53 protein-coding genes and 3 pseudogenes (2 of these 56 only partly in view) are annotated in these 56,742 nt (G+C 70.5%); 38 read left to right on the top strand and 18 right to left on the bottom strand.

Annotated elements, in window-relative coordinates; translation table 11 throughout:
* The 6 genes from ACILSK_RS01830 to ACILSK_RS01805 form a co-directional block, all read right to left on the bottom strand.
* A protein-coding gene (locus ACILSK_RS01830; RefSeq protein WP_395725389.1) for a GAP family protein crosses the window boundary here: on the bottom strand, positions 1-109 show its 5' portion. 545 nt of this gene lie to the left of the window's left edge; 109 of the gene's 654 nt are visible here — the first part of the coding sequence; it begins with the start codon at positions 107-109; the stop codon falls past the left edge of the window.
* 217 nt (positions 110-326) lie between these two features.
* Positions 327-707, bottom strand: a complete 381-nt coding sequence (locus tag ACILSK_RS01825) for a tautomerase family protein (RefSeq protein ID WP_395725388.1) — start codon at positions 705-707, stop codon at positions 327-329.
* A 175-nt stretch (positions 708-882) separates the two neighbouring features.
* Positions 883-2,424, bottom strand: a complete 1,542-nt coding sequence (locus tag ACILSK_RS01820) for an MFS transporter (RefSeq protein WP_395725387.1) — start codon at positions 2,422-2,424, stop codon at positions 883-885.
* Between the two features lie 266 nt (positions 2,425-2,690).
* Complete coding sequence (locus ACILSK_RS01815) at positions 2,691-4,022, bottom strand: DUF2254 domain-containing protein (protein WP_395725386.1); 1,332 nt, start codon at positions 4,020-4,022, stop codon at positions 2,691-2,693.
* 86 nt (positions 4,023-4,108) lie between these two features.
* Positions 4,109-5,611, bottom strand: coding sequence for a potassium/proton antiporter (locus tag ACILSK_RS01810; RefSeq protein ID WP_395725385.1), 1,503 nt, complete (start codon positions 5,609-5,611; stop codon positions 4,109-4,111).
* Positions 5,612-5,750: 139 nt separating this feature from the next.
* The gene (locus tag ACILSK_RS01805) at positions 5,751-6,023 is read right to left on the bottom strand and encodes an alkyl sulfatase C-terminal domain-containing protein (RefSeq protein ID WP_395725384.1); all 273 of its coding nucleotides are present in this window, start codon (positions 6,021-6,023) and stop codon (positions 5,751-5,753) included.
* 21 nt (positions 6,024-6,044) lie between these two features.
* Here ACILSK_RS01805 and ACILSK_RS01800 point away from each other — a divergent pair, with 21 nt between their 5' ends.
* On the top strand, positions 6,045-6,254 hold the full coding sequence (locus ACILSK_RS01800; RefSeq protein WP_395725383.1) for a hypothetical protein: 210 nt from the start codon (positions 6,045-6,047) through the stop codon (positions 6,252-6,254).
* Between the two features lie 125 nt (positions 6,255-6,379).
* On the opposite strand, the gene ACILSK_RS01795 is transcribed toward ACILSK_RS01800, so the two are convergent.
* The 3 genes from ACILSK_RS01795 to ACILSK_RS01785 form a co-directional block, all read right to left on the bottom strand.
* Entirely contained in the window at positions 6,380-7,735 is a 1,356-nt protein-coding gene (locus ACILSK_RS01795) for a DUF1254 domain-containing protein (protein WP_395725382.1), read from the bottom strand.
* A gap of 173 nt (positions 7,736-7,908) precedes the next feature.
* The gene (locus ACILSK_RS01790) at positions 7,909-9,615 is read right to left on the bottom strand and encodes a SulP family inorganic anion transporter (RefSeq protein WP_395725381.1); all 1,707 of its coding nucleotides are present in this window, start codon (positions 9,613-9,615) and stop codon (positions 7,909-7,911) included.
* A gap of 84 nt (positions 9,616-9,699) precedes the next feature.
* The gene (locus tag ACILSK_RS01785) at positions 9,700-11,589 is read right to left on the bottom strand and encodes an alkyl/aryl-sulfatase (protein WP_395725380.1); all 1,890 of its coding nucleotides are present in this window, start codon (positions 11,587-11,589) and stop codon (positions 9,700-9,702) included.
* A gap of 205 nt (positions 11,590-11,794) precedes the next feature.
* Between ACILSK_RS01785 and ACILSK_RS01780 the strand changes: the two are divergent.
* A pseudogene (locus ACILSK_RS01780) lies at positions 11,795-16,009 on the top strand (isopeptide-forming domain-containing fimbrial protein); the annotation flags it as partial.
* 191 nt (positions 16,010-16,200) lie between these two features.
* Here the strand turns inward: ACILSK_RS01780 and ACILSK_RS01775 are convergent.
* The gene (locus tag ACILSK_RS01775; protein ID WP_395725379.1) at positions 16,201-16,401 is read right to left on the bottom strand and encodes a hypothetical protein; all 201 of its coding nucleotides are present in this window, start codon (positions 16,399-16,401) and stop codon (positions 16,201-16,203) included.
* A 485-nt stretch (positions 16,402-16,886) separates the two neighbouring features.
* Here ACILSK_RS01775 and ACILSK_RS01770 point away from each other — a divergent pair.
* The 4 genes and pseudogenes from ACILSK_RS01770 to ACILSK_RS01755 form a co-directional block, all read left to right on the top strand.
* A pseudogene (locus ACILSK_RS01770) lies at positions 16,887-18,293 on the top strand (DUF5979 domain-containing protein); the annotation flags it as partial.
* Between the two features lie 45 nt (positions 18,294-18,338).
* Positions 18,339-19,202 carry a DUF5979 domain-containing protein gene (locus ACILSK_RS01765; protein ID WP_395725487.1) on the top strand — a complete coding sequence of 288 codons (864 nt, stop codon included), beginning with the start codon at positions 18,339-18,341 and terminating at the stop codon, positions 19,200-19,202.
* A gap of 98 nt (positions 19,203-19,300) precedes the next feature.
* Positions 19,301-20,299 carry a TIGR00341 family protein gene (locus ACILSK_RS01760; RefSeq protein ID WP_395725378.1) on the top strand — a complete coding sequence of 333 codons (999 nt, stop codon included), beginning with the start codon at positions 19,301-19,303 and terminating at the stop codon, positions 20,297-20,299.
* Between the two features lie 73 nt (positions 20,300-20,372).
* Complete coding sequence (locus ACILSK_RS01755) at positions 20,373-21,578, top strand: AI-2E family transporter (protein ID WP_395725377.1); 1,206 nt, start codon at positions 20,373-20,375, stop codon at positions 21,576-21,578.
* Here the strand turns inward: ACILSK_RS01755 and ACILSK_RS01750 are convergent.
* Positions 21,575-22,054, bottom strand: coding sequence for a nucleoside deaminase (locus ACILSK_RS01750; RefSeq protein WP_395725376.1), 480 nt, complete (start codon positions 22,052-22,054; stop codon positions 21,575-21,577). The two genes, ACILSK_RS01755 and ACILSK_RS01750, sit on opposite strands and share 4 nt — an antisense overlap.
* Positions 22,055-22,098: 44 nt before the next feature.
* Here ACILSK_RS01750 and ACILSK_RS01745 point away from each other — a divergent pair, with 44 nt between their 5' ends.
* Positions 22,099-22,335, top strand: coding sequence for an AbrB/MazE/SpoVT family DNA-binding domain-containing protein (locus tag ACILSK_RS01745; RefSeq protein WP_395725375.1), 237 nt, complete (start codon positions 22,099-22,101; stop codon positions 22,333-22,335).
* Complete coding sequence (locus tag ACILSK_RS01740; RefSeq protein ID WP_395725374.1) at positions 22,319-22,753, top strand: type II toxin-antitoxin system VapC family toxin; 435 nt, start codon at positions 22,319-22,321, stop codon at positions 22,751-22,753. Before ACILSK_RS01745 ends, ACILSK_RS01740 begins: the two co-directional genes overlap by 17 nt.
* Before the next feature lie 3 nt (positions 22,754-22,756).
* On the opposite strand, the gene ACILSK_RS01735 is transcribed toward ACILSK_RS01740, so the two are convergent.
* On the bottom strand, positions 22,757-23,638 hold the full coding sequence (locus ACILSK_RS01735; protein ID WP_395725373.1) for a siderophore-interacting protein: 882 nt from the start codon (positions 23,636-23,638) through the stop codon (positions 22,757-22,759).
* A gap of 245 nt (positions 23,639-23,883) precedes the next feature.
* On the opposite strand from ACILSK_RS01735, the gene ACILSK_RS01730 reads away from it, so the two are divergent.
* From ACILSK_RS01730 to ACILSK_RS01710, 5 genes are all read left to right on the top strand, one after another.
* Complete coding sequence (locus tag ACILSK_RS01730) at positions 23,884-24,228, top strand: DUF485 domain-containing protein (protein ID WP_395725372.1); 345 nt, start codon at positions 23,884-23,886, stop codon at positions 24,226-24,228.
* Positions 24,228-25,943, top strand: a complete 1,716-nt coding sequence (locus tag ACILSK_RS01725; RefSeq protein WP_395725371.1) for a cation acetate symporter — start codon at positions 24,228-24,230, stop codon at positions 25,941-25,943. Before ACILSK_RS01730 ends, ACILSK_RS01725 begins: the two co-directional genes overlap by 1 nt.
* A gap of 297 nt (positions 25,944-26,240) precedes the next feature.
* Complete coding sequence (locus ACILSK_RS01720) at positions 26,241-27,101, top strand: MIP/aquaporin family protein (RefSeq protein ID WP_395725370.1); 861 nt, start codon at positions 26,241-26,243, stop codon at positions 27,099-27,101.
* A 181-nt stretch (positions 27,102-27,282) separates the two neighbouring features.
* Complete coding sequence (locus ACILSK_RS01715) at positions 27,283-29,028, top strand: ATP-binding protein (RefSeq protein WP_395725369.1); 1,746 nt, start codon at positions 27,283-27,285, stop codon at positions 29,026-29,028.
* On the top strand, positions 29,025-29,699 hold the full coding sequence (locus ACILSK_RS01710) for a response regulator (RefSeq protein WP_395725368.1): 675 nt from the start codon (positions 29,025-29,027) through the stop codon (positions 29,697-29,699). Before ACILSK_RS01715 ends, ACILSK_RS01710 begins: the two co-directional genes overlap by 4 nt.
* Positions 29,700-29,803: 104 nt before the next feature.
* Here ACILSK_RS01710 and ACILSK_RS01705 read toward each other — a convergent pair whose 3' ends face one another.
* The 3 genes from ACILSK_RS01705 to ACILSK_RS01695 all read right to left on the bottom strand — a co-directional run bounded on the left by ACILSK_RS01705 (position 29,804) and on the right by ACILSK_RS01695 (position 31,437).
* Positions 29,804-30,664 (bottom strand): phosphatase PAP2 family protein, encoded by an 861-nt coding sequence (locus ACILSK_RS01705; protein WP_395725367.1) that lies wholly within the window; start codon positions 30,662-30,664, stop codon positions 29,804-29,806.
* Between the two features lies 1 nt (position 30,665).
* On the bottom strand, positions 30,666-30,917 hold the full coding sequence (locus ACILSK_RS01700; RefSeq protein ID WP_395725366.1) for a zf-TFIIB domain-containing protein: 252 nt from the start codon (positions 30,915-30,917) through the stop codon (positions 30,666-30,668).
* A 112-nt stretch (positions 30,918-31,029) separates the two neighbouring features.
* On the bottom strand, positions 31,030-31,437 hold the full coding sequence (locus ACILSK_RS01695) for a zf-TFIIB domain-containing protein (RefSeq protein ID WP_395725365.1): 408 nt from the start codon (positions 31,435-31,437) through the stop codon (positions 31,030-31,032).
* Between the two features lie 403 nt (positions 31,438-31,840).
* Here ACILSK_RS01695 and infA point away from each other — a divergent pair, with 403 nt between their 5' ends.
* The 12 genes and pseudogenes from infA (at position 31,841) to glmM (ending at position 42,203) form a co-directional block, all read left to right on the top strand.
* Positions 31,841-32,062: a translation initiation factor IF-1 gene (gene infA / locus ACILSK_RS01690; protein WP_029136093.1), complete on the top strand. Its 222-nt coding sequence runs from the start codon at positions 31,841-31,843 to the stop codon at positions 32,060-32,062.
* Between the two features lie 356 nt (positions 32,063-32,418).
* Complete coding sequence (rpmJ, locus tag ACILSK_RS01685) at positions 32,419-32,532, top strand: 50S ribosomal protein L36 (protein ID WP_029068929.1); 114 nt, start codon at positions 32,419-32,421, stop codon at positions 32,530-32,532.
* A gap of 205 nt (positions 32,533-32,737) precedes the next feature.
* Complete coding sequence (gene rpsM, locus ACILSK_RS01680) at positions 32,738-33,115, top strand: 30S ribosomal protein S13 (RefSeq protein WP_395725364.1); 378 nt, start codon at positions 32,738-32,740, stop codon at positions 33,113-33,115.
* 4 nt (positions 33,116-33,119) lie between these two features.
* Positions 33,120-33,530, top strand: coding sequence for a 30S ribosomal protein S11 (rpsK, locus tag ACILSK_RS01675; RefSeq protein WP_395725363.1), 411 nt, complete (start codon positions 33,120-33,122; stop codon positions 33,528-33,530).
* A gap of 25 nt (positions 33,531-33,555) precedes the next feature.
* Complete coding sequence (rpsD, locus tag ACILSK_RS01670) at positions 33,556-34,161, top strand: 30S ribosomal protein S4 (protein ID WP_395725362.1); 606 nt, start codon at positions 33,556-33,558, stop codon at positions 34,159-34,161.
* A gap of 212 nt (positions 34,162-34,373) precedes the next feature.
* Positions 34,374-35,456, top strand: coding sequence for a DNA-directed RNA polymerase subunit alpha (locus tag ACILSK_RS01665; RefSeq protein ID WP_395725361.1), 1,083 nt, complete (start codon positions 34,374-34,376; stop codon positions 35,454-35,456).
* Positions 35,457-35,716: 260 nt separating this feature from the next.
* On the top strand, positions 35,717-36,403 hold the full coding sequence (rplQ, locus tag ACILSK_RS01660; RefSeq protein WP_395725360.1) for a 50S ribosomal protein L17: 687 nt from the start codon (positions 35,717-35,719) through the stop codon (positions 36,401-36,403).
* A gap of 440 nt (positions 36,404-36,843) precedes the next feature.
* Positions 36,844-37,707: a tRNA pseudouridine(38-40) synthase TruA gene (truA, locus tag ACILSK_RS01655; RefSeq protein ID WP_395725359.1), complete on the top strand. Its 864-nt coding sequence runs from the start codon at positions 36,844-36,846 to the stop codon at positions 37,705-37,707.
* Positions 37,708-37,845: 138 nt separating this feature from the next.
* Positions 37,846-39,690 carry a SulP family inorganic anion transporter gene (locus ACILSK_RS01650; protein WP_395725358.1) on the top strand — a complete coding sequence of 615 codons (1,845 nt, stop codon included), beginning with the start codon at positions 37,846-37,848 and terminating at the stop codon, positions 39,688-39,690.
* A 263-nt stretch (positions 39,691-39,953) separates the two neighbouring features.
* Positions 39,954-40,227 (top strand): annotated as a pseudogene (locus ACILSK_RS01645) (uL13 family ribosomal protein).
* Between the two features lie 40 nt (positions 40,228-40,267).
* Positions 40,268-40,792, top strand: coding sequence for a 30S ribosomal protein S9 (rpsI, locus tag ACILSK_RS01640; RefSeq protein ID WP_395725357.1), 525 nt, complete (start codon positions 40,268-40,270; stop codon positions 40,790-40,792).
* 4 nt (positions 40,793-40,796) lie between these two features.
* Positions 40,797-42,203 carry a phosphoglucosamine mutase gene (gene glmM / locus ACILSK_RS01635; protein ID WP_395725356.1) on the top strand — a complete coding sequence of 469 codons (1,407 nt, stop codon included), beginning with the start codon at positions 40,797-40,799 and terminating at the stop codon, positions 42,201-42,203.
* A 192-nt stretch (positions 42,204-42,395) separates the two neighbouring features.
* Here the strand turns inward: glmM and ACILSK_RS01630 are convergent, their stop codons facing one another.
* The gene (locus ACILSK_RS01630) at positions 42,396-43,256 is read right to left on the bottom strand and encodes a dienelactone hydrolase family protein (protein ID WP_395725355.1); all 861 of its coding nucleotides are present in this window, start codon (positions 43,254-43,256) and stop codon (positions 42,396-42,398) included.
* Between the two features lie 96 nt (positions 43,257-43,352).
* On the opposite strand from ACILSK_RS01630, the gene ACILSK_RS01625 reads away from it, so the two are divergent.
* On the top strand, positions 43,353-45,005 hold the full coding sequence (locus tag ACILSK_RS01625; protein WP_395725354.1) for an AAA family ATPase: 1,653 nt from the start codon (positions 43,353-43,355) through the stop codon (positions 45,003-45,005).
* Positions 45,006-45,144: 139 nt separating this feature from the next.
* Here ACILSK_RS01625 and ACILSK_RS01620 read toward each other — a convergent pair whose 3' ends face one another.
* Positions 45,145-45,822: a hypothetical protein gene (locus ACILSK_RS01620; protein WP_395725353.1), complete on the bottom strand. Its 678-nt coding sequence runs from the start codon at positions 45,820-45,822 to the stop codon at positions 45,145-45,147.
* A 94-nt stretch (positions 45,823-45,916) separates the two neighbouring features.
* Between ACILSK_RS01620 and ACILSK_RS01615 the strand changes: the two genes are divergently transcribed.
* From ACILSK_RS01615 to ACILSK_RS01570, 10 genes are all read left to right on the top strand, one after another.
* A complete protein-coding gene (locus tag ACILSK_RS01615) occupies positions 45,917-46,678 on the top strand; it encodes a DUF5995 family protein (RefSeq protein WP_395725352.1) in 762 nt (253 codons plus the stop codon).
* A 141-nt stretch (positions 46,679-46,819) separates the two neighbouring features.
* Positions 46,820-48,700, top strand: a complete 1,881-nt coding sequence (glmS, locus tag ACILSK_RS01610) for a glutamine--fructose-6-phosphate transaminase (isomerizing) (protein WP_395725351.1) — start codon at positions 46,820-46,822, stop codon at positions 48,698-48,700.
* Positions 48,701-48,715: 15 nt separating this feature from the next.
* Complete coding sequence (locus ACILSK_RS01605) at positions 48,716-49,108, top strand: holo-ACP synthase (RefSeq protein ID WP_395725486.1); 393 nt, start codon at positions 48,716-48,718, stop codon at positions 49,106-49,108.
* A 14-nt stretch (positions 49,109-49,122) separates the two neighbouring features.
* Positions 49,123-50,571 (top strand): NAD(P)H-hydrate dehydratase, encoded by a 1,449-nt coding sequence (locus tag ACILSK_RS01600; RefSeq protein ID WP_395725350.1) that lies wholly within the window; start codon positions 49,123-49,125, stop codon positions 50,569-50,571.
* Positions 50,572-50,658: 87 nt separating this feature from the next.
* On the top strand, positions 50,659-51,822 hold the full coding sequence (gene alr / locus ACILSK_RS01595) for an alanine racemase (protein ID WP_395725349.1): 1,164 nt from the start codon (positions 50,659-50,661) through the stop codon (positions 51,820-51,822).
* A gap of 109 nt (positions 51,823-51,931) precedes the next feature.
* A complete protein-coding gene (locus tag ACILSK_RS01590; RefSeq protein WP_395725348.1) occupies positions 51,932-53,119 on the top strand; it encodes an alpha/beta fold hydrolase in 1,188 nt (395 codons plus the stop codon).
* Positions 53,116-53,574, top strand: a complete 459-nt coding sequence (gene tsaE, locus ACILSK_RS01585) for a tRNA (adenosine(37)-N6)-threonylcarbamoyltransferase complex ATPase subunit type 1 TsaE (RefSeq protein WP_395725347.1) — start codon at positions 53,116-53,118, stop codon at positions 53,572-53,574. The genes ACILSK_RS01590 and tsaE overlap by 4 nt, the downstream gene beginning before the upstream one ends.
* Positions 53,575-53,881: 307 nt before the next feature.
* Positions 53,882-54,253 (top strand): thioredoxin, encoded by a 372-nt coding sequence (trxA, locus tag ACILSK_RS01580; protein WP_395725346.1) that lies wholly within the window; start codon positions 53,882-53,884, stop codon positions 54,251-54,253.
* 20 nt (positions 54,254-54,273) lie between these two features.
* Complete coding sequence (locus tag ACILSK_RS01575; protein ID WP_395725345.1) at positions 54,274-54,684, top strand: DUF302 domain-containing protein; 411 nt, start codon at positions 54,274-54,276, stop codon at positions 54,682-54,684.
* 50 nt (positions 54,685-54,734) lie between these two features.
* Positions 54,735-55,001, top strand: a complete 267-nt coding sequence (locus ACILSK_RS01570) for a metal-sensitive transcriptional regulator (RefSeq protein ID WP_395725344.1) — start codon at positions 54,735-54,737, stop codon at positions 54,999-55,001.
* A 39-nt stretch (positions 55,002-55,040) separates the two neighbouring features.
* Here the strand turns inward: ACILSK_RS01570 and ACILSK_RS01565 are convergent, their stop codons facing one another.
* Positions 55,041-55,700, bottom strand: a complete 660-nt coding sequence (locus ACILSK_RS01565; protein ID WP_395725343.1) for a dihydrofolate reductase family protein — start codon at positions 55,698-55,700, stop codon at positions 55,041-55,043.
* Positions 55,701-55,898: 198 nt separating this feature from the next.
* On the opposite strand from ACILSK_RS01565, the gene ACILSK_RS01560 reads away from it, so the two are divergent.
* Positions 55,899-56,633, top strand: coding sequence for a response regulator transcription factor (locus ACILSK_RS01560; RefSeq protein WP_395725342.1), 735 nt, complete (start codon positions 55,899-55,901; stop codon positions 56,631-56,633).
* 4 nt (positions 56,634-56,637) lie between these two features.
* Positions 56,638-56,742, top strand: the 5' end (the start) of a protein-coding gene (locus tag ACILSK_RS01555; RefSeq protein ID WP_395725341.1) for a sensor histidine kinase. Its footprint extends 921 nt past the window's final position; the window shows 105 of its 1,026 coding nt (coding positions 1-105); its start codon is at positions 56,638-56,640; its stop codon lies beyond the right edge, outside the window.

Raw genomic sequence — 56,742 nt, 5'->3', positions numbered from 1 at the left:
TGCTGCCCGCATGGCCCGAGAACAGCATCAGGATGGCTGCGATGATCGGGATCGGTGAGATGGCAATGCCGACGGCCAGGGGCAGGATTTCGCCGATCACACCGTTCATCTGGTCCTCCGTTCGTTCGTGGTGATGGTCAGGGTGACAAATCTCGAACGCCGGATCCGGCTGATCGGTGGGGGATTCGATCGTGGGAAGGCGCTCGCGTCATCATCGAATACCACGCCCTCAGTGCCTTTGCCGGCCTGCGGGACCGGCAGTTGGCGCTGAGCCGGGTTGCCGGGTCCTTCCGGTGACCGCCGAGTGCGGGCCGGCCGGACAAGTGTCAGTCCGCGTACTGGGCGAGACCTCCGCCGAATGACCAGTTCTCTTTCGGTACCTCGACCAGGCTGATCACCACGTCATCGACGGCGATGCCGACTCGCTCGTGCAGCCCGTCGGCGATGGCCCGGTAGAGCGACTTCTTCACCTCGAGGGATCGGCCCTGGTTGAGGGTGATCTGGATGATCAGCGACGCAGGGGAGCGGTCGAGCAGGTAGTGCGGGTCCAGGATCAGGTCGCCCGCGGCGTGTTCGGACACCACCACGAACCGGTCGTTGGCCGGCACGTTCGCGGTCGCGACCATCGCCTCGTAGACGACATCGGCGATCGCGGTGCGCTCCTGGGCAGGGCGGCCGGCCGGCAGGTCGATGCGAACCAGGGGCATGGGTGTTCTCCTTCTGATCGGGGCCGCGGACCGGGACGTCCCGCCCTCGTCAATCGGTCTCCACGAACGCGCCTCACAGCACCCGCCACCTTGCCGGTGTGATGCCCGGCCCCGACGGCGGTGCTGTCCGCTTTCGCCTGTGGCATCAGCGCTTTCATCGACTCACGCAGTTCCGTCAAGCGGTCAGCTCCTTCTTCGCGGCGCCGCGCCGCGGCCACACCAACGCCACCACGACGGTGACGACCAGGGACAGTGCGGCGGTGGCGAGCATGGTGCGACCGAGCCCGCTGGAGAACGCGTCGATGACCGCCTGGGTCACCTTGGCAGCGAGCTCGGGGTCGAGCGCGGACAACGCGTCCTTGTACGAGGCGGAGTTGACCAGGGCGTGGTGGGCCTCGTCGACCTGGGCCTGGGTGAGGCCGGTCGCGGCGATCGCCGCCGACGAGTCGGCCTCGGTGAATCCGCGGGCGAACGCCGACAGCAGCGCCACGCCGAGCGCGCCGCCGACCATCGACGACATCTTGAACACCCCGGCGGCCGTGCCGGCCAGCGATTGCGGGACGTCACCCACGGCGGTGTTGGAGATCGGGGTGGACAGCAGGCCGAGGCCGACGCCGATCACCACCAGCGCAACGGCGATCAGCACGATGGTGGTGTCGGAGTTCAGGACGCCGAGCACGGCCAGCCCGGCGCTCATCACGACCAGCCCGATCAGCACCGGCAGCCGTCCGCCGTACTTCCCGCCCAGCCGGCCGCCGACCGGGATCAGCGCGAAGATGCCGATGGTGGCCGGCAGCATCAGCATGCCGGCGGCGATCGGGCTGTAGCCGCGGGCGTTCTCCAGCCACAGCACCAGCAGGTAGCTGAGCCCGGCGAACGCCAGGTTCATGGTCAGGTTCGCCGTCAGCGCCCCGTCGTAGGGGCGCAGCCGGAACAGCTTCAGATCGACCAGCGGTTCGGTGACCCGTTGCTCGACCAGCACCCAGATCACCACGAGCACGACCGTGGCGGCGAACAGGCCCAGGATCAGCGGGCTGCCCCAGCCGGCGGCCGGTCCGTCGGTCAGGGCGTAGAGCAGGGCGAAGGCGGCCAGCGCAATCGTCACGAGGCCGACCCAGTCGACCGTGCGCGACGCGGTCGGATCCTTCGATTCCGGGGTGAGTGCCCGGATGACCAGGAAGGCGGCGACCCCCAGCGGCACGTTGATCCAGAACAGCCAGGCCCAACCCAGGGTCTGGGTGATCACCCCACCGATCGCCGGGGCCACCGCCTGCCCGCCCCAGGCGACCGCCTGCCACACCCCGAACGCGGTCAGCTGGTCGCGGCCGGAGAACTGCGGCGGGATCAGCGCCAGGGTGGCCGGCAGGATCAGCGCGGCGCCGATGCCCATCAGCCCGCGACCGACGATCAGCGTGCCGGCGCCCGGGGCCAACGCCGCGACGACCGAGAACGCCGCGAACAGGGCAATGCCGATCAGCAGCATCTTCCGGCGGCCGAACACGTCGCCGAACTTGCCGGCCGCGATCACCAGGGCGCCGGCGACCAGACTGAACGCATTGTTCGCCCACTGCAGGGTGGACAGGTCGGCGTGGAAGTCGTCGGCGATCGCCGGGATGGCGACCCCGATATCCGCGAAGGCCAGCCAGACCAGCCCGGCCGCGGTGCAGGTGGCCGCCAGCGACACCCAACGGCGGGACGGGGCGGGGGGAGCGCTCATCCCACCGACGTGATCGCGAGGTCGACCGGGGGCGGGGCTTGCCGGTGATCTGTCCGCCCGACCACCCGGAGACCCGCCGACGTGCCCGCGCACTGGATCATCGCGCGAGTGTAGAACGCGCCGCTCCCTGCGCGACCGGTTCGTTCCGGCGCGCTTGGCGGCGGCTCCATCCGGCGCTGCCCGGCGGAGCCAACCCGCGCCAGGCGTTGCCGGTGGGGGCGAGGAGCCGGTGCCGGGGAGGCGGACGAACCCGGGCGGGCGAAGCGTCACCGCGATGTGGAATCGGTCAGCCCGGATCGGTGCGCCGCGATGATCCTCTTGAGCTGGTCGGCGGCCGCCTGCACCTGACGCAGGTCGGCGGGTTGTGCGGTGTCCCTGGTCGCATCGGCGACGATGAGGTCGGCCTGCTCGTCCAGCGCGGCCCATCGTTCGGGGTCGTCGGGCAGCACCGCAGCGCAGTTGGTCAGCAACCGGAGCAGGGCCGTCGTCAGTGTGGGTTCGCTGGAGCCGTAGCGCCGGATCAGCCCGCACATGGTGTCGAGGTAGTCCCCGAACCGCCGGGCCGGCACGATGACGACGCCCTGACCGGTGGCATCCCGCACCACGTCGTCGCCGAGCGGGCGGACCGCCATCGCGCAGAAGATCACTGAGAGATGATCGACCGCCTGCACGGCCGTGTACGGATCGTTGACCGCGGGAGACAATGCCTTGCAGGCCATGTCGACCAGTTGCCGGATGCCGAAGGCGGCGTCCTGCTCCTGGGTGCGTTCGAAGCCGACCCGGACAGCGTGCTCGATCGGATGGGTCAGCACCGCGGGATCGGGTGCGGGTTCGTCCGGGCCGGGGGTCCACATCCACCCCAGCACGGTGCCGGCCACGACATGTTCACCGACGCGCACCCGCAACCTGATGTGCAGGTGGTACCGGCCGGCCAGCGGCAGCAGGTGCTCCGGGTGGACGGTCTGCAGGTAGCCCGACACCGGGGCGGGAATCGGCACCGCCCAGTCCGGCGCGATCGGGGCCGGGTCCTCGCTGCTGCCGAGGTGGCCGTGCACGACTCGGAGGGTGCTCGATTCGACGCGTTTGGCGATGGCGTCGACCTGCACCGAATGGGCCAGGTGATCCGCGTAGTAGACGACCATGCCCAGGCTGACGAACATCAGCAACAGCGCACCGCTCACCGCCAGGCGGGGAAAGTCCTCGGTGCGGGCGCCGCCGATGACCCCGACCGTGTACAGGCCCGACGCGGTGTACACGAAGGTTGCCACGAAGGTGCTGAGGACGACCTGGTTGGGCTTGTCGCGCAGGAAGTTGCGCAGCAAGCGGGGCGAGAACTGGGTCGAGGACAGCTGCAGCGCGACCACCGTGAGCCCCAGGACCAGCGCGATCACGGTGACGACGGTGCTGGTGATGTCGATCATCAGACCGCGGGCGTCGTCCGCGGTGCCCTGGAACGCCAACGGCGCCAGCACCGAATCCGGGCCGACGTCGATGTGCGAGACGGCGAACCCGATCAGCAGCGCCGCCAGTGCGCTCGCCCCGGGCAGCACCCACAGCGATCCGGTCGTGTACTCGCGGAGGGCTTCCCGGTTGATCATCGTCTTGCTCCTCACGGGCGCTCCGGAGTCACAGTACGACCGAAACCGACCGTCGGCAGTGCGATTCATGACGCCGGTGCGAACGCCTATTCCGGCGGCCGGTGCGGGCCGTCACGGCGGTGGGGCTCGGCCGGGGGTGCGCGAAAGATCTGGGCGAGATCGACGTCCGCGTCCGCCAACGCGACCACCTCGTCGCCGGCGCGCAGGCGGGTGGTCCCACGAATCTGCACGAGCGAACCTTCGCGCGTGACCAGGCTGATCCACGCGGACCGGTCCAGATGCAGGGCGGCGATGGTCGTTCCTTCCGCCGCCGATCCGACGGCCACGACGTACCGGTGCAGACCCTCGGGTTCGCTGCGCAGCCCGATGCCCAGGGTCCAGGGCTTCGGTACGAGGGTTCGCATCGGCACGCGGCACCGGCGGGCGACGAGCGGCGCCAGCCCGCCCTGGACCAGCACCGAGATCAGCACCACCACGAAGACGATCCCGTACAAGCGGTCGGCCCCGGCGACACCGGCGTCCACGATGAAGATCCCGAGCAGGATGGGAACCGCACCCTTCAGGCCCGCCCAAAGAACGAACCCCCGCTCGCCCCAACGCAGCCGCAGCGGCAACAGCAGGATCCCGACCAGCACCGGGCGCACGACCCCGATGAGCAGGGCGGCCAGACCCACCGCCACCCAGAGTTCGCCCGGATCGAGCACCTCAGGTACCGACACGGTCAGTCCCAGCACGGTGAACGCGACGATCTCGGCCAGTCCGGCCAGGCTCGAGCTGACCCGTTCGATCTCGCTCTTGAGGGGGGCCCGGACGTCGCCGACCATGATCCCGGCCAGCAGGACCGCGAGGAAGCCCGAGCCGGACAACACGGTCGTGACCCCGAAGATCAGGCCGGCCGCCGCCAGCACACGAATCGGGTACAGCGCCTCGTTCGGCAGCGGGCGGCGCATCAGGCGAGCCAGCCCCCAGCCACCGGCCACCCCGACCAGGGCGCCCACGAGCAGCTGGCGGGCAAACTCGACCAGGCCGTCGACCACCGCGGAGCCCGTCGACGACGACCCGGTGGCGCCCAGCAGGGCGATCATCAAGGCGATGCCGACGGGGTCGTTCGCTCCCGATTCGCCCTCCAGGATCACGCCCGAGCGGCCGGTGATCTCCCGGCGTCCCAGGACGGAGAACACGACCGCGGGATCGGTGGGCGCCAGGGCCGCACCGATCAGCAGGGACGACTCCCAGCCGAACCCGAACAGGCCGTGCGCCGCGAGCGCCAGCCCGCCCGCGGTCACAATGGTGCCGACGACCCCGAGCCAGGTGACCGCGACCGCCGCCGATCGGAATCGACGCCACCCGATATGCATCCCGCCGTCGAACAGGATGAAGATCAAGGCAACCGTGACCAGTTCCTCGTCGACGCCCAGCGGGACGGCCCCGAGCGTGGGGACGAAGGTCGTGCAGACCGCCGCCCCGACCAGGAACAGGGCCGGCGCCGGTACCCGCAGCCACTCGCTCAACCGATGCGAGAACACCGCCAGCAGAACCGCTGCGGCCACCACCGCGACGAGCGCCCCGAAGCCGACAGTCCCGGTCATCGTCCGATGACGCGCTGTCGGTCGAGGGTCGACGCCGGCCCCGCCTCAAGGGAGTTCGGGTTCCTTCTGACGAGGCATCGCACCCCGGAAGTAGAACCCGTCCGCGCGGGCGGCGCCACCGGTCCGTCGGGCGGGCGGATCAGGGCGTGACGATGGGGGCGTTCTGGTCGCCCGGATCCGGCACGGCGATCAGCCGGGCCAGGGCAGAAGCGTCCCCGGACAACGCGATGCCCGCATCAGCCAGCTTGTCGGGGGACACCACCCCGAGCGCCAGGGCAGGCAGCGACCGGCTGGTGGTGGTCACGGTGGCGTCGGCGTCGCCCTTCTGCGCGGCGGCGCTGTAGGTGAGCACGCCGTTGGTCACCCGGAGCCGGCACCGCTCGTGCGGTGACTCGCAGTAGCTCCGACCCATTGCGCACGATCGCTTGTGGTCATGAGCCGAATCCAGGCCGCCCAAGCAACTGCGTCGCCGGATGATCAGGCAACATCTCCGGATGTCGTGCGCCGACTCCTGGCAGTCTTGATCGACGCGGTTGTCCACGCCGACGGCGACCCCGTCGATGCTGCGTTTGCAGCATTGGCCACGCTCGAGACGGTCCGGGTCAAGCGGACGACGACGAACCGTCAGCGGTGCGACACCTGACCGTGACCGAGACCCACCGGCACGACTGTCGAGCAGTTCGACCATGACACACCGGGTGGGAGTTTCGACGAGCACCACTGCGACTTCCGCCGAGCGCAATCCGCGCACGTCGCTTGGGTGGTGGTTCAGCCTCGGCGAACCGGCGGCGGCGCCCAGGACCCGTCGAGGATCGTCGGGTCGGGCCAGTAGGCGCGCAGGTACACGGTGAACTCCTCGGCGGGTGCCGGTAGCCAGTTCGCGAGCAGCTCCGGGTCCGTAGGTGCGGTGCCGCCGACCGTCAGGGTCAGGGAACCATCGGAGCCGTAGGTCAGGTCCTTGTTCTTGGTGCCGAGGGAGAACCTGTCCAGCTCGTTCGGGTGGAAGAAGTGGTGCTTGTTGTAGACGGTCAGCGACCAGAATCCGCGGACCGGTGGGATCTGACGTGCCTCGAACGTGACGCTGTACCGGTTGTCCCCGTGCAGCCGCTCCCCGTCGCTGTCCAGATCCTGGTAGTAGTAGGTCGTTTCGTTGGCGGTGTTGACGAAGATGTTCGACTTCCCGACCGCTGTCCGGCTCAGGTAGTCGGTGCCGAACGCGGCCCCGGACCGTTGGGTGGTCCAGTGGTGGGCGACCGGGATGCCGTAGTTGCGGAACTCGAACAGTTCACTCACGACGGCGTTGGCATCCAGGGCCGCTTGCTGGAGTGTCTCGGCGATGACCGGGTGGGTATCGGCGGCGGTGAGAACCGAGCGGTACCAGTCGTACAGGCCCTCCTCACCGGGTCGGGCCGGCACCTCGTCCAGGACTTCGCCGAAGACCTCGAAGAACTTGTTCGGGTCGACCCACTGGGTTTCCTCCTGGTCGCCGGTGGAACCCTCCTTTCCGAAGGACGGCACGCTGCCCCAGTCCACCACCTTGGTCGTGCCGTCGTAGTCGTCCAGCGGATACACGCTGATCTGGTCGACCAGCGGCTGCACCGCCTGCCGGTCGGCGTCGGTGTCGTCCATGAACACCCGTGGGATGACCACCGCGACCCGGGTGTCGTACCGGAACACTCCGGTGATGCTGTCGGGAACCTCGCCGTCCCACCCGTCGGGGGCCAGCAGGTAGTGACCGGGTTTCGTGCCGTACATGGAGCCCAGCTGGACGAACGAATCAGTCCGTTGATTCACCACCTGGTACACCCAGAACCGGTCGCCGAAGTCGGGGACCTGCACCACCGATGGGCCGCGCCTGGCGTCCAGGGTGCCGAACCCGTAGACCACGTCCTGGTTCGGGCAGGCCACGATCCGTTCCTCCGGGCGGATGTAGTCGCGGAGCATGCCGATGGTGCCCGGCGGCCCGGCCGGGACGATCCCGGCCAGCAGCCCCGGTTCCGGCAGCTGTTCCATGAACACCCGCCGGTTGTGCATGTTGACCAGAGGCCAACCCCACACGTAGGCGGCTCGGCCCACCTCCGCGGCGTACGCCCGGGTCATCTTCTGAGTACTGGCATCGAGCATTTGTGTGCCTGACCTTTCGTTGGAGTCTGATTTCGGTCTGCGAGGGGTCCTGCACACCCCGCCCACTGAGGCGGCAGACTCACCCTGTCGTCGTCATGACGTCAGCGGAGTGGACGCTGCACCGGCCACTGTCCGCCATCGGTGTCATCTGATGACCGTAGTCGGCTTTCCTCTCATGGTGGTTGATCCGGCCCGGCGATCGCGGTGTCGATGGTGGGATACGCCCCGTGGTGGAAGGCTTCCGGGACGACCCGGCCGATGACATCGCGGAACTGGCCGATGTCGCGGGCTATCCGTAGCTCGATGCCCTGCCGATGCAGGGTGTCCGCGAGTCCGACGAGCATGGTGGCTGCGGTGATGTCGATGAACGGGCTGGTCTCGGCGTCCAGGATCACGATCCGGGTGGCCGGGGTGCACATGGCCTGGATGCGGTCCCGGACGTGGTCACTGTTGGCGAAGAACAGCCCAGCCTCCACCCGGACGACCAGCACGGTGGGGTCGGGTGCGAGACCGGGGTGCCGGTCGATGTCCAACCACGCCGCATCTTTTCGGGTCAACCGGGCCACGTGTGGCCGGGACACCCGGTACAGCAGCAGCACCATGGACGCGACGATGCCGATGATCAGACCGGGCAGGGTGTCGAAGATCAGCACCCCGAGCAGCGCGATGATCGCGGCGGCGAAATCGGCGCGGGCCGCGAATCCGTAGATGCTGCCCAACCGCGCCGTCGATACCCCGAACAACCTACGCAGCGAAGCGATATCGACCAGTTCGACCACCGCCGCGATGACCACTGCCGCCAGGGTGGCCTCCGGCAGTTGTTGGAACAATCCGGTCAGGAACAGCAGTGTGATCACGGTCAGGGCGGCCACGACCAGCCCGCTGAGCTGGGTGCGGGCCCCAGCGGACCCGTTCACCGCGGTCTTGGACAGGCTCCCGTTCACCACCATGCCGGAGCACATGCCGGAGCCGATGTTCGCCGCACCGAGACCGGTGAGCTCCCGGTTCGCCGACACCCGATAGCCGGCTTTCGTAGCGTAGGTCTTCGCGGCGCCCAAGCCCTCGGCGAACCCGATGATCAGCACCCCGGCCGCAGGGCCGATGAGGTCGAGATAGGCGCCCGGTCCACCGGTGCCGGGCAATCCGATGGCGGGCAGCCCGGCCTGGATGGGTCCGACGATGTCCAACCCGCGTTGATCCAACCCGAACATCGCAGTCGCCGCGATCGCCGCCAGGACCACCAGCGAACCCGGGACCAGCGGCAGCCATCGGCGCAGCGCGAGCACCGCGGTGAGGCTGACCCCGCCGATCAGCACCGTCAAACCGTCGACGTCGCCGAGCTGGGTGAGCACACCCCAGGTCTGTTCGAGAAAGTCCCCGCCGGTCTTCGGTATGCCGAGCAGTTTCGGGACCTGACCGATGATGATCGTCAACGCCAGTCCGACGATGAATCCCTTCAGCACCGGTTCGGAGATGAACGTGGCGATGAAACCCAACCGCACCAGCCCGGCCAACAAGCCCAGCACGCCGGTGACGATCGCCAGCGCCGCGGTCAACGCCACGAACCGGGCCGGGTCCCCACCGGCGACCGGGCCGATGATCGCCGCGGAGAGCGCGGCGGTGGCCGACATGGGGCCTACCACCAGGTGTTTCGAGCTACCCAACGCGGCATACAAAACCAGTGCCGGGGCAGCCGCGTACAGCCCGACGACCGGCGGGACTCCGGCGATCGTGGCGTACGCCAACGCTTCTGGGACCAGCACCGCCCATACCGTCAACCCGGCCAGCACATCCGGGCGGACCCACCGGCTGCGGTAGCCCTGCAGTGATCCGAACAGCGGCCACCGCTTGCTGGACGATGGTGGTGCTGTCCCGGTCATGCCCATTGTCCTCCCAAGGATGCTCCGGCGGCATCAGCGACCGCACCCCCGCCCACCCTGCCGGTGCGCGGTCGCCGACCTGGGTCAGTCCGGGGTGACGATCGCGAAGTTCTTGTCGCCCGGGTCCAGCACTGCGGTGAGCCGGGTCAGGACGGTGGCGTCGCCGCTGACCTCGATACCGGCGGCGGCCAGGCCGTCGGCGGACAGGCCGCCGAGCGCGAGCGCCGGGAGCGCCCGCCGGGTGGTTGTCAGGACCGCGTCCGCGTCACCGGTTTGTGGCCGCCCGCTGTAGGTGAGCACCCCGTTGGCCAGGCGCAGCCGGTATCGCTCGTCGATGTCGGTGAGGACCACGTCCAGGGTGAGCTTCTCGTCCCACGCGGCTGGCCCGTTGACCTGGATGGCGATGGCGTCGAACAGCATTGACGGGGATAGTTGGCCAAGGACGTCCGGTGCGGTGGTCTCCGTCGGGGTGCCGAACTGGCCGTCCCGCAGCTCGGTCGCCCCAGACAGGTAGAAGTCCCGCCAGGTGCCGTTCTCCGAGCCGTAGCCGAGTTGCTCGTAGGTGTCGGCGAGCAGCTCCCGGGCCGCCGCATGGTCGGGTTCGGCGAAAACAACGTGGTTGACGACCTCGGCGACCCACCGGTAATCCCCGGCGTAGAACGACGATCGGGCCTTGTCCACGACGGTGTCGGCGCCGCCCATGAAATCGACGTACCGCTTGGCCTTCTCGACCGGAGGGTGCTCCCACAGATGGGCGGGGTTGCCGTCGAACCAGCCGAGATAGCGCTGGTAGATGGCCTTCACGTTGTGGCTGACCGATCCGTAGTAGCCGTGGGTGCTCCAGGCCTTCTCCAGGACCGGCGGCAGCGTGATCTGTTCGGCGATCTCTGCGCCAACCAGGCCCTTGTTCAGCATCCGCAGAGTTTGGTCGTGCAGGTACCCGTACAGGTCCCGCTGCGTGGACAGGAATTCCACGACCCGCTCGGCGCCCCAGACGGGCCAGTGGTGGGAGGCGAACACGACTTCGGCGTCGCCGCCGAACAGGTCGATCGCCTCGGTCAAGTAGTGCGCCCAGGCGTGCGGGTCGCGAACGACCGCGCCGCGCAGGGTGAGCAGGTTGTGCAGGTTGTGGGTGGCGTCCTCGGCCGCGCATAACGCCTTGAAGGCCGGTAGATAGATCAGCATCTCGGACGGTGCCTCGGTGCCGGGCGCCATCTGGAACACCATCCGCACCCCGTCGACTGTTTCCTCGTGACCGGTGGTGCTGATGATGTCCGTCGGGGCGATCAGCGAGACCGTTCCGGTGGACAGGGTCTGGCCCAGCCCGGCACCGACCTGGCCTTGCGGGCCTCGGGCCAGGGCTGCGCCGTACATGTACCCGGCGCGCCGGTTCATCGCCGTCCCGGCGTACACGTTCTCCGAGACGGCGTGCTCGATGAACCCCTCCGGTGCAAAGATCTTGACCTGCCCGGCGTCGACCTCGTCCTGGGACACGAAGCCCTTGACCCCACCGAAATGATCGGCATGTGAATGGGTGTACACGATCGCCTTGACCGGCCGGTCACCACGATGCTTGCGGTACAACGCCAGCGCCGCCGCGCCGGTCTCAGCGGACAGGAGGGTGTCAATGACGACCACACCCTCGTCGCCCTCGATGAACGAGGTGTTCGATATGTCCATCCCCCGCACCTGGTAGATCCCCTTGGCCACTTCGAAGAGGCCACCGACCGCGACGAGCCGGGATTGGCGCCACAGGCTGGGGTTCACGCTGTCCGGGGCGTCGCCCTGCAGGAACCCGTAGGTCGAGTTGTCCCACAGGACGGTGCCGTCGTCGGCCAGAACGGGGCCCTCGATAGGTGCGACCAGGCCGCGACGCACATCCTCGAAGTCCTGTTTGTCGGAAAACGGTAACCGCGACAACAGGTCTGCCTGCTGCCGGGCAATGGTGGGGGATGCCGGCTTCGGAATGGACATGCGCCCCACCATGCCAGTGATGGACACGATGCCGATGTGACGCGGACACAGATTCCCTCGTTTGCAGGAGTGATGAATCAAGGGGCTTTCGGGTGCCCTCGACGTCACGATGTGTTTGGATGGCTACGTTCCGTGGCACCGTCACCCGAGGAGTTCGACTTTCCGATCGTCGCCCGGATTCCTCGTCGGTCGGGGAGGTTGACGCATGGCACGTCCGAAGATTGGCCTACGGCGGTTCGCCGGCCTGCTGCTCAGCCTGTTGCTCGCGGTCGGCATGGTCGGGGTGTCGGCGCCGGCAGCCTGGGCGGCCGACCCGACCGCGTCGATTTCGATCCAGAAGTCGGCGAACACGGACACCGTCACGCCGGGCCAGACCTTCGAGTACACGATCCAGGTGCAGTGCACCTCGGGCGCCGTGGACGGGTGCGTGAACGCACAGGTCACCGACCTCCTGCCGGAGTACATCAGCCTGAACGGCACGGTGACGGTGGCCGGCAATACCAGCAACCCGACGGTCGACACCGAGCCGACGATCGTCGTCTCATTCAATGATGACCTCGGCGGCGGCGATATCGGCCTGGCCCCCGGCAACGTCATCGTGATCACCATCCCGGTGAAGGTGGACGACGACATCCCGCCGGACGCCAGCGGCACCGACCTGGTCAATACCGCCACCATCTCCGCCGACAACGCCGACCAGAAGTCCGACGACGCGACGGTCACCCCGACCGTCGAGACCACCCTGGACGCCGTCACCACGAAGACGATCACCCCGGAGGGCGCGTCCGCGATTCCTGGCACTGCGCTGTCGGCCGAGCTGACCGGGCAGAACACCTCCAACGTGCCGGTCGACACGCTGGTCATCACCGATCCGGTCGACCCCGATGCCGCGCCCAACCCGTTCCAGTACCTGGCCATCACCGCACCGCCGGCCGACGTGACCATGCCGGCCGGTGCCGACACGGTGCAGGTCTCGCTGTACGTGAACGGGTCGTGGGTGGACGGCCCGGCCGGCCCGCCGCAGCCGACCTACCCGGACGGCGTCGACCCGGCCGATGCCACCGGCATCCGCTGGACGTTCGCCAGCGCCGATGGCGCCGACATTCCGGCCGGGGCCACCGCCGGGGCCGGCATCACCATGCAGCAGCGGGACACTGTCGTCGATCTGACCGACCCGACCACCATCACCAACGACGCCGGCACCACCGTGCGCACCGACGCCGGGTCGGCGACCTCACCGCCGGCGAGCGACACCTACCGGATCCGGCCGGCCGCGATCGACGTGGTCGCCGGCAAGTCCTTCGACCCCGACACGGTGCGGGCCGGCGACCCGAGCACGGTCACCCTGACCGGCACCAACAACTCCGCGGACCCGCTGACCGGCATGACCATCACCGAGCCGGCGTCGGGTACCCCGAACCACTTCGCCGACGGCGGGTGGACCTACACACCCGGTTCGGACCCCGTCACCTTCCCCAGCGGCGCCACGGCCGGGACGGTCACCTTCGTTTGCAACGGCACACCCGGCAGCCCGCAGCCGCTCACCGACAACGCCCCGTTGCCAGATCCGCCGGGCGGGTGTGCGCCGGTCACCGGCTTCACGGTGCAGTTCACCGGCTCGATCGCACCCGGGGCGGCGGCGACCATCCCGTTCGTTGTGACCACCGACGCGACCCAGACGCAGCAGGAGCTGACCCGGGACAACACCGTCCAAGTGGACGGCGCCAACGACGTCAGCACCGCGACCAACCGGGCCACCGACTCGATCCTGTCCATCGTCGACCGGATCGACGTCGTGACCTCCAAGAAGATCGTGCCGTCGACGGTCCCGGCGTGGCCGGGGGAGATCGTCACCGCCGAACTGTCCGGCCGGGTGCTGCCGTTCCCGGATTCGACGGTGCCGGCGACGACGATCACCGTGCAGGACCCGGCGACGATTCCCGACCCGAACCAGTGGTACGACTCTTTCGATCCGGCCGGGGTGGTGGCCACGCCGGTGCCGGCCTGCGCGACCGGTTCGGTGTTCTACACGGTCGACGGCACCACCTGGCTGCCGGTGCCCGGCATGCAGGACGTGCCGCCGGGCATCTACAACGCGCCCTTCCCACAGGCCGTGGCCGACGAGGCGATCGGCATCCGGTTCGTCTACACCGCCGCCCCGGCCGGCAACGGCTGCAGCGGCGGCTTCCCACCGGGAACGTCGGTGGCGCCGAACATCTCGTACTCGCTCGAGGGAGACGTGCCCAACGAGGCGGCGACCTTCACCGACTGCGCGGCGAGCGCGGCGAGCAGCCCCACCGTCGACGCGACCTCGCCCGAGGCGTGCGACACCGTCGACGTGACGCCCTACGGGCCCGGCACCGTCGACCCGATCGACAAGGCCTGGGACCTCGGTCTGCTCAACGCCCGCTCGCAGGAGCAGGCCGGCGCCACGATCTCCTGGTCGACCGGGGGCTTCACCGGCATCGGCCGGGTCCAGATCACCGACCCGAATTCCTTCGATCAGGCGCTGCCGACCAGCGTGTTCGACACGTTCGACCTGGTCCGCATCGACCCGATCACCCCGGCGCTGGATCCGTGGCTCACCTACGACCAGATCGTGGACGTTCGGCTGTTCCGGCTGGCGGCCGGCAGCACCGATCCGGCCACGGCGACCTGGCAGGACGCGACGAACGATCCGTGCCCGGCGGCGTGCGACGGCACGTTCCCCGGCTACACGCTGACCGCCGACGAGCGGGCGTCCACCATCGCCTTCCAACTCGACTACGTCGAGAGCCCGACCCGGGAAGACCGGCTGTCCGCCGGCGCACCGCCGGTCGGCTCCGGCGTGGCCGCCTCCACCGGCAACGACCGGGACGTCCACCCGGTCTTCCAGCTCCGCGACGACCTGCGCAGCGACCCCGATGTCCCGATCACCGCCGACCGGCTGTACAACACCGCCGAGGCGGGCGTCATCGACAACTCGGTGCGGATCGACCCGTTCCGACGGGTCATCGACCGAGACCCGATCGCTACCTTCACCGCTGACGACACCATCGCGCTGGTCGACGTGCCGGTCACCGCGGACGCGACCAAGACTTGGGCCGGTGGCCCGCTCGGGATCCCCGACCCGGGCGTTCCGCAGGATCAGTGGCCGACCGCCCGGGTCACCGTGACCGGGGCCAACACCACCCCGGCCAAGGTCGACGAACTCGTGATCGCCGACCCGACGGCCGGCACCAACCCGTTCGACGCGTTCAACCTGGCCGGTTTCGTATCGATCACCCCGCCCGCCGACATCGGCGCGTCGAACCTGGTCGTCACCCTGCTGCGCAGTGGCACCCCCACCACCTACTCCCGTGACGATGCGCTGGCGCTGACCGAAGCGGACCTCGTCGGGGTGACCGGACTGCGCCTGGATTACACCGGCCGGATCAACGCCAGCACCGCCACCCCGAAGCCGCTGGCGACGGTCGTGTTCGACACCCGGCTTCGCACCGAGTCCCGGTCGACGAGCCAACCACCGCAGCCGGGTACCACGATCACCAACACCACCACCACCACGGTGTCCGACCTGGTCGACTACCCGAACGTCACGCCTCATTCGCAGCCCGCCGACGCCACCGCCGACATCCAGCTCGTGCCCCAGGGCATCGACGTCATCGCCGGCAAGTCCTTCAGCCCGGACACGCTGACCGAGCCGGCCGCCGGCCCGGTGACCGTGACGATCTCCGGTCAGCCGGTCGCCCCCGGCGGCGGCGTGCTCCCGCCGTCGCGGGCGGTGCAGCTGGTGCTGACCGACACCTCGACGACGTTCTGGAATGCCTACGACCTGACCCAGCTGAACCCGATCACCTTCGTCGAGCCGGTCGACCAGGTGCAGGTTGACGCCTACACCGGCGGCACCTGGTCGGTGGCCGGCGGGCAGCCGGTGCTGACCGGCGGCTCCTGGCAACTCGGCAGCCCGAGCACCGACCCGGCCGTCGCGCTGCCCGGCACCGTCACCGCCGACCAGGTGCAGGGCCTGCGATACACCTTCACCCGCACCGACGGGGCGAACTGGGAGAACCCGGCCGACCCCGTCCAGACGGCGACGTTCCAGGTGACGCGGCGCGACACCCTGCACACCGGCGGACCGGTGCTGCCGGACCTGGCGGCGAGCCCGCCGGCGCCGGGGGAGCCGGCCCCCGGTGTCACCACCAACGACGTCACCGCGGACGTCACCAGCTCCGACCGCGACGCCGCCGGTGATCCGCTGACCGCGACCGACGACGCGGCCGCCACCATCATCTACCAGCACGCCACCAACGCCGTCACGGTGAGCAAGGTCGGCAACAACGCGGCCGGCAGCGACGTCTCGCCGGGCGCCGACTTCCCGTACACGCTGACCGTCACCAACAGCGGCGACGTCCCCATCGTCGACCCGGTCATCACCGACCGGCTGCCCGCCGACGCCGACGGGCCGCAGGTCGTCATCGCCGACGACCCGACGTTCACCTACACCATCACCGGCGGCACCGGGATGCCGACCGATCCCGCCCAGATCACGCTGACCGCCACGCCGGACCTGGCCACCGCCGACCAACTGCAGTGGACGTTCCCGGCCGGCAGCGTCCTGCCGGTCGGCGCCACCTACACGATCACGTTCACCGTCAAGACCCGGCCGGGTGTCGCCGCCGACACCGTGCTCACCAACGGGTTCGGGGTCACCGGCGACCGGCCCTGGGACCAATGCACGAACGGGGGCACCAATGAGGTGGTGCCGGGCACCGGGGAGTGCGCGACGGACGCCACCAACCGGGTGCTGGAGGCCGCGGCGATCTCCGTGGTCAAGCAGGTCAAGGCGCAGGGCTCCGACCAGCTCGGTGTCGTGCTGGATCCGTTGATCCTGACCAAGCCGCTCTGCCGGGCCAACGCCGACGGCTTCTACGCGCGTCCGTGCATCCCGATCGCGCAGCCCGGTGGCGACGTCACCTGGCGCTGGCAGTTCGTCAACGTCGGAAACCGGCCGCTGGACCGGGCCGATCCTGGACCGCGGATCGCAGTGGCAGCCGCTGCTGACCGGGCAGCGTCCCGAGTTGGCCACCCCCGGCGCGGGCACCTTTACGGTCTACTACACGACCGGCTCGGACTGGTGCGACCAGCCGCAACCGGCCGACGGGCAATTGCTGTGCGACCAGCTGGGTTGGCAAGAGTGGCCGGCCGGCCAGACCCTCGCCGATCTCGGTGTCGCCCCGGCCGACGTGACCGGCCTGCAGGTGGAGCTGCTGCCGGACACGCCGTTCGCGCCCGCGGGGGTCGTCGACGTCGACGTGGAGATGATCGCGCCGGCCTACTCGCCGGCCGACTCCCCGAACACGACCGCGTCCGCCGGGCCGTCGACGTTCGCCTACAACTCTGTCGGCACGTCGGCGCATTGGGTCGACGGCGGTCCGGAGGACTACACGCTGTCGACCGAGCCCCCACGGGTCGGCGTCGGCCTGGCCCACGGCCCGCTGCAGGTGGAAAAGCTGGTCGCGGGCGACGCTGCCGACCAGTACGCGCCGGACGCCTTCCCGGTCACCCTGTCCTGCACGTCCGTCGGACAGGACGTGCCGCTCGGCGACGCGACGGACCTGACCCTGAACCCCGGCGAGCCGGTCACCGTGTTCGACCTGCCGGTGTACGCGACCTGCACGCTCGCCGAGGGCGACAACGGGCAGACGTCGTCGACCGTGGTGTCCGCGACCGTGCCGCCCGATGGGACCGCCGACATTCCGGTCGCCACGCTGACCAACACCTACGAGTTCGCCTCGCTGACCGTCACCAAACGCGTCGACACGGACGCCGTCGACCAGGGCGGCCAACCCATCCCGTACGGGCCGTTCACCGTCGCCGTCGCCTGCACATTGCTGGATGCACCCGTCTACGCCGACGGGTACGGCCCGCTCCGGCCGATGGAGACCGAGATCTCCGACGGTCAGACGGTGACGTTCACCGGCCTGCCCGCCGGGGCCGACTGCACGATCACCGAGACCGACGACAAGGGTGCGGTGGTCACCACCATCACCACCCAGGCCGGCGACGGCGACCCGGACACCACCGATGGCGCCGCCGCGCCGATCGAACTGGCCACCGGCGACACCAACACCGCGCAGGTCACCAACGAGTTCACCGTCGGCTCGCTGCACCTGGCCAAGGTGGTGACCGGCGCCCTCGCGGCTGCCTACGGCACCGGACCGTTCACTCTGGACGTGAGCTGCGGGCTGGACGACGAGTCCGGTTCGCGGACCGTCTACGACGGCACGGTCACCCTGGGCGGCGCCGGGCCGTTGGAGGCGGACATCCCGAACCTGCCCACCGGGGCCGAGTGCACCGTCACCGAGCCCGACGACGGCAACGCCAGCGTCGTGACGATCAGCCCGACCCAGCCGGTGGTGATCGGGACCGACCCGGACGTGGTCGAGGTGACCGTCACCAACTCGTTCGACCCGGCGCAGGTGCTGGTCAACAAGGTCGTCATCGGGGACGCGGCCGGCTACGCGCCGGATTCGTTCGAGGTCACGGTCACCTGCTCGGTGGACGGCGACGTGCTCTCCGGCTTCCCCACGACCGTCACCGTGGTCCCGGGGACGCCGACCGAGATCGACACCCTGGCCGGCTCCACCTGCACGGCCGTCGAGACCGATACCGGCCAGGCGACCGCCGTCACCTACGACCCGCCCAACCCCGACGACCCGGATTCGTCGGCGCCGGTGAACACCGGCACCGAGAGGCCGGCCGTCATCACGGTGACCAATGAATACCGGGCCGGCGGCCTGCAGATCGCCAAGGCGATCGACGGACCCGGCGTGCCGCTGGCCACGAACCCGTTCGTCTTCGCCGTCAGCTGCGCCTTCAACGGCGACCCGGCCGCGTTCACCACCACGGTCACTCTCACCCCCACCGGTGACGGATCGCCGTTGACGTCGAACGTCATCGAACCGCTGCCGGTCGGCGCCGTCTGTACTGTCACCGAGACCGATTCCGGCGGCGCCGATGCCACGCCGCCGCCGGTGACTGTCACGATCCCGGACGTCGACTCCGGCGGCGTCGCGCAGGTCGTGATCGCCGGTTTCGTCAACCCGTTCTCCGCGGCCCAGATCCAGGTGACCAAGGTGCTCGCCGGTGATGCGGCCGGCGCCCACACCGCGGCCGTGTTCACCCTGGCCGTCACGTGCCAGTACGACCTGAACGGGACGCGGGTCACCGTGTACTCCGGATCGGTGTCGGTCACCGGCGGACAGACCGTGCCGGTCGTCGAGGCCGCCGGCGACCCGGTGCTGCTCCCGCCCGGATCCCACTGCTTCGCCGTGGAGACCGACAACGGCGGGGCCAATTCCAGTACGGTCGACCACAACTCCTACGACACCGCGGTCATCGCCGAAACCGGCGATCAGCTCGGCACACTGACCATCACCGCGGTCAACACGTTTACGGTCCCGCCGGTCCCGCCCCGGCCGTACCCGCCGGTGCCCTTCCCGGACGCTGGCGGCGGTTCGGGAACGCTGTCCTGGACCGGACTCCCGGTCGGCCGGTGGCTGCTGATCGGTTTCGCGCTGCTCGCGCTCGGGGCCGGACTGGTATCGGCGACCCGACGCCGGCGCACCGGCTGACCAATTCGTCGGCAGCGCCTCACCCGTTTGCGGGTGAGTGCCGGACACGCCGTCCGCAGCAACGCGTTCGGTGGCGCTCGGTGCTGAATGCTTCGTGCATGGGTCTGATCCGTGCCGTGCTGCCCGATGCCCAACGCCGCACGCTGGCGGAGCTGACCGACGACCTCGACCTGAGCGCCGGCGATTCAAGGTCGAAGCGGTCGGCGTTCTGGACGATGCTCACCCTGTCGGCGGTGATCGCGTCGGCCGGCGTGCTGACCGACTCGACCGCCACCGTGATCGGCGCCATGATCATCGCCCCGCTGTCCACGCCGATCATGGGTATCGCGCTGGGCATCGCCAAGGCCGAGGCGGGCGCGTCGTGGCGGTCCGGTCGTTACGTCCTGGGCGGGGCCGCCCTCGTCGTGCTGATCGGCATCATCTTCGCGCTGGTCATCCCCGGCTCGTTCGACCTGCTGGGCAACAGCCAGATCGCCGGCCGGACCTCACCCGGCCTCGGTGACCTCGTCGCCGCAGTCGCCACCGGGTTCGCCGGCGCGATCGCGCTGGCCCGGCGGGACGTCGCCGCCGTCCTGCCCGGCGTGGCCATCGCCATCTCGCTGGTGCCGCCGCTGGCCGTCGTCGGGGTCTGCCTCGGCCAGGGCGCGCCCGGTCTGGCTCTCGGCGCGTTGGTGCTGTTCCTGTCCAACATCATCGCGTTGGTGCTGGCCGGCACGCTGGTCTACGCCGCGCTCGGCGCCCGGGAACCCGGCCGGCCCACCGGCGGCTCCCGCCGGCGGGCGTACCTGACCATCACCATCCTGCTGGTCGTCGTCGGCATTCCGCTGGTCGCAAACACTGTCGGCAACTTCCTGGTGACCCTGTACTCGGCGCGCGCCCAAACCGCTGCCCAGCAGTGGCTCACCCAGACCTCCGGCGGTCACGTGCAGTCCGTCGACTTCCAGGCCAACGAACTGCACATCAACGTCCAAGTGCCGGACGACCTGCCGGACACCGGAAGCCTCATGTCGACGCTGAACTCCGAACTACCCAGCGGCGTGGACGTCGTCGTCAACAGCTCGGTCGGGGCCAGCGTCGCCGCCGGCCGGACCGGATGATCGGGAGGCTGCACCGAGTACCCCCCCGTGCGCCGGTCGGCCGGGCCGATCCGGTCGCCACTACGGTGGGGTGATGGCGCACGAAAGGGACGGTGACCGGCCCGATCACGCCCGCGAGTCAGCACCCGACACTCAAGCGGAACCGGCCCGCCGGGTCGTCGAGCTCTCGCCTCGGAACATCTGGCGCGTCGGGCTCGTCGTTCTCGGGGTCGCCGCCTTCGGACTGTTCATCCAGTTCGTCATCGATGATGGCGGCGGGGTGCTGTTCACGGTGCTGATGGCGTGGTTCGGAGCCATCGCGATGGCGCCGGTCGTGGACCGGCTGGCCCGGCACATGCCGCGTGGCGTCGCCACGGCCATCGTGATGATCGGGCTCGTGGCGGGCGTCGTGCTGTTCTTCGTGGTGTTCGGTCGGCTGTTCGCCGACCAGCTGGCCGAGTTGATCCGGGAGATCCCCACCCTGCTGGACGACGTGCTCGCCTGGGTCAACGCCACGTTCTCCCAGTCGCTGAGCCGGGATGACATCCTGTCGTCGATCGACCTCAGCCCGGCCGAGATCACCAACCTGGCCGCGACGGTCGGGGTCAACCTGCTGGGACTGGTGCTGTCGGTCGTGGTGGGCGTGTTCAGCCTGTTCACGTTCGGGCTGTTCCTGTTCTACCTGTCGGCCGACATGCCCCGCTTCGTCCGCTGGGGGGCCCGGCTGTTCCCGGCGCGCTCACAGGAGGTGGCCGCCACCGTCTGGACCCTGACCGAGGAGAAGACCGGCGGGTACGTGATGGCCAGGGTGGTGCTGGCGGCGATCAACTCGGCGACGACCGCGGTCGTGTTCGTCATCATCGGCATGCCGTCGTGGCTGCCGCTGGCGCTATGGACCGGGGTGGTGGCGCAATTCGTCCCGACGATCGGCACCTACATTTCCATCGCCTTGCCGGTGATCGTGGGCCTGCTCAGCCCCAACCCCTGGGTCGGGGTCATCGCCCTGGTCTGGGCGATCCTCTACCAGCAGGTGGAGAACCTGACCATCGAACCGAAGATCAACGCCAAGGCGGTCGACATGCACCCGGCGGTGGCGTTCGGCTCGGTGCTGCTGGGCGCCGCGCTGTTCGGCGTTGCGGGGGCGTTTCTCGCCGTGCCGGTCACCGCGATGCTGCTGTCGCTGCTGGACATCTACGGGCACCGGCACGAGCTGCTCCCGGCGGTCGAGCGCAGCGTCGAGCAGATCGAGTACCGTCCGCAGCCGCCCCCGGCGGCGCCCACGGAGGACGACGGCTCCTAGTGCATTGCCGAGAACGCCCGCCGATAAAGATCTTTCACTCGGCTTTCGAGCTCGGGTGCCGGGCCGTCGACCGGCACCCGCGGAGCGACCTGCCCGATCGGCAGGGGTGCGACCGGTCCCGGTGGCACCCCCCACTCGGCCAGCCAGCCGGTGAGCTGCGCCGACGAGGTGGCGTACACGACGCGCCCCAGGCCGACCCAGGCGTGCGCAGCCGCGCACATCGGGCAGTGCTCGCCGGACGTGTAGACCGTCGCGGCGGCCCGCTCGGGCTCGGTGAGGTGCTCGGCCGCCCAGCGGGCGATCGCGAACTCCGGATGCTGCGTCCGGTCGCCCCCGGCGACGTGATTGTGGTCCTCGAACAGGGTCGCGCCGTCCGCGGCGACCAGCACCGACCCGAACGGCTCGTCGCCGTCGTCCAGTGCTTCCCCGGCCAGCTCCACGCACCGGCGCAGGTGTCGCAGATCGTTGTCGTCCACTCGCTCCTCCATTCGAATGGCATCGATCTTGGTATTCTTCAACCATGAAGGCAACCATCGACGCGGCCGGGCGGCTGGTGATCCCGCGCGAGTTGCGTGATCGGCTGGGCATTCGGCCGGGCCCGGTCGAACTCGAGGCCGACGGTGCCAATCTCCGGGTCCGGCCGATCGCGACCGACGATCTCGGGGAGGCGGACGGTCTCCTGGTCATCCCCGCCGGCCACCGGGAGCCGATCACCGACGACGACGTCAGGGCCCTGCGCGATGCCGATCGGCGGTGACGAAGGTCCTGAACTGCTGGTCGACACGAGCGTCGCGGTGGCACTTTGCACACTCGACCATGTCGGCCGCCCGGCCAGCGTGGCCGCGGTCGCCGGCCGGCGCATCGGCCTGGCCGGCCACGCCGCGTTCGAGACGTTCTCCGTCCTGACTCGACTCCCCGGTCCGGCCCGTCGCGGCCCAGCCGCGGTCGGGCGACTGCTGACGTCCAACTTCCCGTTCACCCGTCACCTGTCGGCCGGTGCCGCGGAACGGCTGATCGCGACCCTGACCGCCGAAGGGATCGGCGGCGGGTCCGTCTACGACGCGCTGGTCGCCGCCGCGGCGCTGGAGCACGGCGCGGCGCTGGTCACCCGCGACACCCGGGCACTGCCCACGTATCGGGCGGTCGGCGCGACCCTGGTCGTCGTCGCGGGCTGATCGTCAGGCCACTCCGGCCCGGCGCTCGATCTCCTCGGCCGCCGCGTTCCATTGCGCCTTGCCGGCCCGCCAGCCTTCCTCGTCGTTGCCGAGTCGCCAGTACCCACTGATGGACAGCCGGCGCGCCGGGAGCTGCCGATCGACCCGCAGGAGCCGGCGGATCTGCGCGACCCAGCCGGCCTCGCCGTGCACGAAGGCCTGCACGTCGGCCAGTGGCAGCTCGATGCCCCGCACCACCTCGACCAGCCGCTCGCCGATCGGCCGGTATCCGGTGTGCAGCCAGGTCACCGTGACGCCCTCGGGCGCGGCCAGCGGCAGGCGAGACTCCGGTCCGGGCACCTCGATCACGGCATGCCCGCGGGCGTGGGCCGGCAGAGTCTCCAGCGCGGCGGCGATCGCCGGGAGTGCGCTTTCGTCGCCGGCGAACAGGTGCCAGTCGGCCGACGGGTCGGGGGAGTAGGCGCCGCTGGGGCCGCGGACGAACAGTGTGTCGCCGGGCTGCGCGGCCGCCGCCCACGGACCGGCGACGCCGACGGTGCCGTGCACGACGAAGTCGACGGTCAGCTCGTGCGTGACCGGATCGAACCCGCGTACCGAGTAGGTGCGGACCACCGGCCACTGCTCGACGGGCAGCTCGCGCTTGATCCGGTCCAGGTCCAGCGGTTGCGGGTACACGGCCCGCGGGAAGATCAACTTTACGTACGAGTCGGTGAACCCGTTCATGGCGAACCCGGCCGGAGCCTCGAACACGACCCGGACCATCGTCGGGCTCAGCCGCCGAGTGCGCACGACGGTGGCGGCGGCCGGGACGGGCCGGCGAACGGCGGAACGGGCCGCCGGAACAGCCACGGCATCAGCCACCGGAGCGGTCGGGAAAACAGTCACAGGACTCCTCGAGTCTTAGGGTTACCTAACCCGCACCCTACCCGATCCGTCCGTGACCGGGTCGTGACCGCGGATGCCGTTCATCGGTGCGGATCGACCGTTCGGCGCACGGTCCGGTGACCTGCCGACCGGCGGGTACCCGGCTCAGACACGAATCCCTAGGTTTCGTGTGACCAGCACGACAGCGACCGATGCGAGATCGACGAACTGCGGTCACTGACGCCATTCCCGGACAAGGAGGTCTCATGGCCGAACCCCCCAGCACGGCGCAAACATCGGCGGAAACGGTGAACTGGGAGGAACTCCAGGATTCGCCGGCCTTCGCCCATCTGCGACAGGCTCTGCGGTCTTTCATCTTTCCCGTCACCGTCGCGTTCCTGGTCTGGTACTTCACCTACGTGCTGTGCGCGGCGTTCGCCCGTGACTTCATGAACATCAAAGTGTTCGGCGAGTTCAACATCGGCCTGATCTTCGGCCTGTTGCAGTTCGTCACCACCTTCCTGATCGCGTTGTTCTACGCGCGGCACATGAACAGCAAGTTCGACCCGGAGGCCGACAAGCTCCGCGACGAGATCGAGGGAGTCGCCTGATGTTCGTGCAACTCGCCACCACGACCGACGCGGCCGCGGTGGCCGCAGTGGCCGCCGATTCCGATTCCGGCCACCAGGTCATCACGATCTCGCTGTTCCTGACGTTCGTCGCCATCACCCTCGGCATCACCATCTGGGCCAGCCGGCAGAACCGCACCGCCGCGGACTTCTACGCCGGTGGCCGGTCATTCACCGGGATGCAGAACGGCTTCGCGATCGGCGGCGATTACATGTCCGCCGCGTCGTTCCTCGGCATCGCCGGACTGATCGCGCTGTACGGCTACGACGGGTTCCTGTACTCGATCGGCTTCCTGGTGGCGTGGCTGGTCGCCCTGCTGCTGGTCGCCGAGCTGATGCGGAACACCGGCAAGTTCACCATGGCCGACGTGCTCAGCTTCCGAATGAGGCAGCGTCCGGTGCGCACCGCCGCGTCCATCTCGACCGTTGTCGTGTCGATCTTCTACCTGCTCGCGCAGATGGTCGGTGCCGGTGAGCTGGTCTCCCTGCTGCTCGGCATCAGCTCGCAGGCGGCGAAGAACCTGGTCATCGCCGGTGTGGGCCTGCTGATGATCGTCTACGTGGTGTTCGGCGGCATGAAGGGCACCACCTGGGTGCAGATCATCAAGGCCGTGCTGCTGATGACCGGGGCCGGGATCATGACCGTCTGGGTGCTGGCCAAGTACGGCTTCAACCCGTCCGATCTGCTGAACGCGGCGGCCGGGGCATCGGGCAAGGGCGAGGCGTTCCTCGAACCGGGCCTGCGCTACGGCGTCGAGAATGCCGACGCGACCAAGACCCTGCTGTCCAAGCTGGACTTCATCTCGCTGGCGATGGCCCTGGTGCTGGGCACCGCCGGCCTGCCGCACATCCTGATCCGCTTCTACACCGTCCCAAGCTCCAAGGCGGCCCGCAAATCGGTGCTCTGGGCGATCGCCTTGATCGGCACCTTCTATCTGATGACGCTGGCGCTGGGCTTCGGCGCGGCTGCCCTGGTCGGGCACGAGGCGATCACCAAGCAGAGCGCCGGCGGCAACTCGGCGGCGCCGCAGCTGGCCGAGGCGCTGGGCGGAGTTGGCACCACGACCGGGGCCATCATGCTCGCGGTCATCGCCGCGGTCGCGTTCGCGACGATCCTCGCGGTCGTCGCCGGGCTGACCCTGGCCTCGTCGTCGTCGCTGGCGCATGACCTGTACGCCAACGTGATTCGCCGCGGCAAGGTCACCACCGACAAGCAGGAGGTGCGGGTCGGTCGGATCGCCGCGGTGGTCATCGGTGCGGTCTCCATCGCCCTGGCCATTCCGGCCCAGTCGCTCAACGTCGCGTTCCTGGTCGCCATCGCCTTTGCCATCGCGGCCTCGGCGAACCTGCCGGTGATCCTGTACTCGCTGTTCTGGAAGCGGTTCAACACCCGCGGTGCGACCTGGGGCATCTACGGCGGCCTGATCTCCGCCCTGGTGCTGTTGATCTTCTCGCCGAACGTGTCGGGCGGCGCGGTCAACGCCACCACCGGCAAGGCGGCCAGCCTGTTCAGCGACCCGTCGATCGATTTTCACTGGTTCCCGCTGAACAACCCGGGTCTGATCTCCATCCCGCTCGGCTTCCTGTTCGCCTTCATCGGCGCGGTCACCAGCAAGGAGTTCAACAAGGCCAAGTGGGCCGAGATGGAGGTTCGCTCGCTGACCGGTGCGCATGCCGAGAAGGCGGCCTCGCACTGATCTCTCGATCGGCCGAACCGACCTGACCGGCGTCCCGGAGTCCTCGACTCCGGGGCGCCGGTTCGTCGTTCCGGCCGGACTGGGTCGGGACCGCGTCGCAGCTCCGGCGCAGGTTGGGCAGCCCGGCATCGACGCGCGGAAATCCCGGCCGGGTCCGGCGTCGTCACCCGGCTCGGACGATGTTGCGCCCGCCCGCCCGATCTCACCCGATCGTTGGGAGGCAGCCGAATCCAACGGCGCGCCACCATATGCCTGCACCGGCTCAACGGCGCCCGTGCGGCTCGATGGGAGACGTCAATGGCCACACCGAAAAGGACCGAATCGAAACGGGCCGCGACGAAAGCGACCGCACCGTCGCCGACCTCGAGCGGGCCGTCCGGCGGGCCGGAGTCCTGGGAGACCGAGTTCGCCCGGATGGCGGCCGATTTCTCCGACCCGCACCAGGAGTGGCGACGGCTGTTCTCCGAGTTCTTCGGCACCTTCCTGCTGGTCATGGTGGCCGCCGGTGGCGGCATGATGGGGGCCGCCTTCCCGGACACGATCAGCCGGACCGCGGCGGTGACGGCGCCCGCGCTGATGGTGCTCGGCATCATCCTGTTCATGGGCAAGGTGTCGGGCGCCCACCTGAACCCCGCGGTCAGCATCGCCTTCGCGCTGCGCGGCGACTTCCCGTGGCGGCGGGTGCCCGGCTACATCGTGGTGCAACTGGCCGGCGCATCGGTGGCCGCGCTGTTCCTGCAGGCCGTGATCGGGGTATCCGCGACCGACGGCTCGAACTACCCGGCGTCCGGGTACTCGGACCTGATCGCTTTCGTGATGGAGGCGGTCCTGACGTTCGGGCTGGTCAGCGTCATCCTCGGCACTGCTTCCGGGGCGCAGAACCTCGGGGTGATCGGGGCGCTCGGGGTGGGTGGCTACATCGCGCTGGCCGGTCTGTGGGGGAGCCCCATCTCCGGCGCGTCGATGAACCCGGCCCGCACGTTCGGGCCGGACCTGATCAGCCTGAATTTCGACGCCTACTGGGTGTACGTGGCCGGACCGATCCTGGGCGCGATCGTTGCCGTCGGCGCCGCGTTCGTGCTCCGCGGGCGGGGTGGCGGCCGGTCCGGTTCGGGGGCCGCCCAGGGTGCGCTGTTCACCGAGGTCGCCAAGCCCTGACCGGGCGGCCACCCGGCCGACTCCCGAACGGATCGACCGGACGTGACCGGGCCGGCGCCGACCGGGCCGGCGAACGATCGATGAACTCAATGCACGTAAGTGCCAACCCCGGGGGCGGGGCTGAGTAGGTTTTCAGCAGGCCGCGGCGTCGCGGTCGTTCCCCGGGTGGGAGGTGCGAGGCGTGCGCTCCGGATCGAGTTGGTCGTTGGCCCGCCGCATTCTCGCGCTGCAGGCGGTCATCCTGGTGGTCGTGCTCGGCGGGCTGCTCGCGGCCGTCCTGATCGACTCCGAAGCCGAGACCGAGCGGGTCACCGGCGAACGGGTCGCCGCCATCGCGTCCACCGTGGCGCAGTCGCCGGACGTGATCGACGCGGTCACCGCGGACTACCCGGCCGGACAGGAGATCACCGGCCCCTCCGCCGTCATCCAGCCGTACGCCACCATGGTCGGCTCGTCCACCGGTGCCGACTTCGTGGTGATCATGACCCCGGCAGGGGTCCGCTATACCCACCCGGATCCGACGCAGATCGGCGAGACCTACCTGGGCAGTCGGGACGCCGCGCTCGCCGGCCAGGTGGGTGTCGAGACGTACACCGGCACCCTGGGACCGTCGGTGCGGGCGATCGCCCCGGTCTTGGACCGGAACGGGCAGATCGTCGCGCTGGCCGCCGTCGGGGTGACCGTCACGCATGTCGACGAGCTCTCGGGGCAGCGCGTGGGCTGGCTGATGCTGATCGGTGCGGTCGCTCTCGGCGTCGGATTCGCCGGATCGCTGGTGATCGCGCAGTGGGTGCGTCGGCAGACCCTGGGCATGGGACCCCGCGAGCTGGCCCGGCTGTTCACCTACTACGACGCGGTGCTGGCCTCGGTGCACGAGGGCATGGTGCTGCTCGACGGGCAGGGCCGGATCAGCAGCGTCAACGCGGAGGGACGCCGGCTGCTCGGGCTCGACGACGAGGCGATCGGACGAGCGCCCGTCGATGCCGGCCTGCCCGAGCATCTGGCCACCCTGATGACCGAGCCCGGCGACCTGACCGACGAGCTGGTGCTGTCCGCCGACCGCGTGCTGGTGCTCACCCGGCGTCCGGTGGCGGTCCGCGGGGCGGTGGTCGGAGCGGTGGTCACCCTGCGAGATCACACCGAGCTGGACGCGCTGACCGGCGAGCTCGATCGCGTGCAGAGCTTCTCCGAGGCGCTGCGGGCCCAGGCCCACGAGTCCGCCAACCGGATGCACACGGTGATCTCGCTGATCGAACTCGGCGAGACCGAGCACGCCCTGTCGTTCGCGGTGTCGGAGATGCAGACCGCGCAGCGGCTCGCGGATCGGGTGCTCGACGGCGTGGGGAACCCGGCGCTGGCGGCGCTGTTGCTGGCCAAGTCGGCGCAGGGCGCGGAGCGGGGGGTCGAGCTGGTTGTTCGCCCCGGATCGTTCCTGCCGCCGGACGCCGCCCCCGACCACGAGATCGTCACCATCGTGGGCAACCTGATCGACAACGCGTTCGACATCCTGGCCACCGTGCCGGCCGCGGCCGGTCAACGCCGGGTCACCGTTGCCCCCGATCTGATCGGGCTGGTCATCCGCGGCGCGGAAGGGGTGGGCGGTGGGCCGCCGCGGCCGGCCGACGGGGACGACGGCATCGAGCTCGACCCGCCGTACGTGCGGATCGTGGTGACCGACAACGGGCCCGGACTGACCGAGAGCCAGGCGACCTCGGTGTTCACCCGCGGTTGGTCGACCAAGACCGCCCACGGTCCCGCTGGCGACCGTGGCCTCGGCCTGGCGCTGGTCGCGCAGGCCGTCGCCCGCTGCGGAGGTACGGTGCGCGCCGTCCCCGGCCCCGGTGCGCGGTTCGTGGTCGCCCTGCCCTACCGAGGCACCGGTGAACGGGCCGGGACGGCGGAGACGACCGAAGGAGCGATGCGATGATCCGGGTCCTCGTCGTCGAGGACGAGCCGATCGCCGCTCGCGCGCACAAGGCCTACGTGGAGCGGGTCGCGGGGTTCACCGTGGTCGCCGTCGCCAACTCCAGGATCGAAGCGGAGCGGGCCCTGGCCAAGGGTGGCATCGACCTGGTGATGCTGGACCTGCACCTGCCGGACGGGCACGGGCTGGACCTGTTCCGGCGCATCCGGGCGGCCGGGTCCACCGTCGACGTCATGATCGTCTCGTCGGCCCGGGACGCCGACGTGGTCCGGTCCGCGGTCGCCCAGGGCGCCGTGCAGTACCTGCTCAAACCGTTCGCGTTCAACGCCTTGCGCGACCGGCTGCTGTCGTACAAGGAGTTCGCCGAGCAGGTCGGCGGTGACGACGACGTCGATCAGGCGTCCGTCGACCGCGCCATCGGCATGCTCCGGGCGCCGGGAACCGGGTCGCTGCCCAAGGGCATGACGAAGGAGACCCTCGCCATTGTGATCGGTGCCCTGCGCGAGCTGGGCGACGCGTCGGCGTCCCAGATCGGCGAGTTCCTGGGCGTCTCCCGGATCACCGCCCGCCGGTACCTCGAGCACCTGGCCGACACCAACGTGGCCGAGCGCACGCTCAAGTACGGGCAGGTGGGGCGACCGGAGACGAGATACGGCCTGCGCCGCTCCGGCTGACCCGGGATTCGTGAGATTCGCCGGTGCCCACCCGGCTCGCCGGTCTTCGCCAGGCGGGTCTGCGGGGTCATCGCCGTCCCTGTTCTTCGCACCCGGGACTGGGGTCAGACGGGTGGTGGCCGTTCGCCCGGGTCGGCCGAGGGCTGCCGGGTCTGCCACTCGGCGAACGGGCCCGGCACCGCGCCCGCCGTGAGCCGCCAGACCTCGCGAACCGTCACGCAGAGCAGGAGCCACGCCACACCGGTGACCCACCCGGCGATGACGTCCGTGGCCCAGTGCACCCCCAGGTAGATCCGGGACCAGCCGATGGCGAGCACGAACAGCACCCCGCCGCCGATGGCCGCCGCTCGCCAGGCCGTGCTCCGGATCATCGGCACGAACACCACCAGCAGCACCCCGACGATGGCCGCGGACGCCAAGGCGTGCCCGGAGGGGAATGACTCGTTGGTCTCGACGACCAGCCGGAACTCCTCGGGCGGGCGCTGCCGGCCGACGGTCGCCTTCCCGACCATGACGAGCAGTCCGGCCCCCGCGGACACCAACGCGACCAGCACCGCGTTGCCGCGCCGGCCCCGAATCCACAGGACGACCACCGTGATGGTGGCGATCACGCCCATCGACAGGGTGCTGCCGAGCTCGGTGATGACGATGGCCACCGTCGTCAACGCCGGAGTGCGGTGGGTGACCGCCCATTCCCAGATCACCGGGTCCATCGCGGCCAGACCGTTGTGCTCGACCGCGCCGTCGGCCAGCCCGAGGATCACGGCCGCGAGCACTCCGAGCAGGGCGCCGCTGGTCAACAGCAGCTCGGCGACTCCGGGGGCGGACCGTCGCCACCGGATGGCGGCCACCAGGCCCAGCGCGAGCAGCAGCACCGCCGCGATCGCGTACGGCAGCCATACGTACCCGTACTCGAAGAAAGTGTCCGTATCGGTGCGGATCACGGTCGGCGTCGGCGGGACCATCTCAGTCGAAGAAATCCTCGAGGAAGGGCTTCTTCCGCTTCTTCTTGCCGCGCAGCTTGTCCGGCCGGACCTTGTCGTAGTCCCGCCGGGGTTCCTTGGCGGGCCGTTGCGGGCGGTCGTAGTCCACGATGGGCGCGGCCTCGGATTCGGCCGGCTCGAGCCCGAAGAACTGCGCCTCGGCGACCATCAGGCGTTCCAGTTCGACGCGGTCGAGGAACACTCCCCGGCACTGTTTGCACACGTCGACGGTCACGCCGCCACGTTCCTGACTGCGCATTTTGCCTTGGCACTTCGGACAGACGAGGCTCATGATGCGGCCCACGCTATCCCGGCCGGCGCGATCGGTCGCTCCCGGGCGGCCGGCCTCATCCGAACAGGCCGTCGATGAACGATTTGTTGCCCTTCTTGCCCTTCTTCTTGCCTTTGCCCTTGCCCAGATACTCGGTGGCGATCGACGCGATCGTGGACAGATCGGCCATCGGCGACCGGCCGCCGGCCGCCGACCCCGCCTGCGCCGGGGAGGGCCCCGGCGCGGAGTTCGGCGCCAGTGGGTACGCCGGTGCCGGTGGGTAGGCCGGCGGAGAGGTGGGTGGCGGGGATGTCGGCGGGCGCGGGGACTCGCCGCGGTTGAACCGGGCCTCGGCGTCCGTCAGATGCTCGAGCTCGCCACGGTCCAGGAAGATGCCCCGGCACTCGGTGCACTGATCGACCACGACGCCGTTGCGTTCGTAGGCGTGCATCAGGCTGTGACACTTGGGGCAAAGCATGCTCATGCCTGGAGCAACGCGTGGCCGGTGGGGCCGAGTTCCGCAGAGCCTCATGACGTCGAGCCGGTCCGACCCGCGTGCAGGATGCGCCGTCACGCCGCGTCCGGGAAACCCGACATGTCCGGTGCCGAATCGACGTCAGGACTAGTGCGCCAGCACCCGGCAACGGCGGCGCAACCCGGTTCGAAGGACACGATTGGATCACCGGCGCCGGGGAGCGTACAGTGGAACGTCGGCGCGCGGGTCGCGTCGGTTTGGTGCTGCTCTCGTCAGGGCGCGCCTGCCGAGGTCGGATGAAACTCATTCGGCGCGCCGAGCCCCTGGGCCAGCGAGCCGGTCGTCACGACCGGTTGCGACAGCCTGCGGAGCGATCGACCCGACCAGCATGGCAGCAAGAAGTGCGGAGGATATGGGCAAGAAGGACGGGGCCATCGAGGTCGAAGGTCGCGTGGTCGAGCCGTTGCCCAACGCGATGTTCCGGGTCGAGTTGGAGAACGGGCACCGCGTGCTCGCGCACATCAGCGGCAAGATGCGTCAGCACTACATCAGGATCCTGCCCGAGGATCGCGTCGTCGTCGAACTCTCGCCGTACGACCTGAGCCGAGGCCGGATCGTCTACCGCTACAAGTAGTCACTGCTCGCCGCAGGGGCTTGACCGGGCTTCGCCCGGGCTGTCCGAACGGCACTGCTCGCCGCAGGGGCTTGTCCCGGCTTCGCCGGGGCCGACTTCTGTGTCACTGCTCGCCGCAGGGGCTTGACCGGGCTTCGCCCGGGCTGTCCGAACGGCACTGCTCGCCGCAGGGGCTTGTCCCGGCTTCGCCGGGGCGAACACCTGCGACGGGCCAGCCGCCCCCTCTCTCGGGGGGCGGACCGGGACCAGCGACGTCCCGGGCGATCGGCCGGCAACTCGCCGGACCGATAGGGAGCGGACCGGCAACGGTCCGCGTGGTCCGGCCCACCGGGTCGGCACTAGAGAAGAGGACAGCAGTGAAGGTCAACCCGAGCGTCAAGAAGATCTGCGACAAGTGCAAGGTGATCCGCCGGCACGGTCGCGTCATGGTCATCTGCGAGAACGTTCGCCACAAGCAGCGCCAGGGCTGAGTTCCTGACGCGGGTCGCCCAGCACGGTCGACCCGACCGGCCGGCCCCACACCCGGGATCGGCCGCACCATCGCGTCACCACCCGCGCCACCGGGTCACACCGGGCAGCGTGGGCTGCCCCCGGACCACGGGCCGGGGCCCCGGCCGGATGCCGAGGACGGGACGCGACCGACACCCGTGGGCGACACAAGGGAGTACGCGCCACATGGCGAGACTCGTCGGCGTCGATCTGCCCCGCGACAAGCGGATGGAGATCGCGCTCACCTACATCTACGGGATCGGACGTACCCGTTCCCTGGAACTGCTCAAGGCCACCGGCATCAGCCCGGACCTGCGGTCGAAGGACCTGACGGACGAGGATGTCCTGTCCCTGCGTGAGGCCATCGACGCCGCCGACCTCAAGGTCGAGGGCGACCTGCGCCGCGAGGTCCAGGCCGACATTCGCCGGAAGATGGAGATCGGCTCCTACCAGGGCCTGCGGCACCGCCGCCACCTGCCGGTTCGCGGTCAGCGCACGAAGACCAACGCGCGCACCCGCAAGGGACCGAAGAAGACCATCGCCGGCAAGAAGAAGGCCAGGTAAGCCAATGCCCCCCAAGTCCCGTCAGGGCTCCGCGGCGGTCAAGAAGGTCCGCCGCAAGGAGAAGAAGAATGTCTCCCACGGCCACGCGCACATCAAGAGCACGTTCAACAACACCATCGTCTCCATCACCGACCCCACCGGTGCGGTGATCAGCTGGGCGTCCGCCGGCCACGTCGGCTTCAAGGGTTCCCGTAAGTCGACCCCGTTCGCCGCGCAGATGGCGGCCGAGAACGCGGCTCGCCAGGCCATCGAGCACGGCATGCGCAAGGTCGACGTGTTCGTGAAGGGCCCGGGCTCGGGCCGCGAGACCGCGATCCGTTCGCTCCAGGCCGCCGGCCTGGAGGTCGGTGCGATCTCCGACGTCACCCCGCAGGCCCACAACGGAACCCGGCCGCCCAAGCGGCGTCGGGTCTGAGCGGCGAAAGGAACATGGCACTGTAATGGCCAGATACACCGGACCCATCACCAAGAAGTCCCGCCGCCTCAAGACCGACCTGGTCGGCGGCGACATGGCCTTCGAGCGCCGTCCCTTCCCGCCCGGCCAGCACGGCCGCGCGCGGACGAAGGAGAAGGAGTACCTGACCCAGCTGCAGGAGAAGCAGAAGGCCCGGTACACCTACGGCGTCCTGGAGAAGCAGTTCCGCCGCTACTACGCCGAGGCCGCCTCGCGGTCCGGCAAGACCGGCGACACCCTGCTGCAGATCCTCGAGTCGCGGCTGGACAACGTCATTTACCGGGCCGGCCTGGCCCGGACCCGTCGGCACTCCCGGCAGCTGGTGTCCCACGGGCACTTCGAGGTCAACGGCGTGCGGGTGGACGTCCCGTCCTACCGCGTCGAGCAGTACGACATCATCACCGTGCGCAAGCAGTCGACCGAGTCGTACCCGTTCGAACTGGCCCGCGCCACCTTCGGTGAGCGGACCCCGCCGGCCTGGATGAAGGTCGTGCCGGAGACGCTGCAGGTGATCATCCACTCGCTGCCGGTCCGCGCCCAGATCGACTCGCAGGTCACCGAGCAGCTGATCGTCGAGTTCTACTCGAAGTAGCAGTCGCTGCTGCTCGTGTGCCGCGCGGATCATCTACGCCGGCGCGGATGAAGTCGTCGACTTCTGTCACACCAGTCCCAAACGGGGTTGGTTGATCCGCGCGGCGCTAGTTGATCCGCGCGGCAGCAGCACCCCGAACGGCCCGGCGGCCGATCGGTCCAAGAGTGCCGTCATATAGCGGTCGGCACCTGATCCACCCGGAGGTTCATTCCATGCTGATTTCTCAGCGCCCCACCCTGACCGAGGAGCCGGTCGCCGACAACCGGTCCCGGTTCATCATCGAGCCGCTCGAGCCCGGATTCGGCTACACCCTGGGCAACTCGCTGCGGCGCACCCTGCTGTCCTCCATCCCCGGCGCGAGCGTCACCAGCATCCGCGTCGACGGCGTGCTGCACGAGTTCACCACCGTGCCGGGCGTCAAGGAGGACATCACCGAGCTCATCCTCAACCTCAAGGAGCTGGTCGTCTCCTCCGAGGACGACGAGCCGGTCACCATGTACCTGCGCAAGCAGGGCCCCGGCGACGTCACCGCCGCCGACATCGCCCCGCCGGCCGGCGTCACCGTGCACAACTCCGACCTCAAGCTGGCCACCCTCACCAAGAAGGGCAAGCTGGAGATCGAACTGGTCGTCGAGCGCGGCCGCGGCTACGTGCCGGCCTCCCCGAACAAGGTCGTCGGCGCCGAGATCGGCCGCATCCCGGTCGACTCGATCTACTCGCCCGTCCTGAAGGTCACCTACCGCGTCGAGGCCACCCGCGTCGAGCAGCGGACCGACTTCGACAAGCTGGTGCTGGACGTCGAGACCAAGTTGTCCATCACCCCGCGGGACGCGCTGGCCTCCGCCGGCACCACCCTGGTCGAGCTGTTCGGCCTGGCCCGCGAGCTGAACGTCGACGCGGAAGGCATCGAGATCGGGCCGTCGCCCGCCGAGGCCGACCATATCGCCGCGTTCGGGCTGCCGATCGAGGAGATGGACCTGACCGTCCGCTCCTACAACTGCCTCAAGCGTGAGGGCATCCACACCGTCGGCGAACTGGTCTCCCGGACCGAGGCCGACCTGCTGGACATCCGTAACTTCGGGCAGAAGTCGATCGACGAGGTCAAGATCAAGCTCGCCGGCATGGGCCTGGCCCTGAAGGACTCCCCGGCCGGATTCGACCCCGCCGCGGCCGCGATGTCCTACGGCGACTCGGACTGGAACGACGACACCGACGACAGCGGCTACGGCTCGCTCGCCGGTCTCGCCGCCCCGGTCCAGGACGACACCGACTACGCGGAGACCGAGCAGATTTAGTCGTCACATCGCGAAGCGATGGGTCGGATCCGCCGCATAGCGGTGGCTGACCCGAAGGGTTTCAACAGTCGCCGGAGGCGTCATTGACCCTCGCGGAGCGATGCGGTCCACCTCTTCCGGGGTGGGCGGGGATTCTCGCCGGTCGGCGAGGGTTCCCGAACTCGAAGGACAGCGTCGGCGCCGCGGGGTTCGCCCCGCGGTGGCCGCCTCACCCGTGGTGGACGAGCGTCCACGCGCGGACAACGAAAGAAGGACACGACATGCCCACGCCCTCCAAGGGACCCCGTCTCGGCGGATCGCCGGCCCACGAGCGGCTGATCCTGGCCAACCTGGCCACCCAGCTGTTCGAGCACGGCCGGATCAGCACCACCGAGGCCAAGGCCAAGCGGCTGCGCCCGTACGCCGAGAAGCTGGTCACCAAGGCCAAGGTCGGCACCCTGCACGCCCGCCGCGAGGTGATGAAGGTCGTCCGCGACAAGGACGTGGTGCACAAGCTGTTCGCCGAGATCGGGCCCTCGTTCGAGACCCGCAACGGCGGCTACACCCGCATCATCAAGACCGCGCCGCGCAAGGGCGACAACGCGCCCATGGCGATCATCGAACTGGTCGGCGAGGAGACCGTGTCCTCCGCCGCGACCCGGGTGGCCCGGGCCTCCGCCAATCGCGGTGACCGCGCCGCGCGGGTGGCCGCCTCCGCTGCCGCCGCCGGGACCGCTGTCGACGCGCCGGCCGAGGACGCGCCGGACCGCGAGAGCGGGTCCGTCCAGGCGGTCGAGGCCGCCGTCGAGGCGCCGGCCGAAGGTGCCGACGTCGTCGCCGACGCGACGGTCGACGCCGCGGAGAACAAGGCGGAAGACGCCCCGGACCGGGACAGCGCGTCGGACCAGGCCATCGAAGCCGCCACCGAGGCTCCGGCCGAGGGCGCGGACGACGAGTCGGCCAAGTAACTCCAGCTCGGCGCGGCGGCCCCGCGACGCCCGGCCCGTCCGGACGTCGCGGGGCCGTTCGCGTCCGGGACGGCTCACCGGCGTCGGACGTTCGACCGGTGTCGCCCGGGCCGGGCCTCGGGTGCGCGGGCTGATCAACTCGGCACCCAAGCGGGGAATCCGGACGCGTCGTGCCGAGTCGAAACGGTGGGCCGGCCCCACCGGGGCCGTCCCTTCAGGTTGAGACCGCACGCGGGTCGGCGAATCTGCATCAGGCTGATCAACTCGGCATCGAGTCCGACATTTCGGGCGCGTCGTGCCGAGTTGACCAGCCCGGCACACAACGAGCCCGCAGCAACAGTGCATGTCGGGCATATGGGTCGCCGATGGCTCGGACTGACCAGCTCGGCGCGCACTGCGAGCCCGCTCCGCTCTCCGGTATGCCCTTGTGGAGGTTCCCGATGCCTGATCCGGCCGCTTCGAGCAGGCTCCGCCTGGACATCAGCTACGACGGCACCGACTTCGCCGGCTGGGCCGTGCAGCCGGGCCTGCGCACGGTTGCCGGGGTGCTCGCCGGCGCCCTGCGGACCCTGCTACGGCACGAGGTGCGGCTCGTCGTCGCCGGCCGTACGGACGCCGGGGTGCACGCCACCGGCCAGGTCGCGCACGTCGACGTCGATCTGGCCGCGCTGCGCGCACTGGCGCCGCGCGACCACACGGACGATCAAGATGCGACTGGGGCCGGCCGCCTCGGCATGCTGCGCCGGCTCGCCGGGCTGCTCCCGCCCGATCTGCGGGTCCGGGCCGTCACCGCCGCCCCGAACGGGTTCGACGCCCGGTTCTCCGCACTTCGCCGGCACTACCGCTACCGGATCGGCACCGCCGCGTGGGGCGTGGAACCGGCCGACCGGAGATTCGTGCTCGCCCGCCGCCGCTCCCTGGACGTCGGAGCGATGACCGTGGCGGCCCAGGCCCTGGTCGGCCTGCACGACTTCCATGCCTTCTGCCGACCCCGGGAGGGCGCCACCACCATCCGCGACCTGCAGGCGCTGGACGTGCGGTCGATCGGTGACGAGGTGCGCATCGACGTCACCGCCGACGCCTTCTGCCATTCGATGGTGCGCGCCCTGGTCGGGTCGCTGCTGGTCGTCGGCGAGCTGCGCAGCCCCGCGGCCCGGCCGGGGGAGCTGCTGGCCGCCCGGGAACGGACGTCGGCCATCCCGGTGGTGCCGCCGCACGGCCTGACCCTGCGTCAGGTGGACTATCCGTCCGATCGGGAGCTGGCCGATCGTTCCAACGCGACCAGAGCGCTGCGTACCCTCTGACGGTCCCGCCGCGAGCGACCGGCCCGGGCGCCGACCCGCGGTCGTGAGGGCGTCCGATCGGGACGATGCCAGGTCTGCGACCGGGTCCTAGGGTGCCCTGGTGCGGAGCAACCCCGGGGCCGCGGAAATGGGGCGCGGGTGACTCAACCAGAGGATGCGGCGGAGCCCGCGGACGCCGCTCCCGATGCGCATCCCGACCCTCGGCCGACCGGCGATCCGGACCTGCCCTTCGAGAACGAGGTCGAGAACGAGGTCGAGGACCGGACGGCGACCGACCCGGCGGCGGTCCGGGCGCGGCGGTCGGTGATCCGGTGGGCATCGTCGTTGCGTCCGAAGCGCGGGGACCTGCGGTCCGACGCCGTCGCCGGCGTCTCCAACGCGATCGCCTCGGTGCCCGACGGCATGGCGATGGCGCTGCTCGTCGGAGTGAACCCCGCCTACGGGCTCTACGCGTCGTTCGCCGGGAAGATCGGCGGCGGGCTCTTCAGCAGCACCGCGTTGATGGTCGTCACCACGACGACCGCCGCGTCGCTGGCCGCGGGATCGGTGCTCGCCGAGGTGCCGGAGCCCGGCCGGGACGGGGCGATCGTCGCACTCACCCTGTTCACCGGGATCCTCCTGGTCGCGGTGGGCCTGCTGCGCCTGGGCCGCTACATCCGCTTCGTGTCCCGGTCGGTCATGGTCGGCTTCCTCACCGGGATCTCCGTCAACATCATCTTCGGCCAGCTCCCCGGACTGCTGGGCGTGCAACCCGACCCCGGTGTGGCCGTGGAAAAGGCGCTGTACGTGATCAGCCACCTGTCCGAGATCACCGTCCCGTCCGCCGTCGTCGGCCTGGGGGCGCTCGCGGCCATGCTCGTGCTCGGCCGCACCCGGCTGCGGTTGATCGCGACGCTGATCGCCGTCGTGGCGACCACCGCGATCGTGGCGCTGGCCGGCATCGATGTCGTGCGGACGGTCATCACCATCGGCAGCATCCCGGTGGGGTTCCCCGGCCTGGCCCTGCCCGCCTGGCGGGATCTGTTCGATGTCGACCTGATCGCCGGGGCCGCCGCCATCGCGGCGATCATCCTCGTGCAGGGGGCCGGGGTGGCGGAATCGGCGCCGAACCCGGACGGCAGTGCGTCATCCACGAACCGGGACTTCATCGGCCAGGGCGCGGGCAGCCTGCTGTCCGGTCTGTTCCACGGCATCCCGGTCGGCGGCTCGGTCAGCACCACCGCGATCAACCTGGCGGCAGGGGCGCGCAGCCGCTGGTCGGCGATTCTCGGCGGGGTCTGGATGCTGGTCATCCTGGTCGCGCTGGCCCGGTTCGTGGAGATGGTGCCCCTGCCCACCCTGTCCGCGGTGCTGATCTACGCCGCGTTGATGACGCTCAAGCCGGCGGTCGTCGGGGTGGTCTGGAGGACCAGCACCACCGGCAAGATCGCGATGACGGTGACGTTCCTGTCCACCCTGATGCTGCCCATCGCCGCCGCGGTCTCCGTCGGCGTCATCTGCTCGCTGGTGCTGCAACTGAACAAGGAGCAGATGGATTTTCACCTGGTCCGGTTGCTCCCCGTGGACGGGCACTTCGTCGAGCGCCGGGTGCCCCGGCCGTTGCCCGACGCCGAACCGGTCGTCCTCGACGTGTACGGCAGCCTGCTCTACGCGGGCGCGAAGACCCTCGGCGCCCGGTTGCCGGACCCGCATGCTGCGCACCGGCCGGTGGTGATCCTGCGGCTCCGGGGCCGCGGGTCGCTCGGGTCCACCTTCTTCGGCGTCGTCGCCGACTACGCCGACGCCCTGCACGCGCAAGGTGGTCGGCTCTACCTGTCCGGGGTGGACGCGGCGATGGTCCGACGATTCGAGCACAGCCAGCTCGCCGAGGTCCGCCGGCGGATCACCGTCTTCCCGGCCACCGAGGTGATCGGGGAGTCCACCCTGGCGGCCCTCGATGACGCCGCCCGGTGGTTGGCCGAGACGGGACCGCCACCGGGTTGACCGCTCCGGGCCGTCGCCGGGCGATCGATTACACTGAGTGTAGATTCTCGCCGAGCTGTCACGGAGTGTGCTCGCGGGAGGGCATTTTGACCATGAGCCCGATCGAGCGGTACTCTGGACAGCCGGTGTGCCGCGCGGTCTGCGTGCGGCGGTGTCTGCATGTCGGCGGGCCCGCTCGAAGGCCCGGCCCGCGAGGGGGCGCACCGAGGGGAGCATCCGCTCCCGGACCTGAGCAACCTGGACGACAACGAAGAGGCAGCACCGTGCGCACGTACAGCCCCAAGCCTGGCGATGTGACCCGCAACTGGCACGTCATCGACGCCACCGACGTGGTGCTGGGCCGTCTGGCCAGCCAGACCGCACGGCTGCTGCGGGGCAAGCACAAGCCGATCTGGGCCCCGCACGCGGACACCGGCGACTTCGTCGTCATCGTCAACGCGTCCAATGGCCAAGAAGCTGAAGGTGTACGCGGGCCCGGAGCACCCGCACGCCGCGCAGAGCCCGCAGGCGTTCGAGATCACCCAGGTCGCGCAGTAACCGCCCAGGTCCACCCAGAGAACAGCGAGAGAGTCAGCACGTGAGCGAAAACCCCGAAGCCGTCGTCGAGGATGTCGAGTACGAACTGCCCGAGGGCGTCGAGATCGAGATCGTCGACGCCGGTGACGACGTCGAAGAACTCGTCGAGGTCGCGCCGGCCGTCGTGGCCGTGCCGATGGACCGTCCGGTGCAGACCGTCGGCCGCCGCAAGGAAGCCATCGTCCGCATCCGGCTCGTGCCGGGCACCGGTTCGTTCACGCTGAACGGCCGCACCCTGGACAGCTACTTCCCGAACAAGGTGCACCAGCAGCTGATCAAGGAGCCGCTGGTCACCGTCGAGAAGGCGGAGATCTACGACGTGCACGCTCGGCTGCACGGCGGCGGCGTGACCGGGCAGGCCGGTGCGCTCCGGCTGGCGATCGCCCGCGCCCTGATCGAGGTCGACGAGACCGACCGTCCGCCGCTGAAGAAGGCCGGCTTCCTCACTCGGGACGCGCGGGCCACCGAGCGCAAGAAGTATGGCCTGAAGAAGGCCCGCAAGGCGCCCCAGTACTCGAAGCGCTGACCCCGTGGCGGGGCGGCTGTTCGGGACCGATGGTGTTCGTGGGCTGGCCAACGCCGATCTGACTCCGGATCTGGCGTTGCGGCTGGCCACCGCCGCGGCCCAGGAGCTCGGGCCCACCGGCGGCGCGACGTCGTCGGCCCCGGGCGGGCACGGTCAACTCGCCGGGGTGTCGCACGGGCGCGGTCGGCAGGCGAGTCCGACCCGCCCGCTGGCCGTGGTCGGCCGCGACCCGAGGGCCTCCGGCGAGATGCTGGAGGCGGCGGTCGCTGCCGGGCTCGCCTCGGCGGGCGTCGACGTGGTCCTGCTGGGTGTACTGCCGACCCCCGCGGTCGCCTTCCTCACCGCCGACCTGGGCGCCGACCTGGGCGTGGTGATCTCCGCATCGCACAATGCGATGCCGGACAACGGGATCAAGATCTTCGGCGCCGGCGGCCGCAAGCTCGGTGACGCGGTCGAGGACGCGATCGAGAAGCGCATGGCCGAACTCGGTCCGCTGCCCACCGGCGACGGGGTCGGCCGGATCCGGCTGGCCACCGACGCCGACCGCCGCTACCTGGACCATCTGCTGGTCGCGACGCCCAACCCGCTGCGCGGGCTCCGGGTCGTCGTCGACTGTGCGCACGGCGCCGCCTCGGAGCTGGCTCCCGAGGTGTACCGGCGGGCCGGCGCGGAGGTCGTGGTGATCGGCGGCAGCCCGGACGGGCTGAACATCAACGCCGGAGTCGGTTCCACCTACCTCACCGGCCTGCGCGACGCGGTGATCTCCGAGGGTGCGGACCTGGGCATCGCTCACGACGGTGACGCCGACCGCTGCCTGGCGGTCGCCGCGGACGGATCCGTCGTCGACGGCGACGTGATCCTCGCCCTGCTGGCGATCGCGCTGCGGGACCGCGGCCGGCTGGCCGGCGACACCGTGGTCGCCACGGTGATGGCGAACATCGGTTTCCACCGGGCCATGACCGGCGCCGGGATCGCCGTGCGGACCACCGCGGTCGGCGACCGGTACGTGCTGGAGGACATGAATGCCGGGGGCTATTCGCTGGGCGGCGAGCAGTCCGGGCACCTGATCCTGGCCGAACACGCCACCACCGGTGACGGACTGCTGACCGCCCTGCACCTGATGGCGATGGTGGCCGAGACCGGCCGGCCGCTGGCCGAGCTGGCGTCGGTGGTCGAGCGGTTCCCGCAGGTGCTGATCAACGTCCGGGTGACGGACAAGGCCGCGGTCGCCGCGTCGGCCGACGTGCAGGCGGCCGTGGCGCAGGCCGCGGCGGAACTCGGCGACTCCGGGCGGGTACTGCTGCGTCCGTCGGGCACCGAGTCGCTGATCCGGGTGATGGTCGAGGCTGGCACGGACGAATCCGCCCAGGCCGTCGCCGACCGGGTCGCCAAGGTCGTCGCCGCCGTCTGAACCGGCGGGGTCTCCGAGCGGCTGGTTCGCTGATCAAAGCCGCGTCTACGCGTCGCGTTTGTCCCGTTCGGCGCGGATTTGATCAGCGAAGCAGGTGGCCCGTCGCGGTGGGCTGATCGAAGCTGCGCTTCCGTGTCCGGTTCATCCGGCTCGGCGCGGGCTCGATCAGCGAAACAGGGAGCCTGGCGGCGGTCAGATCATCGCGGCGGTGGCCAGGTCGCCGGCGTCCAGCGGCGGGGTCAGATCCGGGTCGGCCGGGTCCAGGAGCGTGGTGCCGGCCACCTTGCTCTCCATCTGATCGGCCAGCTGCGGCGCGTCGGTGAGGTGCCGGATGAAGAATGCCGAGGCCAGGATGCGGGTGGCATGCTGGACCTTGGAGTCCGAGTCGGCGCCGAGGATGTTGTTCACGAAGCTCGTTCCCTCGGCCAGTCCGAGGTGACCGGAGCCCTTCACCCGGCGTAGCTGAGCCGGGCCCCCCCAGGACTGCGCGATGAGCGCGCCGTCCGATTCGGCCCAGTCGTCCTTCGCGCCGATCAAATGCAGGCTAGGGGCCTCGACCCGGCCGGCGGCCGCGACGGCCGACGGCTTGGTCTCCGCCGCGGTGACCGTGACCACCGCGCGGATCTGCTCGTCCTTGGCCGCGGCCAGCACCGCGGCGCCACCGCCGGTGGAGTGACCCAGCACGCCCAGCCGGCGCAAGTCGCCGCGGACCCGGCCGCCGCCGAGTTCGCCGTACGCGACCATCCGCAGGGCCCGGGACAGGTCCAACGCCAGGCCCTGATGCGAGGAGAACAGGCTCCGGTGGGTGTTCGGGGCGACGACGATGATGCCCCAGGACGCCAGGTACCGCATCGTGTCGGCGTACTTGTCGGCCGACTGCAGCCAGCCGTGGCCGAGCGCGACGATGGGCAGGCGCCGACCCGACGACGGGGTGAACACCAGCCCGGGCAGCCCGGCCGGGGCCAGGTCGCCCACGGCGACCCGGTGCGGACCCTTGTAGGTGAAGTATTCGAAGGTGGGTCGGTTGATCGTCGGCGGCGCCTGCTTGGCCATTCGCTCTCCCGTCCCGTGCGCGACGACCGACGCCGGCCGCCCTCGTACAGTAGCCGGTGCGCTACGCGCGCCAGGATCGAGCAGGGGAGCACACCGGTGGCCGACGACTTCGCGACGAATCTGCGGCGGCTGATCCGAGCCCGGTTCCCGCTGCTGTCCATCCGGACCGCCGAGGAGTCACGGGTGCTGGCCGAGATCGCCGCGGTGGTCGGCAACCGCACGCAGATCGCGCCGGCCCGGCAGGTGTTCGTCTGGTCCACCGCCAACGGGTTCGCGGCCCTGGGCCAGCCGGGCGGCCAGGACACCCGCACCCCGCATGCGGCGCTGACCGCAGCCGCCGCGTTGACCATGCCGAGCGTGGTGATCCTGCTCGACCTGCACCCCTGGCTGGGTTCCTCGTCGTCGCCGCCGGACACCCAGCTGGTGCGGCAGATCAAGGACACCGTCCGCTTCTACAAGGACGGCCCGGTGCCCCGGACGCTGATCATGATCTCGCCGACCCCGCAGATCCCGACCGACCTGGAATCCCTGGTCACCCTGCTGGACTTCCCGTTGCCGACCGAGGTCCAGATCCGTTCCACCCTGGACGGGATGATCGCCCGGAACACCGCGTCCGGGGCGCTGGCCGTCGCCCTCGGGACGGACGGGGTGGAGCGGATGGCCAAGGCCGCGCTCGGCCTGACCGCGTTCGAGGCGGAGAACGCGTTCGCCCGGGCGATGGTCGACGACGGCCGGCTCACCGACGACGACATCGGCCTGGTGCAGGAGGAGAAGCGGCAGATCGTCGCCAAGTCCGGCGTGCTCGAGGTGGTCCGGTCAACCGTGCGCCTGGACGACATCGGTGGGCTGGAGAACCTCAAGACCTGGCTGCGCAAGCGGGACGGCGCCTGGCTCGACGAGGCCGCCGCCTACGGCCTGCCCGCGCCGAAGGGCGTGCTGGTGACCGGGGTGCCGGGGTGCGGCAAGTCGATGACGGCCAAGGCGATGGCCTCGGCGTGGTCGCTGCCGTTGGTCCGGCTGGACATCGGCCGGGTGTTCGGTGGGCTGGTCGGCGCGTCCGAGCAGAACATGCGCACCGCGCTGCGCACCGCCGAGGCGATCGCCCCCTGCGTCATGTGGATCGACGAGATCGAGAAGGGCTTCGCCTCCGGTGCGTCCGGGCAGGGGGACAGCGGAACGTCGGCCCGGGTGTTCGGCACGTTCCTGAGCTGGATGCAGGAGAAGACTGCGGCCGTGTTCGTCATCGCGACGGCCAACCAGATCTCCCTGCTGCCCCCGGAGATGATGCGCAAGGGCCGGTTCGACGAGATCTTCTTCATCGACCTGCCCACCGATGCCGAGCGTCGGGTCATCTTCTCGCTCCACCTGACGGCTCGCCTGAAGGCCGGCCCGGCCTTGGGCTCGCTCGCGGTGGACCAGGCCCTGCTGGACCGGTTGGTCGGGGCGACCGAGGGATTCTCCGGCGCCGAGATCGAGCAGGTGGTGATAGCTGCCTGTTTCGACGCGTTCCACGAGCGGCGGGCGCTGACCCTGGACGATCTGCTGCACTCCATCGGGAACACGGTCCCGCTGTCGGTCACCCAGTCCGAGCAGATCGACGCGCTGCGGGCCTGGGCCGACGTCCGCGCCGTCGCCGCGTCCGCGCCGGAGGATCGGGCGGGTTACACCACCCCGGAGCCGGCCACCGCCCTGCTCGGGGTGCCGCCGGAATCGGTGCTGGCCCGCGGTGGGCGCCCGGTCGAGGCCTGACCCGGCATGCGCCCACCCCGAGTTGGTTTCCGCACCCCCACCCCGAGTTTGGTTTCCGCACCCCCACCCCGAGTTGATCATGGCGTTGTCTGCAGCTGCTTCGGCGTGTCGTCGGCGTGTCGCGCAGAGAACGCCATGATCAACTTGAAATGGGCCCGGCGGTCCCAGCGGGCCCGGCGGTCCCGGCTGGCCCGGCGGTCCGGGTTGCCTCGGCGCTGTGCCGGTCGACCGCGTCGCGCAACGCGCTGAACGAGGCGACCAGGAGCCGCCGTTCCCGGGCCAGCAACGGATCGTCGAGCGCGCATCCGGCGGCGACCCAGCGGTCCGAGACGTCCATGGCCTGCACTCGCAGCGCCGCGGCCGGCCGCACCGCGGACGCCGGCAGCCCGTAGACGTAGGCGTACAGCGCGGTGAGCGCATCGACCAGGTGTGCCTCGGTGACGCCGGTGTCGTGCTGGTGCTCCCGATGCACCCGCCACCACTGCACCTCGAGGACGGCCGCCCGGGCCGGGTCGAAGCCGCCCCAGCCGACCCGCACGACCAGCTCGTAGAAGCGCCGCATCGCCGCCCGCGCCCCGTCCGGATCGTTGGCCGGGAACGGCGCCCACAACTGGTTGGCCCGCAGCACATGCCACGCGCCGAGCACCGTTTGCCGCCACGGCAAGCCGAAGCCGGCCCGGACCATCGTCACCGCGGCCCGCAGGAACGGGACCCACTCCCGCCGGTAGTAGGCCGCCCAGGCGGCGCACTCGGCCCGACCGACGGCGACCGGGTCGAACGTGAGCGGGCCGGGCCGGGTTGTGCTCGCAACAGTCATCGAAGGCCTCCGGTACCGGTTTGTGGCAATTGTCACCGATGATTCGAGATGCGCCGATCCGCGGATGGCTCGACTCCGAAGAAGGGGCATGACCATGACGTTCGAACCCCCCGTCGCCGGTCCGCCGACCGGGCCGACCACCCGTCCCATCGCCGTCGTCCTCGACCGCATGCAGCAGGTCCTGGACGCCATCCCGGCCGAGCGGGCGCAGCGGCGGTTCTTCGCCGGCACCTACCTGCGGACCACCCGTGCCGTCGGCGACGCCGTCGACCAGGCCCGCTTCGAGGACCCGGACTGGGTTGAACGCTGGGACGCCGCGTTCGCCGACCTCTACCTGGACGCCGCGACGGCCGAGGCGACCGCGCCCCGCCCGTGGCGGCTGGCCTTTGCCGCGCCCGCCGGGTTGCCGCAGTTGCGGCACGTGCTGCTCGGCATCAACGCGCACATCAACTACGACCTGCCGCAGGCCCTGCTCGCAGTGATCAGCGACGCCGACTTCGCCGACCCGGTGCTGATGGCCCGGCGGCATCGCGATCATGAGCGGATCGACGGGATTCTGTCGGCCCGCGTCGGCCAGGAGGACAGCGAATTCGTCGACTGGACGTGGTTGGACCGGCTCATCCTGCCGCTGAACCACCGGGCCAGCCGGCGGTTCCTCGCCGAGTCGCGGCGCAAGGTCTGGCACAACACGGAGCAACTTCAGCTGGCCCGCCTGGCCGGTCCGGACGCCTACCGCCGGCGGCTCGCCGAGCTCGAGGTGCTGTCCGCGGCCAAGATCGCCGACCTGCTGGCCCCCGGGCAGGTCCTGCTACGGCTGGCCGTCAGCGGATTCGGCGTGAGCCTCCCGCCGGAGTGAGAGGTGCCGGCGTGACCGGGTGCGGGCTGGCTGCGGCCGGAGTGACGGCCGGGGAACCCGGAAGAGGGGTCCCGGTTGCCTGCGTGTGACAACCTCCGCGCCTGACGGGACGCTCCACGGTCAGCCGTTACCCTGGGCAGAATGTGCGGAATCGTCGGCTACACCGGTCCCCGTCAGGCGCTGCCGCTGGTCCTGGAGGGACTGCGCCGGCTGGAGTACCGCGGGTACGACTCGGCCGGGGTCGTCGTCCTGGACGATGCCGGGGACCGGGGTGGGCAGTCGGGTGTCTTCAACATTGCGAAGAAGGCCGGCCGGATCGGCAACCTGGACGCCTACATCGACACCGGCGAGGTGGCGCTGGCCGGGCAGACCGGGATGGGCCACACCCGATGGGCCACCCACGGCGGCCCGACCGACCGCAACGCGCATCCGCACACCGACATGCACCGCCGGGTCGCGGTCATCCACAACGGCATCATCGAGAACTTCGTGCCGTTGCGGGCCGAGCTGGAGGCGTCCGGCGTTGAGTTCAGCAGCGACACCGACACCGAGGTCGTCGCGCACCTGCTGTCCCGAACCATGGCCGACGGCCCGACCGCCGGCGACCTGCCGGCCAGCATGGCCGCCGTCTGCCGGGGCCTGGAGGGCGCCTTCACCCTGGTCGCGATGCATGTCGACGCCCCGGAGACGCTGGTCGCGGCCCGCCGTAACTCCCCGCTCGTGATCGGCATCGGCGAGGGGGAGATGTTCGTCGCCAGCGACGTGGCCGCGTTCATCGAGCACACCCGGCAGGCGGTCGAACTCGGCCAGGACCAGCTCGTGGTGATCACCCCCGCCGGCTACGAGGTCACCTCGTTCACCGGCGGGGAGGCCGACTTCCGGGAGTTCCACGTCGACTGGGACCTCTCGGCCGCGGAGAAGGGCGGCTTCCCGTTCTTCATGGACAAGGAGATCGAGGAACAACCGGCCGCCGTCGCGCAGACCCTGCTCGGCCACTTCGACGGCTCCGGCATCGTGCTGGATGAGCTGCGGTTGTCCGAGGACGACCTGCGCACGATCGACAAGGTCTTCGTCGTCGCCTGCGGCACGGCCTACCACTCCGGCCTGGTCGCCAAGTACGCCATCGAGCACTGGTGCCGGATCCCGGTCGAGGTGGAGGTGGCGTCCGAGTTCCGGTACCGCGACCCGGTGCTCGACCGGCAGACCCTGGTCGTCGCGGTCAGCCAGTCCGGCGAGACCGCCGACACCCTGGAGGCCGTCCGGCACGCCCGCCGGCAGAAGGCGCGGGTGCTGGCCGTCTGCAACACCAACGGCTCGCAGATCCCGCGCGAGTCCGACGCGGTCGTCTACATCCACGCCGGCCCCGAGATCGGCGTCGCCTCGACCAAGGCGTTCCTGGGCATGCTGACCGCGAACTACCTGGTCGGGCTGGCCCTGGCCCAGGCCCGCGGGACCAAGTACCGCGACGAGATCGCCCGCGAGTACGAGGAACTGACCAAGATCCCGGACGCCATCGCCACGACGCTGACGCTGATGGACCCCGTGCGCAAGCTCGCCCAGGAGATCGCCACGTCCAAGGCGATCCTGTTCCTGGGCCGGCACGTCGGCTACCCGGTGGCCCTGGAGGGTGCGCTCAAGCTCAAGGAACTGGCCTACATGCACGCCGAGGGCTTCGCCGCCGGCGAGCTCAAGCACGGGCCGATCGCGCTGATCGAGGAGGGGCTGCCGGTCGTCATCGTCACCCCCTCGCCGGTGACCGACCCGCTGCTGCACTCCAAGCTGCTGTCCAACATCCGGGAGATCCAGGCCCGCGGGGCGCGGACCATCGTGATCGCCGAGGAGGGTGACGACACCGTCGCCCCGTTCGCCGACTTCCTCGTCGAGCTGCCCCGGGTGCCCAACCTGTACCAGCCGCTGATCACCACCGTGCCGCTGCAGATCCTGGCCGCCGAGATCGCCCGGGCCAAGGGCTACGACCTGGACAAGCCGCGGAACCTGGCCAAGTCGGTCACCGTCGAGTAGGTGACCCTGCCGCAGCTGCCCACCGGGACGAATGTCGTCTCCGTGGGGATCGACGTCGTGGCGGTCGACCGGTTCGCGTCCGCGCTGGCGCGCACGCCGTCGCTCGGCCGGCGGTTGTTCCGCCCGGACGAAATGGTCTCGGCGACCGGACACCCGCGTGGACCGGCCTCGCTGGCCGCACGGTTCGCAGTGAAGGAGGCCGTCGCCAAGGCGCTCGGCGTGCCGTCCGGGATGGACTGGCACGACTGCCGGGTGGTCTCGGAGAACAGCGGCCGACCGGTGCTGCAGGTCAGCCGGACCGTGGCCGCCGCGGCCACCGCCCTGGGTATCACGCAGTGGCGCCTCTCGATTTCGCACGACGCCGGAATCGCGGCCGCCGTGGTGCTCGCCCTCGGCCCGTCCGGTTGACGGAGGATGAGCTGGTGATCGAGGCCTACACCGTCGAGCAGATCCGCGCCGTCGAGGCGCTCGCCCGCAGCCGCGACGGCGACGCGACCCTGATGCGCCGAGCGTCCTTCGCGGTGGCCGCCGAGGTGGCCGACCGGGTGCCGTTCCCACACCCGGGCCGGCGGGTCGTGCTGCTGGTCGGCGCCGGGAACAACGGTGGGGACGCCCTGTACGCCGGGGCCTTCCTGCGCCGGCGGGGGATGGCCGTCACCGCCGCGCTACTGAACCCGGCCACGTTGCACCCCGGGGGGCTGGCCGCGCTGCGGCGCGCCGGCGGTCGCGTCCTGGTGCACGACGACCCGGGTGTCGGGACGGCGATCAGGCACGCCGACGTCATCGTCGACGGGATCGTCGGGATCGGGGCGGCCCCGCCGCTGCGGGACGACGCGGCGCGGCTGGTCGGCGACGCCAACGCCACCGACGCGCTGCGGGTCGCGGTCGACCTGCCGAGCGGGATCGAACCGGACACCGGGCGGATCCGCGGCGTCGCCTTCCTCGCCGACGTCACGGTCACCTTCGGTGGCATCAAGGTAGGCCTGCTCATCGCCGACCAGCAGGCCGGGACGATCGTCAGTGTCCCGATCGGCATGGACATGACCGGACGGCCGGCCGAGGTGATCGCCATGACGGACGGCAGCCTGCAGCAGCTGCTGCCGCCCCCGGCGCCGGCCTCGGACAAGTACTCGGGCGGGCTCGTCGGCATCGTCGCCGGCTCGACCGGCTATCCGGGTGCCGCGGTGCTGTGCGCCGGCGGTGCTGTCCGCACCCGGCCGGGCATGGTCCGGTACGCCGGACCGCAGGCCGGGGCCGTGGTCGCCCGCTGGCCGGAGGTCGTCGCCGTCGACTCGCCCGCGGACGCCGGGAAGGTGCAGGCCTGGGTGATCGGGCCGGGTATGAGCACCGAGGGGCAGGCGATCACCCTGCTGCGCTGGGTGCTCGGCCAGGATGTGCCCGTACTCGTCGACGCCGACGGGCTGACCATCCTGGCCGGCATGCCGTCGCTGCTGCAGACCCGACGCCGGGCCGCCCAACCCACCGTGCTCACCCCGCACGACCGCGAGTTCGCGCGGCTGTTCCCGGACATCGAACTGGACGATCGGCTCGCCGCGGTGCGCCGGGCCGCGTGGGTCAGCGGGGCGACGGTGCTGCTCAAGGGCCACCGGACGCTGATCGCCGACCCCGGCGGGCAGGCGGCGGTCAACCTGTCCGGCTCGTCCTGGCTCGCGTCGGCGGGCACCGGGGACGTGCTGTCCGGGGTGATCGGATCGCTGCTGGCCGCCGGCCTGCCGCCGCTGCTGGCGGCGAGCGGCGGGGCCTTCCTGCACGGCCGGGCCGGGCAGCGGGCGCAGCGGACCGGCCGGTTCGGGGCGCACGAACTGTGGGACCACCTGCAGGTCGCGCCGTCCGGTTCGATCAGTGAATGACCGAATTGGTCCGCGCTGTGTGACCGGACACGAAGGCACACCGCCGATGGGGCCTCGTCGTGCCGGCAAACGTGATTCCCTTGAAGGATGAGCACTACCGCCACTGTCCCGACGGGCCGGCATGCCGGCACCCGGGTCGAGGCGGTGATCGACGTCGCCGCGATCACGGCGAACGTTCGAGTGCTCCTGATGCTCATGCGGCAACACAACCCGCTCGGCTCGCTCATGGCGGTCGTCAAGGCGGACGGCTACGGCCATGGCGGCGTTCAGGCGGCCCAGGCCGGCCTGAACGGCGGCGCCGCGCGCCTCGGGGTGGCCACCCCGGAGGAGGCGCTCGCCCTGCGGGACGCCGGCATCGATGCTCCCGTGCTCGCCTGGCTGTGGCCGCCCGGGCAGCCCGTCGCCGATGCCCTGGCCCGCGGGATCGAGCTGGGAGTGTCCAGCCTGGCCCAGCTCGATGCGGTCCTCGACCAGGCGGGCCCTGCGTTGCCCGGTATCCACGTCAAATTCGACACCGGACTCGGCCGCGGCGGCGTCGGACCACGCGAGGCGGCGGCGCTCCTGGACGCGGTGTCCGCGGCCCAGCGGGCGGGCCGGGTGCGGGTCGTCGGCCTGATGAGCCACCTGGCCAGCGCCGACGTCCCGGGCGACCCATCGGTGGGCGAGCAGATCGCCACCTACCGGCGGCTGCTCGCGGCGGCCGCTGAGCGGGGGATCAACCCGCAGCTGCGGCACCTGGCCAACACCGCCGGCCTGATCGACCACCCGGACAGCCGGTTCGATCTCGCCCGGGTGGGCATCGGCGGCTACGGGCTCAACCCGGTGGCCACGCGGGTCCCGCTGCGACCGGCGATGACCCTGCAGGCGACGGTCGCCCTGACCAAGCGGGTCAGCGCCGGTCAAGGTGTGTCCTACGGACTGACCTACCGCACCGAGGCGGAGACCACGCTCGCCCTCATTCCGCTCGGCTACGCGGACGGGATCCCGCGGGCCGCCGGCAACCGGGGCGAGATTCTCGTCGCCGGCCGGCGACGCCGGATCGCCGGGCGGGTGGCGATGGACCAGGTCGTCGTCGACTGCGGGGACGACCCGGTCACCGCCGGCGACCCGGCCGTCGTCTTCGGCCCCGGAGATGCCGGGGAGCCGACCGCCCGGGACTGGGCGGAGTACTGCACGACCATCGACTACGAGATCGTCACCCGGATCGGGCCGAGGGTGCCCCGACGCCATGTCGGAGGGGCACAACCATGAGCAGCATGGGCGGGCTGGATCGAGGCCGCCGAGCCGATCACCAACTTCGCCGGTCGGCGCCCGTCGCCGGGGCGACCCGGCCGGATCGGCGCCCCGGCATGGTGGCGACATGAGCACGGTCGGTCGGATCCTGGGCACCGCCGGGGTCGTCACCGGAGTCCTGGGCGCGGCCGCGTTCGGTGGCGTCACGGCGCAGCGGATGGCGGTGCGCAAGTACCAGGCCGCCCAGGCGGCGTTGCTGATCGAACCGGGCGCAGACCCCGGGTTCGAGGCCCTCGAGTCCGATCGGACGTACTCGGTGGACACCTGGGACGGGGTCGCGCTGCACGTCGAGGAGGTCGGTCCGCTGGACGCGTCCCTCACCGTGATCTTCGCGCACGGCTGGACGCTACGGCTCGGCTCCTGGCACTTCCAGCGGCTCGGTCTGGCCGGCCCGGGATTCGGCAACCAGGCCGAGGTCGACCCGTCGGCGCGCAAGGCCCGCCGGGTCGCGGCACCGCCCACCGCGCGGCTGGTCTTCTACGACCACCGATCGCACGGGAAGTCGACCCGAGCGCCCGAGGGCCACTCCACCATGGACTACCTGGCCTCCGATCTGCGGAGCGTCATCGACACCGCGGCGCCGACCGGGCCGGTCGTGCTCGTCGGCCATTCGATGGGCGGTATGGCGATCTTCACGCTGGCGGCCCAGGACCCGGACCTGTTCGCCGAGCGGATCGCCGGGGTCGGGCTGGTCTGTACCGGTGCCACCTACCTCAAGCCGTCGGAGCTCAGCAAGCTGCTGATCGCCGGCGGCAACCCGCTGGTCAAGGTGATCAAGGAGGTCGGCTCCCGGTACCCGGCAATCTTCGAACGTGGCCGGTCCAGTAACCGGGACGCGGTGTGGATGCTCACCCGCAGCCTTGGCTTTTCCCGGAAGGACGTGTCGGGGGCGCTGGTCGACTACCTGGACGAGATGGTCTCCACGACGCCGGTTGAGGTCATTGCCGAGTTCCTGCCGACCCTGTTCGCGCACGACCAGACCGCCTCGGTGCCCGCACTCGCCGGGATCCCGACGATGATCGTGGCCGGCGACCAGGATCGGATGACGCCGCTGGACCGCTCCGAACGGATTGCCGAGGTGCTGCCGGACGCGGAGATGATGGTCGCCGAGGGCTCGGGGCACATGACGATGATGGAAGACCCGGACCTGACCAACGAGGCGCTGCGCCGGCTGTTGCAGCGTGCCTCCGACGGAGCACGAGCGCGGGAAGGGGCCCGCGGGAAGAAGTCCCGCTGGTCACGGACGGGCCGATGATCGTTCTCGACACTCCCGCCGACACCCACGCACTCGGGGTGGCACTGGGTGGGCGGCTGCGGGCCGGTGATCTGGTGATCCTGACCGGGGCGTTGGGGGCCGGCAAGACGGCTCTGACCAAGGGCATCGCCGAGGGCATGGGGGTGACCGGCCTGGTCGCCTCACCCACCTTCGTGTTGGCCCGGGTGCACCACCCGGCCACGCCGGACGGGACCACCTTGGTGCACGTCGACGCCTACCGGCTCGGGGGTGCGCCGGAACTGGACGACCTCGATCTGGACACCGACCTGACCGCAGCGGCCGTGGTGATCGAGTGGGGCGATGGCATCGCCGAGCAGCTCGCCGACGACCGGCTGACCGTCGAACTGACGCGGCTGCCGGACGACCGCCGGACGGCCGTGCTGACCGGCGCGGGCGCCGGATGGGACCGTCGATTACGGGATCTGCTCGGCTGATCGCGCCCGGTCCGGGCGTGGGACCCTGGCCCGACTCGAAGACCGGCCCGACGATCGCCCCGGGCCGCCGGTCATCAACGACCCTGCGTCGGCCGGCCGCGGAGGAGGCGACGTGGACCGCCACCGGTCACCCGGGTGCGGGGGTGCGCACGGTGTGGGCCGGGCCGGGCCGGTTTCGAATACCGGGTCGAGTGGCTGCGCGGGGACCCCCACCCGGCCTGCCGGGCGGCGGGGGAATATCCGAGCGGAATCCCTGGTTGATACCCCCAAGGGTATAGTTCGGAATCATGAAAGGCTGGATCTGACGGTGGCAACCATCACGCTGACCGAGAGCACGTTCGAGCACACGGTGTCCGGTGCGGACATCGTCCTGGTGGACTTCTGGGCCGCCTGGTGCGGACCGTGCCGGATGTTCGCCCCGGTGTTCGAGGCGGCTGCGGCGGCCCATCCGGACATCGTGTTCGGCAAGGTCGATACCGAGGCCGAGCGGAACCTGGCCGCCGCGGCCGGCATCCGCTCCATCCCCACCCTGATGGCGTTCCGGGACGGCATTCTGGTCTTCTCCCAGCCGGGCGCGCTGCCGGCGCCTTCGCTCGAGCAGCTCATCGCGGCGGTGCGGGCGCTCGACATGGACGACGTGCGCGCCCAGGTGGCCGCCGCGTCGGCGGCAACGGCATGAACACGCCCGACGACGCGCCCATGACCCCTTATTCGATCGCCGTCACGGTCGACCGGCCGTTCGACCAGGTTCTCGGCGCCATCCGGGATGCATTGGCCGCCCAGGGTTTCGGTGTGCTCACCGAGATCGACATGCAGGCGACCCTGAAGGCGAAGATCGGCGCCGACATCGCGCCCCAAGTGATCTTCGGGGCCTGCCGGCCACCGCTGGCCGAGGCCGCGCTGCGGGCCGAACCGTCGATCGGACTGCTGCTGCCCTGCAACGTCGTGGTCCGCGGTGTGGACGGCGACCGGACCCGGGTCGAGACCATCGATCCGGCGATCATGGTCAGCGTCACCGGCAACCCCGGCCTGCAGGCGGTGGCGGCCGAGGCACGCACCCGGCTGACCGACGCCCTGCGGTCGCTCGAGACGGCTGCGCCGGCCTCGTGACCACCGACCCCGCCACCACCAGACTCGCCCCGACATCGGAGGAACCCACCATGGTCGAGATCGCCCCGGACTCGCTGGGATCTGTGGTCAACCGGCTGCGCCGCGCCCAGGGCCAGATCGGCGGCGTGCTGCGGATGATCGAGGAGGGCCGCGACTGCCAGGACATCGTCACGCAGCTCGCCGCGGTCAGCAAGGCCGTCGACCGGGCCGGGTTCGCCGTCATCGCCGCCGGACTGAAACAGTGCCTGCTGGAGTCCGACGGTCAGGACACCCTGGATACCAAGACGATGGAGAAGCTGTTCCTGTCGCTGGCCTGACGGCTCGCCATCGGCCGGGGGCGGGCCAGCCGATCGGGGTCAACCGGCCGGGACACGGCTGAACGTCAGATGGATCACGCCGGTCGGCGACGACACGGCCTCGACGTCGAAGCGCTCCTCGAGCGATTCGAGCCCGTCCCACAGCCGTTCGCCCCGGCCGAGCACGATCGGCACCACCACGATGTGCATCTGGTCGACCAGGTCCGCCCGGAGGAATTCGCGGATCGTGGTGGCGCCACCCCCGATGCGCACGTCGAGATCGCCGGCCAGTTCGCGCGCCCGGGCCAGCGCGGCAGCGGGCTCGGCGTCGACGAAGTGGAAAGTGGTGCCGCCCTCCATGGTCAGGGTCGGCCGCGGATGGTGGGTCAGCACGATCACCGGGGTATGGAACGGCGGGTTCTCGCCCCACCAGCCACGCCACCGGTCATCGACCCAGGGCCCCCGCTGCGGCCCGAACTTGTTGCGGCCCATGATTTCCACCCCGACCCCGGACGACCATCGGCCGGCGAAGGCCTCATCGATACCGGTGGAACCCGCATCCTGGCCGTGGAAGCCCATCTGCTGGAAGGTGCGGGTGGGGAAGGCCCATTCCATCAGGCGGCTGCCCGCGTGCCCGAAGGGAGCGTCGAGTTGCTGCCCCGCGCCGGTGCCGAAACCGTCGAGCGAGACCGCGAAGTTGTGCACGCGGACGAGTGACATGGGACCTCCCCGGGGTCTGGGTCGCCCGGCAACCGTAACCGCCGGTCCGGCGCGAGGGCCGCTCGTGGCGGAGATCGGCCCCGCCGAACTCCGACGGTTCGGCTGCAACAGTCTTACGGTTCGGGGTGGAACCGCGTGGACTGCTGGCGGGGCGTCCGCCGCGGACCTACCGTCGGAACCGGTGGAAGGGGGACGACGTTGGCCGCACCGTCCAAGGTTCTGGTCGTCGACGACGACGACACCGTCCGTGAGGTCCTGCGCCGGTACCTGGCCCGGGACGGGCACGAGGTGCTCGAGGCGGCGGACGGGCCGACGGGGCTCGGCCTGGTCCGGTCGCAGCATCCGGACCTGGTGGTGCTCGACCTGATGCTGCCCGGCATGGACGGGCTTCAGGTCTGCCGGGAGGTGCGCAAGACCTCGACCGTTCCGGTGATCATGCTGACCGCGCTGGGCCAGGAGTCGGACCGGGTGGTCGGTCTGGAGTACGGCGCCGACGACTACGTGGTCAAACCGTTCAGCCCGCGCGAGCTCGCGCTCCGGGTGGGCCGTGTGCTGGAACGCAGCCGGGGGGCCGTCGGGGCCGGCCCCGCGGAGTCCGTCGAGGTGACCAGCGCCGATGGAGAACTCTGGGTGAGTCCGATCTCCCGGACCGCCCGGCGCGGCGGCGTCGAGCTGAACCTGACCAGCCGCGAGTTCGACCTGCTGCACTTCCTGCTGGCGCATCCGGGCCAGGTGTTCAGCCGGACGGAGCTGATGGAGCAGGTGTGGGGATGGTCGTTCGGCGACCAGTCCACGGTGACCGTGCACGTGCGGCGGCTCCGGGAGAAGGTCGAACCCGACCCGGCCCGGCCGACCCGGATCGTGACCGTGTGGGGTGTCGGCTACCGGCTGGACGGCGTCATCGGCGGGGCGGCCGCGGCGGGCTCGGGCTGACCCGGTGCTCACCGATCTGTTGCACATCCTGCCGTGGGCGTTGCTGGCCGCCGTGACCACCGGTGCCGTCGAGATCGGCGTGTTGTACCTGCTGCGCAACCGGTCGGCC

Source organism: Nakamurella sp. (assembly GCF_044224575.1).
Lineage (GTDB): Bacteria > Actinomycetota > Actinomycetes > Mycobacteriales > Nakamurellaceae > Nakamurella.
This window is presented reverse-complemented; position numbering and strand designations above follow the sequence as displayed.

What these genes read in the sequence shown, in the direction of transcription:
- rpsD (WP_395725362.1), top strand. Translation starts at nt 33,556, where the DNA reads ATGGCCAGATACACCGGACCCATCACCAAGAAGTCCCGCCGCCTCAAG.
- rplQ (WP_395725360.1), top strand. Translation starts at nt 35,717, where the DNA reads ATGCCCACGCCCTCCAAGGGACCCCGTCTCGGCGGATCGCCGGCCCAC.
- ACILSK_RS01825 (WP_395725388.1), bottom strand. Translation starts at nt 707, where the DNA reads ATGCCCCTGGTTCGCATCGACCTGCCGGCCGGCCGCCCTGCCCAGGAG.
- ACILSK_RS01620 (WP_395725353.1), bottom strand. Translation starts at nt 45,822, where the DNA reads ATGACTGTTGCGAGCACAACCCGGCCCGGCCCGCTCACGTTCGACCCG.
- ACILSK_RS01745 (WP_395725375.1), top strand. Translation starts at nt 22,099, where the DNA reads ATGAAGGCAACCATCGACGCGGCCGGGCGGCTGGTGATCCCGCGCGAG.
- ACILSK_RS01815 (WP_395725386.1), bottom strand. Translation starts at nt 4,022, where the DNA reads ATGATCAACCGGGAAGCCCTCCGCGAGTACACGACCGGATCGCTGTGG.
- rpsK (WP_395725363.1), top strand. Translation starts at nt 33,120, where the DNA reads ATGCCCCCCAAGTCCCGTCAGGGCTCCGCGGCGGTCAAGAAGGTCCGC.
- ACILSK_RS01820 (WP_395725387.1), bottom strand. Translation starts at nt 2,424, where the DNA reads ATGAGCGCTCCCCCCGCCCCGTCCCGCCGTTGGGTGTCGCTGGCGGCC.
- ACILSK_RS01800 (WP_395725383.1), top strand. Translation starts at nt 6,045, where the DNA reads ATGAGCCGAATCCAGGCCGCCCAAGCAACTGCGTCGCCGGATGATCAG.
- glmS (WP_395725351.1), top strand. Translation starts at nt 46,820, where the DNA reads ATGTGCGGAATCGTCGGCTACACCGGTCCCCGTCAGGCGCTGCCGCTG.
- ACILSK_RS01570 (WP_395725344.1), top strand. Translation starts at nt 54,735, where the DNA reads ATGGTCGAGATCGCCCCGGACTCGCTGGGATCTGTGGTCAACCGGCTG.
- ACILSK_RS01590 (WP_395725348.1), top strand. Translation starts at nt 51,932, where the DNA reads ATGAGCACGGTCGGTCGGATCCTGGGCACCGCCGGGGTCGTCACCGGA.
- alr (WP_395725349.1), top strand. Translation starts at nt 50,659, where the DNA reads ATGAGCACTACCGCCACTGTCCCGACGGGCCGGCATGCCGGCACCCGG.
- ACILSK_RS01760 (WP_395725378.1), top strand. Translation starts at nt 19,301, where the DNA reads ATGGGTCTGATCCGTGCCGTGCTGCCCGATGCCCAACGCCGCACGCTG.
- ACILSK_RS01755 (WP_395725377.1), top strand. Translation starts at nt 20,373, where the DNA reads ATGGCGCACGAAAGGGACGGTGACCGGCCCGATCACGCCCGCGAGTCA.
- infA (WP_029136093.1), top strand. Translation starts at nt 31,841, where the DNA reads ATGGGCAAGAAGGACGGGGCCATCGAGGTCGAAGGTCGCGTGGTCGAG.
- ACILSK_RS01720 (WP_395725370.1), top strand. Translation starts at nt 26,241, where the DNA reads ATGGCCACACCGAAAAGGACCGAATCGAAACGGGCCGCGACGAAAGCG.
- ACILSK_RS01575 (WP_395725345.1), top strand. Translation starts at nt 54,274, where the DNA reads ATGACCCCTTATTCGATCGCCGTCACGGTCGACCGGCCGTTCGACCAG.
- ACILSK_RS01710 (WP_395725368.1), top strand. Translation starts at nt 29,025, where the DNA reads ATGATCCGGGTCCTCGTCGTCGAGGACGAGCCGATCGCCGCTCGCGCG.
- ACILSK_RS01615 (WP_395725352.1), top strand. Translation starts at nt 45,917, where the DNA reads ATGACGTTCGAACCCCCCGTCGCCGGTCCGCCGACCGGGCCGACCACC.
- ACILSK_RS01790 (WP_395725381.1), bottom strand. Translation starts at nt 9,615, where the DNA reads ATGACCGGGACAGCACCACCATCGTCCAGCAAGCGGTGGCCGCTGTTC.
- ACILSK_RS01565 (WP_395725343.1), bottom strand. Translation starts at nt 55,700, where the DNA reads ATGTCACTCGTCCGCGTGCACAACTTCGCGGTCTCGCTCGACGGTTTC.
- ACILSK_RS01665 (WP_395725361.1), top strand. Translation starts at nt 34,374, where the DNA reads ATGCTGATTTCTCAGCGCCCCACCCTGACCGAGGAGCCGGTCGCCGAC.
- ACILSK_RS01795 (WP_395725382.1), bottom strand. Translation starts at nt 7,735, where the DNA reads ATGCTCGATGCCAGTACTCAGAAGATGACCCGGGCGTACGCCGCGGAG.
- ACILSK_RS01705 (WP_395725367.1), bottom strand. Translation starts at nt 30,664, where the DNA reads ATGGTCCCGCCGACGCCGACCGTGATCCGCACCGATACGGACACTTTC.
- truA (WP_395725359.1), top strand. Translation starts at nt 36,844, where the DNA reads ATGCCTGATCCGGCCGCTTCGAGCAGGCTCCGCCTGGACATCAGCTAC.
- ACILSK_RS01630 (WP_395725355.1), bottom strand. Translation starts at nt 43,256, where the DNA reads ATGGCCAAGCAGGCGCCGCCGACGATCAACCGACCCACCTTCGAATAC.
- ACILSK_RS01805 (WP_395725384.1), bottom strand. Translation starts at nt 6,023, where the DNA reads ATGGGTCGGAGCTACTGCGAGTCACCGCACGAGCGGTGCCGGCTCCGG.
- tsaE (WP_395725347.1), top strand. Translation starts at nt 53,116, where the DNA reads ATGATCGTTCTCGACACTCCCGCCGACACCCACGCACTCGGGGTGGCA.
- ACILSK_RS01740 (WP_395725374.1), top strand. Translation starts at nt 22,319, where the DNA reads ATGCCGATCGGCGGTGACGAAGGTCCTGAACTGCTGGTCGACACGAGC.
- ACILSK_RS01810 (WP_395725385.1), bottom strand. Translation starts at nt 5,611, where the DNA reads ATGACCGGGACTGTCGGCTTCGGGGCGCTCGTCGCGGTGGTGGCCGCA.
- ACILSK_RS01785 (WP_395725380.1), bottom strand. Translation starts at nt 11,589, where the DNA reads ATGTCCATTCCGAAGCCGGCATCCCCCACCATTGCCCGGCAGCAGGCA.
- ACILSK_RS01730 (WP_395725372.1), top strand. Translation starts at nt 23,884, where the DNA reads ATGGCCGAACCCCCCAGCACGGCGCAAACATCGGCGGAAACGGTGAAC.
- rpsM (WP_395725364.1), top strand. Translation starts at nt 32,738, where the DNA reads ATGGCGAGACTCGTCGGCGTCGATCTGCCCCGCGACAAGCGGATGGAG.
- ACILSK_RS01695 (WP_395725365.1), bottom strand. Translation starts at nt 31,437, where the DNA reads ATGAGCATGCTTTGCCCCAAGTGTCACAGCCTGATGCACGCCTACGAA.
- ACILSK_RS01725 (WP_395725371.1), top strand. Translation starts at nt 24,228, where the DNA reads ATGTTCGTGCAACTCGCCACCACGACCGACGCGGCCGCGGTGGCCGCA.